The 56,519-nt window shown below is 56.0% G+C and carries 55 protein-coding genes and 2 riboswitches (2 of these 57 cut by a window edge); of the genes, 25 read left to right on the forward strand and 30 right to left on the reverse strand.

What is annotated here, in order from left to right; genetic code table 11:
• Positions 1–495, reverse strand: the 5' end (the start) of a protein-coding gene (gene hemB / locus E1H13_RS03015; protein WP_169611924.1) for a porphobilinogen synthase. The gene continues 561 nt to the left of window position 1, outside the view; the window shows 495 of its 1,056 coding nt (coding positions 1–495); its start codon is at positions 493–495; its stop codon lies beyond the left edge, outside the window.
• A 54-nt stretch (positions 496–549) separates the two neighbouring features.
• Between hemB and E1H13_RS03020 the strand changes: the two genes are divergently transcribed.
• Both E1H13_RS03020 and E1H13_RS03025 read left to right on the forward strand, forming a co-directional pair.
• On the forward strand, positions 550–978 hold the full coding sequence (locus tag E1H13_RS03020) for a Fur family transcriptional regulator (protein WP_169611925.1): 429 nt from the start codon (positions 550–552) through the stop codon (positions 976–978).
• A gap of 200 nt (positions 979–1,178) precedes the next feature.
• On the forward strand, positions 1,179–1,805 hold the full coding sequence (locus tag E1H13_RS03025) for a hypothetical protein (protein WP_169611926.1): 627 nt from the start codon (positions 1,179–1,181) through the stop codon (positions 1,803–1,805).
• A 289-nt stretch (positions 1,806–2,094) separates the two neighbouring features.
• Here E1H13_RS03025 and E1H13_RS03030 read toward each other — a convergent pair whose 3' ends face one another.
• From E1H13_RS03030 to E1H13_RS03055, 6 genes are all read right to left on the reverse strand, one after another.
• Complete coding sequence (locus tag E1H13_RS03030; RefSeq protein ID WP_169611927.1) at positions 2,095–3,153, reverse strand: WD40 repeat domain-containing protein; 1,059 nt, start codon at positions 3,151–3,153, stop codon at positions 2,095–2,097.
• Positions 3,154–3,343: 190 nt separating this feature from the next.
• Positions 3,344–4,315, reverse strand: coding sequence for a GTP-binding protein (locus E1H13_RS03035; protein ID WP_169611928.1), 972 nt, complete (start codon positions 4,313–4,315; stop codon positions 3,344–3,346).
• 198 nt (positions 4,316–4,513) lie between these two features.
• On the reverse strand, positions 4,514–5,512 hold the full coding sequence (locus E1H13_RS03040) for a linear amide C-N hydrolase (RefSeq protein WP_206069974.1): 999 nt from the start codon (positions 5,510–5,512) through the stop codon (positions 4,514–4,516).
• Between the two features lie 566 nt (positions 5,513–6,078).
• Positions 6,079–6,627 (reverse strand): ferric reductase-like transmembrane domain-containing protein, encoded by a 549-nt coding sequence (locus E1H13_RS03045; RefSeq protein ID WP_169611930.1) that lies wholly within the window; start codon positions 6,625–6,627, stop codon positions 6,079–6,081.
• A gap of 235 nt (positions 6,628–6,862) precedes the next feature.
• Positions 6,863–8,794, reverse strand: coding sequence for a DUF4394 domain-containing protein (locus E1H13_RS27155; protein ID WP_169611931.1), 1,932 nt, complete (start codon positions 8,792–8,794; stop codon positions 6,863–6,865).
• 639 nt (positions 8,795–9,433) lie between these two features.
• Positions 9,434–10,351: an alpha/beta hydrolase gene (locus E1H13_RS03055; RefSeq protein WP_169611932.1), complete on the reverse strand. Its 918-nt coding sequence runs from the start codon at positions 10,349–10,351 to the stop codon at positions 9,434–9,436.
• A 273-nt stretch (positions 10,352–10,624) separates the two neighbouring features.
• On the opposite strand from E1H13_RS03055, the gene E1H13_RS03060 reads away from it, so the two are divergent.
• Entirely contained in the window at positions 10,625–11,872 is a 1,248-nt protein-coding gene (locus E1H13_RS03060; RefSeq protein ID WP_169612015.1) for a SidA/IucD/PvdA family monooxygenase, read from the forward strand.
• A gap of 131 nt (positions 11,873–12,003) precedes the next feature.
• Here E1H13_RS03060 and E1H13_RS03065 read toward each other — a convergent pair whose 3' ends face one another.
• Positions 12,004–12,234 (reverse strand): hypothetical protein, encoded by a 231-nt coding sequence (locus E1H13_RS03065; RefSeq protein WP_169611933.1) that lies wholly within the window; start codon positions 12,232–12,234, stop codon positions 12,004–12,006.
• 179 nt (positions 12,235–12,413) lie between these two features.
• Between E1H13_RS03065 and E1H13_RS03070 the strand changes: the two genes are divergently transcribed.
• From E1H13_RS03070 to E1H13_RS03095, 6 genes are all read left to right on the forward strand, one after another.
• Entirely contained in the window at positions 12,414–12,821 is a 408-nt protein-coding gene (locus tag E1H13_RS03070) for a hypothetical protein (RefSeq protein ID WP_169611934.1), read from the forward strand.
• Between the two features lie 134 nt (positions 12,822–12,955).
• Positions 12,956–13,555: a superoxide dismutase gene (locus tag E1H13_RS03075; RefSeq protein ID WP_169611935.1), complete on the forward strand. Its 600-nt coding sequence runs from the start codon at positions 12,956–12,958 to the stop codon at positions 13,553–13,555.
• A gap of 377 nt (positions 13,556–13,932) precedes the next feature.
• Positions 13,933–14,172, forward strand: coding sequence for a hypothetical protein (locus E1H13_RS03080; RefSeq protein WP_169611936.1), 240 nt, complete (start codon positions 13,933–13,935; stop codon positions 14,170–14,172).
• Positions 14,173–14,473: 301 nt separating this feature from the next.
• Positions 14,474–14,640: riboswitch (cyclic di-AMP (ydaO/yuaA leader) on the forward strand.
• A gap of 95 nt (positions 14,641–14,735) precedes the next feature.
• Positions 14,736–15,323, forward strand: a complete 588-nt coding sequence (locus E1H13_RS03085; RefSeq protein ID WP_240966376.1) for a universal stress protein — start codon at positions 14,736–14,738, stop codon at positions 15,321–15,323.
• 15 nt (positions 15,324–15,338) lie between these two features.
• Positions 15,339–15,857: a universal stress protein gene (locus E1H13_RS03090; protein WP_169611937.1), complete on the forward strand. Its 519-nt coding sequence runs from the start codon at positions 15,339–15,341 to the stop codon at positions 15,855–15,857.
• 238 nt (positions 15,858–16,095) lie between these two features.
• Positions 16,096–18,606, forward strand: coding sequence for a cation:proton antiporter (locus E1H13_RS03095; protein ID WP_169611938.1), 2,511 nt, complete (start codon positions 16,096–16,098; stop codon positions 18,604–18,606).
• 63 nt (positions 18,607–18,669) lie between these two features.
• Here E1H13_RS03095 and E1H13_RS03100 read toward each other — a convergent pair whose 3' ends face one another.
• The 3 genes from E1H13_RS03100 to puuE form a co-directional block, all read right to left on the reverse strand.
• Positions 18,670–21,684 carry an EAL domain-containing protein gene (locus E1H13_RS03100; protein ID WP_169611939.1) on the reverse strand — a complete coding sequence of 1,005 codons (3,015 nt, stop codon included), beginning with the start codon at positions 21,682–21,684 and terminating at the stop codon, positions 18,670–18,672.
• Positions 21,685–21,805: 121 nt separating this feature from the next.
• Positions 21,806–22,984, reverse strand: a complete 1,179-nt coding sequence (locus tag E1H13_RS03105) for a pyridoxal phosphate-dependent aminotransferase (protein ID WP_169611940.1) — start codon at positions 22,982–22,984, stop codon at positions 21,806–21,808.
• A 489-nt stretch (positions 22,985–23,473) separates the two neighbouring features.
• A complete protein-coding gene (puuE, locus tag E1H13_RS03110) occupies positions 23,474–24,388 on the reverse strand; it encodes an allantoinase PuuE (protein ID WP_169611941.1) in 915 nt (304 codons plus the stop codon).
• A gap of 243 nt (positions 24,389–24,631) precedes the next feature.
• Here puuE and E1H13_RS03115 point away from each other — a divergent pair, with 243 nt between their 5' ends.
• Positions 24,632–25,408, forward strand: a complete 777-nt coding sequence (locus E1H13_RS03115; protein ID WP_206069950.1) for a phosphoadenylyl-sulfate reductase — start codon at positions 24,632–24,634, stop codon at positions 25,406–25,408.
• On the opposite strand, the gene murJ is transcribed toward E1H13_RS03115, so the two are convergent.
• Entirely contained in the window at positions 25,405–27,012 is a 1,608-nt protein-coding gene (gene murJ, locus E1H13_RS03120) for a murein biosynthesis integral membrane protein MurJ (RefSeq protein WP_169611943.1), read from the reverse strand. The genes E1H13_RS03115 and murJ overlap by 4 nt on opposite strands.
• Positions 27,013–27,123: 111 nt before the next feature.
• On the opposite strand from murJ, the gene E1H13_RS03125 reads away from it, so the two are divergent.
• Positions 27,124–27,600: a DUF29 domain-containing protein gene (locus E1H13_RS03125; protein WP_169611944.1), complete on the forward strand. Its 477-nt coding sequence runs from the start codon at positions 27,124–27,126 to the stop codon at positions 27,598–27,600.
• A 212-nt stretch (positions 27,601–27,812) separates the two neighbouring features.
• A complete protein-coding gene (locus E1H13_RS03130) occupies positions 27,813–28,334 on the forward strand; it encodes a photosystem I assembly protein Ycf3 (RefSeq protein WP_169611945.1) in 522 nt (173 codons plus the stop codon).
• Between the two features lie 6 nt (positions 28,335–28,340).
• On the opposite strand, the gene E1H13_RS03135 is transcribed toward E1H13_RS03130, so the two are convergent.
• Positions 28,341–29,258, reverse strand: a complete 918-nt coding sequence (locus tag E1H13_RS03135; protein ID WP_169611946.1) for an NAD(+) kinase — start codon at positions 29,256–29,258, stop codon at positions 28,341–28,343.
• Between the two features lie 304 nt (positions 29,259–29,562).
• On the opposite strand from E1H13_RS03135, the gene E1H13_RS03140 reads away from it, so the two are divergent.
• Positions 29,563–29,823 carry a DUF3146 family protein gene (locus E1H13_RS03140; RefSeq protein ID WP_347404114.1) on the forward strand — a complete coding sequence of 87 codons (261 nt, stop codon included), beginning with the start codon at positions 29,563–29,565 and terminating at the stop codon, positions 29,821–29,823.
• 129 nt (positions 29,824–29,952) lie between these two features.
• Here the strand turns inward: E1H13_RS03140 and mtnC are convergent, their stop codons facing one another.
• The 6 genes from mtnC to E1H13_RS03170 all read right to left on the reverse strand — a co-directional run bounded on the left by mtnC (position 29,953) and on the right by E1H13_RS03170 (position 33,844).
• Positions 29,953–30,666 (reverse strand): acireductone synthase, encoded by a 714-nt coding sequence (gene mtnC / locus E1H13_RS03145; RefSeq protein ID WP_169611948.1) that lies wholly within the window; start codon positions 30,664–30,666, stop codon positions 29,953–29,955.
• Positions 30,667–30,914: 248 nt separating this feature from the next.
• Complete coding sequence (locus E1H13_RS03150) at positions 30,915–31,532, reverse strand: methylthioribulose 1-phosphate dehydratase (protein ID WP_169611949.1); 618 nt, start codon at positions 31,530–31,532, stop codon at positions 30,915–30,917.
• 42 nt (positions 31,533–31,574) lie between these two features.
• A complete protein-coding gene (locus E1H13_RS03155; RefSeq protein WP_169611950.1) occupies positions 31,575–31,877 on the reverse strand; it encodes a hypothetical protein in 303 nt (100 codons plus the stop codon).
• 2 nt (positions 31,878–31,879) lie between these two features.
• A complete protein-coding gene (locus tag E1H13_RS03160) occupies positions 31,880–32,473 on the reverse strand; it encodes a DUF3177 family protein (protein ID WP_169611951.1) in 594 nt (197 codons plus the stop codon).
• A 51-nt stretch (positions 32,474–32,524) separates the two neighbouring features.
• Entirely contained in the window at positions 32,525–32,800 is a 276-nt protein-coding gene (locus tag E1H13_RS03165) for a hypothetical protein (protein ID WP_169611952.1), read from the reverse strand.
• Positions 32,801–32,941: 141 nt separating this feature from the next.
• The gene (locus E1H13_RS03170; protein WP_169611953.1) at positions 32,942–33,844 is read right to left on the reverse strand and encodes an ABC transporter permease; all 903 of its coding nucleotides are present in this window, start codon (positions 33,842–33,844) and stop codon (positions 32,942–32,944) included.
• A 97-nt stretch (positions 33,845–33,941) separates the two neighbouring features.
• On the opposite strand from E1H13_RS03170, the gene E1H13_RS03175 reads away from it, so the two are divergent.
• Together E1H13_RS03175 and E1H13_RS03180 are read left to right on the forward strand one after the other, a co-directional pair.
• Positions 33,942–34,589 carry a hypothetical protein gene (locus tag E1H13_RS03175; protein ID WP_169611954.1) on the forward strand — a complete coding sequence of 216 codons (648 nt, stop codon included), beginning with the start codon at positions 33,942–33,944 and terminating at the stop codon, positions 34,587–34,589.
• 79 nt (positions 34,590–34,668) lie between these two features.
• Entirely contained in the window at positions 34,669–34,815 is a 147-nt protein-coding gene (locus E1H13_RS03180) for a hypothetical protein (protein WP_169611955.1), read from the forward strand.
• Between the two features lie 165 nt (positions 34,816–34,980).
• Here E1H13_RS03180 and E1H13_RS03185 read toward each other — a convergent pair whose 3' ends face one another.
• A complete protein-coding gene (locus E1H13_RS03185; RefSeq protein ID WP_169611956.1) occupies positions 34,981–36,603 on the reverse strand; it encodes a DUF3370 domain-containing protein in 1,623 nt (540 codons plus the stop codon).
• Positions 36,604–36,796: 193 nt separating this feature from the next.
• A complete protein-coding gene (locus tag E1H13_RS03190; RefSeq protein WP_206069952.1) occupies positions 36,797–39,652 on the reverse strand; it encodes a zinc-dependent metalloprotease in 2,856 nt (951 codons plus the stop codon).
• Between the two features lie 61 nt (positions 39,653–39,713).
• Between E1H13_RS03190 and queG the strand changes: the two genes are divergently transcribed.
• Both queG and E1H13_RS03200 read left to right on the forward strand, forming a co-directional pair.
• Positions 39,714–40,673 (forward strand): tRNA epoxyqueuosine(34) reductase QueG, encoded by a 960-nt coding sequence (gene queG / locus E1H13_RS03195; protein WP_169611958.1) that lies wholly within the window; start codon positions 39,714–39,716, stop codon positions 40,671–40,673.
• Positions 40,674–40,761: 88 nt separating this feature from the next.
• Positions 40,762–41,646 (forward strand): tetratricopeptide repeat protein, encoded by an 885-nt coding sequence (locus tag E1H13_RS03200; protein ID WP_347404109.1) that lies wholly within the window; start codon positions 40,762–40,764, stop codon positions 41,644–41,646.
• Between the two features lie 27 nt (positions 41,647–41,673).
• Here the strand turns inward: E1H13_RS03200 and E1H13_RS03205 are convergent, their stop codons facing one another.
• Positions 41,674–42,630, reverse strand: a complete 957-nt coding sequence (locus E1H13_RS03205) for a DNA polymerase III subunit delta' (RefSeq protein WP_169611959.1) — start codon at positions 42,628–42,630, stop codon at positions 41,674–41,676.
• A complete protein-coding gene (tmk, locus tag E1H13_RS03210; protein WP_169611960.1) occupies positions 42,606–43,274 on the reverse strand; it encodes a dTMP kinase in 669 nt (222 codons plus the stop codon). Before tmk ends, E1H13_RS03205 begins: the two co-directional genes overlap by 25 nt.
• Positions 43,275–43,833: 559 nt before the next feature.
• Here tmk and E1H13_RS03215 point away from each other — a divergent pair.
• A complete protein-coding gene (locus E1H13_RS03215; protein WP_206069954.1) occupies positions 43,834–44,058 on the forward strand; it encodes a hypothetical protein in 225 nt (74 codons plus the stop codon).
• A 220-nt stretch (positions 44,059–44,278) separates the two neighbouring features.
• Here the strand turns inward: E1H13_RS03215 and E1H13_RS03220 are convergent, their stop codons facing one another.
• Positions 44,279–44,737 carry an FHA domain-containing protein gene (locus E1H13_RS03220; protein ID WP_169611962.1) on the reverse strand — a complete coding sequence of 153 codons (459 nt, stop codon included), beginning with the start codon at positions 44,735–44,737 and terminating at the stop codon, positions 44,279–44,281.
• A gap of 327 nt (positions 44,738–45,064) precedes the next feature.
• Positions 45,065–45,643: a cyclic nucleotide-binding domain-containing protein gene (locus E1H13_RS03225; RefSeq protein WP_169611963.1), complete on the reverse strand. Its 579-nt coding sequence runs from the start codon at positions 45,641–45,643 to the stop codon at positions 45,065–45,067.
• A gap of 110 nt (positions 45,644–45,753) precedes the next feature.
• On the opposite strand from E1H13_RS03225, the gene E1H13_RS03230 reads away from it, so the two are divergent.
• The 3 genes from E1H13_RS03230 to glp all read left to right on the forward strand — a co-directional run bounded on the left by E1H13_RS03230 (position 45,754) and on the right by glp (position 48,365).
• Complete coding sequence (locus E1H13_RS03230) at positions 45,754–46,575, forward strand: tetratricopeptide repeat protein (RefSeq protein ID WP_169611964.1); 822 nt, start codon at positions 45,754–45,756, stop codon at positions 46,573–46,575.
• A 291-nt stretch (positions 46,576–46,866) separates the two neighbouring features.
• Positions 46,867–47,085, forward strand: coding sequence for a hypothetical protein (locus tag E1H13_RS03235; protein ID WP_169611965.1), 219 nt, complete (start codon positions 46,867–46,869; stop codon positions 47,083–47,085).
• 20 nt (positions 47,086–47,105) lie between these two features.
• On the forward strand, positions 47,106–48,365 hold the full coding sequence (gene glp / locus E1H13_RS03240) for a gephyrin-like molybdotransferase Glp (RefSeq protein WP_169611966.1): 1,260 nt from the start codon (positions 47,106–47,108) through the stop codon (positions 48,363–48,365).
• 15 nt (positions 48,366–48,380) lie between these two features.
• On the opposite strand, the gene E1H13_RS03245 is transcribed toward glp, so the two are convergent.
• Positions 48,381–48,752 carry a hypothetical protein gene (locus E1H13_RS03245; RefSeq protein ID WP_169611967.1) on the reverse strand — a complete coding sequence of 124 codons (372 nt, stop codon included), beginning with the start codon at positions 48,750–48,752 and terminating at the stop codon, positions 48,381–48,383.
• Between the two features lie 196 nt (positions 48,753–48,948).
• On the opposite strand from E1H13_RS03245, the gene E1H13_RS03250 reads away from it, so the two are divergent.
• A complete protein-coding gene (locus tag E1H13_RS03250) occupies positions 48,949–49,245 on the forward strand; it encodes a putative quinol monooxygenase (protein ID WP_206069956.1) in 297 nt (98 codons plus the stop codon).
• Here the strand turns inward: E1H13_RS03250 and E1H13_RS26800 are convergent.
• Both E1H13_RS26800 and E1H13_RS03255 read right to left on the reverse strand, forming a co-directional pair.
• Positions 49,178–49,510, reverse strand: a complete 333-nt coding sequence (locus E1H13_RS26800; RefSeq protein ID WP_206069958.1) for a hypothetical protein — start codon at positions 49,508–49,510, stop codon at positions 49,178–49,180. The genes E1H13_RS03250 and E1H13_RS26800 overlap by 68 nt on opposite strands.
• Before the next feature lie 47 nt (positions 49,511–49,557).
• Positions 49,558–50,370: an A24 family peptidase gene (locus E1H13_RS03255; RefSeq protein WP_169611969.1), complete on the reverse strand. Its 813-nt coding sequence runs from the start codon at positions 50,368–50,370 to the stop codon at positions 49,558–49,560.
• 230 nt (positions 50,371–50,600) lie between these two features.
• On the opposite strand from E1H13_RS03255, the gene E1H13_RS03260 reads away from it, so the two are divergent.
• The gene (locus E1H13_RS03260; RefSeq protein WP_169611970.1) at positions 50,601–51,755 is read left to right on the forward strand and encodes a PLP-dependent transferase; all 1,155 of its coding nucleotides are present in this window, start codon (positions 50,601–50,603) and stop codon (positions 51,753–51,755) included.
• Between the two features lie 381 nt (positions 51,756–52,136).
• Here the strand turns inward: E1H13_RS03260 and E1H13_RS03265 are convergent, their stop codons facing one another.
• Complete coding sequence (locus tag E1H13_RS03265; protein ID WP_169611971.1) at positions 52,137–54,437, reverse strand: heavy metal translocating P-type ATPase; 2,301 nt, start codon at positions 54,435–54,437, stop codon at positions 52,137–52,139.
• Between the two features lie 55 nt (positions 54,438–54,492).
• Positions 54,493–55,302 carry a creatininase family protein gene (locus E1H13_RS03270; protein ID WP_169611972.1) on the reverse strand — a complete coding sequence of 270 codons (810 nt, stop codon included), beginning with the start codon at positions 55,300–55,302 and terminating at the stop codon, positions 54,493–54,495.
• Between the two features lie 331 nt (positions 55,303–55,633).
• A riboswitch (Glutamine riboswitch) is annotated at positions 55,634–55,690 on the forward strand.
• Between the two features lie 40 nt (positions 55,691–55,730).
• On the opposite strand from E1H13_RS03270, the gene E1H13_RS03275 reads away from it, so the two are divergent.
• Together E1H13_RS03275 and E1H13_RS03280 are read left to right on the forward strand one after the other, a co-directional pair.
• Positions 55,731–55,901 carry a DUF4278 domain-containing protein gene (locus E1H13_RS03275; protein ID WP_169611973.1) on the forward strand — a complete coding sequence of 57 codons (171 nt, stop codon included), beginning with the start codon at positions 55,731–55,733 and terminating at the stop codon, positions 55,899–55,901.
• Positions 55,902–56,032: 131 nt separating this feature from the next.
• A protein-coding gene (locus E1H13_RS03280) for a HAMP domain-containing sensor histidine kinase (RefSeq protein WP_169611974.1) crosses the window boundary here: on the forward strand, positions 56,033–56,519 show its beginning. It continues 857 nt past the right edge of the window; only the first 487 of its 1,344 coding nucleotides appear in the window; its start codon is at positions 56,033–56,035; its stop codon lies off the right edge, out of view.

A 56,519-nucleotide genomic window follows, 5' to 3' on the forward strand; every position in this document is an offset into this window, starting at 1 on the left:
GATCCTGCCGTCTTCTACAATGCCGTCGTGACCCATGCTGCTGTAAGGGTCGAGGGCAATATCGGTGATTACCAGCAGGTCGGGGAACGCCTGCTTGACAGCGCGCACGGTCTGGGGAATCAAGCCCTGGGGATTATAGCTTTCGGTGCCAGCGTTGTCTTTTTGCTCGTCAGGGATCAGGGGGAAAAGGGCGATCGCCCCAATGCCCAGCCCTGTGATCACCTGAAGCTCATCTAGCAGCATGTCTAGGGAATAGCGAAAGCACCCGGGCATGGAGGGCACTTCCTGCCGCTGGCCAACCCCCTCCATCACAAACATGGGGTAGATCAGGTCATCTACGGTCAGCACCGTTTCGCGCACCATGCGGCGCAGGGATTCTGTCCGGCGCAGGCGGCGGGGGCGATGCACCTGGGGAGTTCCTGGGACGGCCTCAGCCTGTTTGGCTGGAGCCTCTGTATTTTCTGGAGTAGAGCTTGGTGGGGGAGACAGAACCATTGCCTTACAATATGATAATGATTATCATTCCTGAGTATCCTATCTTATTTTGCTATGGATCGCGACCCTTCAGCCGAAAAAAACTGTGCGGCGGTATCGGCGGTACCGCCTCCCCCTGGGCTGACCCCTGGACAGCAGGCTGTGTTGACGGCCCTGCGGCAGCAGCCCCAGCCGCTCTCGGCCCAGGCACTCCATGGGGTGATGGCGGTCCAGCGCTCCATCGGGCTGGCCACGGTTTACCGAGCGCTTGACCTGCTCAAGTTGTTAGGACTGGTGCAACACCGGGTGACCCTGAGCGGAGAAACACTGTACAGCGTGGTGGAGCACGACCACCATTACCTCACCTGTCTGCAGTGTGGCGTTTCAGTGCCGGTGGAGACCTGTCCAGTGCAGGAACTGGTGGCGCACCTCCAGAGAACCAACTCGTTCCGGATTTACTATCACACCCTGGAGTTTTTCGGCGTCTGCGATCGCTGCTCTTGACCACGTACATGATGGGTTGACTGGAAAAACTCAGGTGGTAGAAGTGCTTTGTATAACCTTTTTCAAATTAGCTGGGGTACGCTTTGGCGCGGCGCGGTTGTGGAACACTTATATGCCCATCTCTGTCATAGGCGATATTCGAGCACAAGCCGCTATCACAAGCTGCGAGTCCACCAAGGATATCAAGGATATACAGAGTAATGACCGGCAAGATTCTCTTAAAACTGTTGACCGTTCCTGCCATCGCCGGGGCCATTGTGGCGATGGGATTTTTGGGCTTGGCCAACGGAGGCGTATCCCCCCAGCGTTATACAGGTACCCCAGGGGTGTCTGAGGCGGCGTCCTGCGGAGTATCGGCGGAGCCTGGGTCACTGCTGCGATCGCTCCACGGCGACACGTTAATGGCATCCGCCACTGGCATCCCGCTGCCAACGGGAACGCAAAACCAGCCCGACGATTATGAATTTGACGTCAACTTTAGCGCTGCCGAAAGCGATGCCGCCGTTGCCCTGTTCGGCTGCGATTGCCCGGCCTGCCTCAATGCCCTACAGCAACTCCGCAACCAACCCCCCGCTCCCCAGGCGTTCACCAGTCGTCGCCTCGGCCCCAGCAACCGCCTTACCGCCACCAATCGAACGCTGTTTGCCAGCAGTCAGCGCAGACTCCCGGCAGCAGCCCCCAGTCCTGCCCAAACCTTTGGCCGCCAGCCCGACGTAGCTAACCCCGTTCAGAGCCACTGCTGGGTCAATCTCCAGGAGCGCAACACCCCCGCCCAAATCCAGGCCGTGCTGCAAACCCTAGAAGCTGAAGAGGCAGGAGCGAGGTAGGGAAGGTGTTGGGTGTTTGGTGAGTGGATGGGTGGATGAGGGGATGAGGGGATGAGTGGATGGGTGGATGAGGGGATGGGTGGATGAGTGAAAACCACCTGTTCACCAACATTTACCCTATCCCCAACTCATCTACCCCCTACCCGCCCACCCATCCACCCGCCTACCCATCCACCCCCTACCCATCTACCCATCCACCCGCCTACCCATCCACCCGCCTACCCATCCACCCGCCTACCCATCTACCCATCCACCCCCTACCCATCTACCCATCCACCCGCCTACCCATCTACCCAAATCCCTTCCCCGCCAACACCTGCCCCCACACCACCACCTCGCCGCCACAGCCCCCTGCCGCCAGGTACTTCCCCTGGGGCGACCAGGCCAGGGTTGAAAATCCGTCTGCTGCGCCTTCCAGGATTTGAGCGGCCTGGGTGGCATTCTGCCATAGACAGACCCAGCCGTCCTCGGAGGCGGAGGCCAGCAGCTTGGACTGGGGCTGAAAGGCGATTACCCGCACCGTCCCACTGTGCAAATCCAGCACGCTAGCGGTCCAGCCCTCGGCCTCACCCTCGGCCTTAGCCCACACCACCACGCCCTCTGCACTGGCCGACGCCAGCAACGGCGCATCTCCCTGGGCCGTCACCGTAGACCAGGCCAGCTGCCGCACCTTGCCCGGAAACCCTTGCATCTGCCAGGGGTAGGGGTTGTCCCAGGCCCACACCAGCAGGGTGCGGTCGTTATTACCCGAGGCCAAGTACTGACCGTCGGGGGAAATGGCGATCGCCCCACTGGCCCCACCGGTTTCTCGAATCAGTGGATCATCATCCCAAGCTTCTCGCCGCCAGGTCTTCACGCTCTGGTTACCCGCCAGCAGCAAAGCGTCGCCGCTGGGGTGCCAGGCCAAGTCCAGCACTGACGACGCTTCAAAATTGAGGGTTGTCACCACCGCTTGTGCTGCGGCATCCCACACCTGGGCGTAGCGCCCCAGGCCAACCCCTAGTTCTGGCCGGTGCGGGTGCCATTGCAAACAATCGACCCACACCCTAGAATTTTCCAACTTGCTCACCAGCGTCGGTGTCTCTGCCGCCACCTGCCAGATGCTCACCGCTCCATCCTGTCCACCCGTTGCCAAAAACTGGCCATCGGCGGAAACTGCGATCGCATCCACCGACGCCCCCTGCTCTCCTTGCAGCATCATCGAAGTCCCCGTCCTGGCGTCAAACACGACCACCTCCCCCGCCGCCGAGCAGGCCGCTAGTCGAGCGCCATCGGGGAACCAGGCGATCGCGGTTACGTAGTCCGACAGCAGGGTTTGCCAGGTGGGGTTTAGCAGGGGTTTGGGCATGGGGAAGGCGGGTGGATGGGAAGGCGGGTGGATGGGAAGGCGGGTGGATGGGTGGGCGGGTAAGGGGTGGATGGGTGGGCGGGTAAGGGGTGGATGGGTGGGCGGGTAAGGGGTGGATGGGTGGGCGGGTAGGGCAAGTGTTGGTGAACAGGTAGTTTTCACTCATCCACTCATCCACTCATCCACTCCTTCACCTCACCAAACACTCCCTAAACGACTCCTTCAACCCCATTTCTTCCAAATTTCGGCCGATAAACACCAGCTCGTTCTTGCGGGTTTCGTCAGCGCGCCAGGGGCGGTCTTGGCGGCCATCGAACAGCATGTGAACACCCTGGAAGACAAAGCGACAGTCTTCGCCAGCGATGTTGAGAATGCCTTTCATGCGGAAGATGTCGGGGCCGCGATCGCGCAATAGTGCCCCCAGCCATTGATTAAGCTTGTCGCCATCGACTTCACCCGATTCCACCAGGGCAATGGAGCCGACGGTTTCGTCATGTTCGTGGGCGGTTTCGTTGAGAAATTCGGGATCGATCTGGAGGGCGTTACCCAGGTCAAAGGCGCTGACGCCAAGGATAGAATCCATTTCCACCTGGGCGTCGCGGGTACGGTAGATTTTGGCGATCGCATTCATCCCCCGAATCCGCTCTTCCAGCGCTTTTAGCTCTGCTTCGGTCACCAGATCAATTTTGTTGAGCAAAATCACATCGGCAAAGGCAATCTGCTCTAGGGCTTCGTCGGCCTCCCAGTGCTGGACGATGTGGGCCGCATCTACCACGGTCACCACGGCATCCAGGCTGGCCTGGGTCTGCACCTCGTCATCCACAAAAAAGGTCTGGATTACCGGGGCGGGGTCGGCCAACCCCGTAGTCTCGATCACCAGGTGGTCAAACTTGTCGCGGCGCTTCATCAGATTGCCGATGATGCGGATCAGGTCGCCGCGCACGGTGCAGCAGATGCAGCCGTTGTTCATCTCAAAGATTTCTTCGTCGGCGTCGATCACCAGCTGGTTGTCGATACCGACCTCACCAAACTCGTTGACAATCACCGCCACCTTCTTGCCGTGCTCGTGGGTGAGGATGCGATTCAGCAGCGTGGTCTTGCCCGCCCCAAGATAACCTGTTAGCACCGTAACCGGAACAGAATGCTGGATAGCAGCGACCATGGTCACACCTCGCCTTATGAATGATAATCATTTTCAGATTATAAAGGAGGGAAGGGGGGTACGGTTTACGGTTCTACCTTATCCCCTCCTGGGAGGGGATAAGGTGGGGTATTGCGGTTTGAGGTTCAGGGACATACCTTGCACCGCAAACCTTGCACCGTACACCTTTCCCCTTGCACCGCATACCCTCCGTCTCGGTCAACGAGCCGCCTCTAAAAATTGCAGCGGTTCGCTGGGTTGAAACTGGTCGGCGGTATTACCGGCAAACACAGCGCCGTCGGTCAGGGTGAGTTTGCGTACTGGGGCTCCGGGAGACAAATCTAAATCATCCAGGTTGACCCAAAACACATTAGGACTGCGGGTTGACTCAAAAAAGTAGCGTCGGTTGGTTTGATCGGCAACTGTGCGCCAGATAGTGGACGAGATATCGGGGCGATCGGGCGTTGTAAACCCCAAGGGCACCGAGGCATTGCGAATTACAGAAAACACGCTGGCAGCGGCTTCTTTAGGATCTGCCGTTTGTGGGATGGAATTGATATAAAACGACGCCCGCACAAACCGATCCGCTGCCCGATTTGTACCGGGTAGCATGGTTAAGCCGCCAATCTGCTCCCAATATTGATTTAGGGCAAGCTGCTGGTCAAAGGTCGGTGAATTGGTCATCACCTGGTAGTCGCGGCTGTGGTGAATCATCAGTTCACCGTCCACATACTCAAAGATAGCCGAATCGCCAGTGGCGTCGGAAATCGATAGGTGTACAGTCCCCGCCCTGCCATCGGGCGATTCTACCGGAATCACGTAGAACGGCTCCTGTTCCATCGCCTCAACGGCTTCGGCAACGGTGGCAAAGTTATCTAGCATGTACTGGGGCCACAGGGTTAGCGACAGCGGTGCCCGGGGATCATTCGGGGCAGGGGTGGGATATACGCTTTCAGTGAGATAGAGCATGTTGGCCACTAAGCCTTTCTCGTTCATGCCGTCGGCGATGCCAATATCCCAGACGCCAGTGCCGACACTGCCGTATTGCGAGGTCCACTCTATAGAGCCAGGGCCAGCGGCCCCGTGGCGCTCCATACCGCTCGGAAATGCCCACAGGTTAGATTCCATATCATTGACCCAGTCCATACTGCGTCCTGTAATCACCAGGTTATCTGGCCCCAAGTAAACGGCACGGGTGCAGGCTAGCACCGTAGACATCGGTATCAGCCCCAAAAAGCTTAGGGGCAGGGCAAGCCACAGAGAATGGGTAAATCCCTGGGCTAGGCTAATCAGCTGATGAAAATTAAGCACAGAACAACTCCTCAATATCGTCAAACAACTGTAGCCTCTCATTTTTCGCATCCATTTCAATATCGGGCTGCGAACTGAGCCATCGACCAACCAACCCAGTACGTTAAAGCACTGGGTGCATCCCACTTTTGCAACCCCCTCCCTAAATCCCTACGGTGCACACACATCTCATAAACCGTCCTAACTTGCCGATTTTGGCCCCCCTAGCCCCCCGATTTCGGGGGGGATCAGACTTCAAAGTCCCCCAGAAATATGCCCTCTGGGCACGCTGCGCGAGGGGGGCTTATAGCCTTACGGGTATACCAGGAAAGGGGGCCAAAGCGGAGGAGCTAAGGTCAAACAAGACTTATGTATACAATGATAATTATCATTAAACTTAGGGCTCGGGGGGCATTACAGCACATTAGGGCTCGGGGGGCATTACAGCACAATCTGAACGCTCACCACAAGTTGCCCTCTGTCATCAGCCAGTGCTAGTCGGCAGTGGTTGATACTGATTCTGGCTCAACAGCCTCAACTGGTTTAGCTTTCGAGGGCCGATTCCATTCCAGCTGCTTTCGTCTTAGAAATAGAATAGTGACGGTACCTGTACCCCAAAGGGCCGCATGGGTGATTGGGCTGAAATTTCCTGCCATGGTCTGATAAATATGCCAGGGAATGAGCACCATGAGGCCATAGGTTAAGCGATGAAGCTTGACCCAGAAACGCTTGAGTTTGCGGCGCATCCAATCCAAGGAGGTGACGGATAAAACCGTCAAAATCAACAGCATGGCGAAGCCGGTAAAGTAGTTCCTATAGGTGCTGAGGCTGACTAGATCAAGCCCTTGCTGCCGAATCAGCAGCATGCCATGGGTGAGCCCTAAACCAAAGGCGCTGACGCCCACCAGCCGCCGGTGCTTAGTTAGCCAGATCACCAAAACGTTTCGCCGCACCCGGGGAAAAACAACTCTCAAAATGCTGGGTAGCAGCGTAGCCAGGTAGCCGATCACGGCTAGAAAACCGAGAATATTCGCTAAGTTCACTGTTCTCACTCCTGTGAATGCACCCCATCTAGGAGTAGAGATACCCGGTATCGTAAGCGGTGCATTGCGGCCCAAAGGTAGGGTCTGGGAGGCTTTGTGCGATCTGGTAAGCCGCTAATGCACCCTACTCAGGTCAAAGCTCACCTTGACAGGGATGGCTGCCCCCTACATCCCCAGCCTTGGGGATGTAGGGGAATCGTTAGGGTAGGTTGGCCGTTCCCCGATGGCCTAGGACCTATACAACCATGGCCCCAGCATTAGCCTCCGCCATCTGCGCTTGCAAGACATCCATGACAGCCATCCCATCAGTCCCTGACATCAAGCTATCAAAGCTGGGATTGCTAGCCATAGATAGTCCCATGGGCTGGAGCAGGCTTTGATCTAAAGTAGACAGGTCAAGCATAGTTGCACTGTCAATTAGCTGGTTAAACAGAGTGTTGGTCTGGTTCAACGACATAACTAAGTCTCCTAGCAGAGTGTTAGTCTGACCAAACTGAGTCACTAAATCGCCTAAAATATCGCCCAAATTAACCCCCATCATGGCGTCATCCATCATGGCGTCATCCATCGGGTGATGATGATCCATTCCTATATCAGGCATATCGATCACCAAATCCTCACCCACGGCGGCAAAGCCGAGCAGGTTCATGACAGAACCATCGCCAATCATGCCCAGGTTGGTGGCGGCACCAGTGTCTAAATCGATGGAATACAGCATGCCATCGGCAGCAGCAAAGCCCATATTTTCACCTTCTGCCGAGGACACAATGTCAAAGCCGCCAACGATACCAAAGTTGACCCCCAACTCACCAATGGTGACCAGGCCGCCATCATTGGGTGGGTTTTGCAGCACCAGGGTATTTAGCAGGGTGTCGATGTTGAACAGCTGGGTGCTGGTAGCGCCATCGAAGGAGTTGGTGTAAGCCGAGGCCGTAATGTTGGGATTAACGCCGAAGTTAACGTCACCCTCGACAAAGGCCAGGTCGCCATCGACAATCACCTCGCCCGTATCCACATTGATCCGGAAGTTTTGGTCATTGTCGCCCACCAGACGCAGGCGATCGGGCACTGGGTTGAAATCAAACCCAGAGACCACACCGCCGCCAAAGGGTTCGGATAGGGTGCTAACCAGGGTGGCCACCTCGTCCATAGCGGCCAAGTTGCGGATAATCGGGCCATTTTCGCCAGCGCGTCCCTGGTGCAGGTGCACGGCACTTTGGGGGTTGCCCTCCGCATCGACGGCCCCTACAGGTAGCAGCGGACTGGTGATGTCGGTAAACTCGCCGTCGATCAGCAGGCGATTGGTGGAGTTGTCGTAAATCACGTCAAACATGCCCATGGCGGGGCCAACGGGGGGCGTCATATCGCCAACTTCTTGGGCCTCTTCGATGGGTACGCCCAGCACCACCACGTCGTTCTCGACCTCAACTGCTAGCTGTCCCCGCAGTTCCCCAGCTCCAAATTCATCGGTGTGAATGTTGACGTACAGGGCCTGGTCGAGCAGCAGCGCTTCTTCGGCATCGGTCAGGGTAAAGGTGCCTTCGAAGCTGCCGTCGTCGTTCACGGTCAAGTTACGCAGAATTGGGCCATTTTCCCCCACTGCGCCCTGGTGCAGGTGAATGGCGCTCTGGGGATTGCCCTCGGCATCTACATCCCCGACGGGCAGTAGCTCGCTGGTTAGATCCATAAAGGTGCCGGTAACCCGCAGGGTGTTGGTGGCATCGTCGTAGATGACATTGAACGTGCCCATGGCTGGGGCATCGTCTGGGGGTGTCATATCCCCAACTTCTTGGGAGCCATCAATCGGTAGACCAAAGGCCACGATATCATTTTCAAGTTCGACCTCAATTTGCCCCCGCAGTTCCCCACCGCCAAACTCAGTCGTGTGCAGATTGATATAGAGCGCGTCGTGCAGCAGCTGCCGCTCTTCGTGGTGATCGAGGGTAAAGTCGCCCATAAAGCTGCCCGTACCAAAACCGTTGGGGTCTAGGGTGTAGAGCTTATTGGCGGTGGTTAGACCATAGAGTTTGCCGTCGGCCGGGCGCGTGTCGATGCCGATCAGCGTCCCTTCTATGCCCGTAACCGTAGTCGATGTCACCTCTTCAAGATTGCTAGAGGCAAAGGACAGCAACGTATTGTTGTCCGTTAAGGCGATAAAGTTTGCCATCATAATCCTCTGTTTAGCGTTTGAAAACAATTCAGGCTGTGAAAGCCCACTGGAAATGGGAACACTACCTAAATACGAAGAAGCGATGAAATCGGTTGCAGGATATTTGATAATTTTTCTGGATTTGTCAGAGCAAAGGCCTGAAATGCCCGTGACCAGGGCGATCGCACAAAAGGAGAAATATTAAGCTGAGATTGAGTTGTGCCCTAGCTCAAACAAACCCAAACCCTTTTTCATAAGAACACCTATTCTGTCAACCCTTCAAAGGTGATAAATGGGCAGGTCTACTCACATCAAAAATGTGCTTAAGCCTGTCTAGGCGGGTGCATCCTAGTTATGCAAATTCGCCTACCCTTTTCTGCGGAACGCTTCGCGAACGGGAAGCGCAAGCTCTACCTCCCCCAGCCCCTTCCTCCCAGAACCTACTAAGTACACATAGGTCCTGAGACCCTTGTGGGCAGGGCTTTCCCTCCATCCCCCAGCCCCTTCCTCCCAGGGCGGGAGGAAGGGGAGCCGGAACGCGTTACTCTACCTTGGCGCAGCCGGTTATGGGAAACACAACTTTGCTCAACGCTCTGAAGTTGAGGGCGAAGCAGCATTAAATCAAAGTGATGGTCAGGTTATGGTTATGTAAATTTCTCAGGCCATCAAAGCCTGGTTTAGAAATGGCAGCAGCACCGCCAGAATCTGCTCAGGATATTCTTCTGCCATGCCTAGGGAACCGGGTACGGTGGCCCATTGCATCCCAGCTATAGCACTCAGCCTTTCCATTTCGGCTCCAGACTTGGGTGGGGTCTGCTGTCCGGCGATCGCCAGCTTAGGCACAGTTACCCTCTCAACCAAATCCAGCCAGTCGGTGCGCTGCTGCACCGGGTCTAGGCCGCCGGTGACAAAGGCGGCAGAGGCAAATCGGGCACCAGTGGCCTGGGTCGTTTGGTGTTTAGCCTGCATCAGCTCTGGGGTAATGAACGCCGCATCGCTATAGACATGGCGACCCATCATCCAGCGCAGGAAGGCAGGGTGGACATTGAGCGCATACAGCCCCTGACCCAGCAGCGGCGACCACACTAGCCATCGCAGCAGGGCATAGACCCGTCGCCGTTCTCCCATGGCCGTGGGCAATGGCCCGCGCCAGGTGGGGGCTACCAATGCGATCGCCTCTAACCCCGTCAACTCCCCTGACCCCGCCAGTTCCAGGGCATAGCCCGCGCTGTGGCCACAGGCCACCACCCCAACCACCTCCGGCACCACATCCCGCACAAAATCCTTGAGCATGGCCTGGTAGATCGATGGCCGACTGCAACCGGCTGGTCGCGCCGACTCCCCAAACCCCAGCCAGTCCAGGGTGATCACCCGGTAGTACTGAGCCAGTTCCACCGCCAGCCCATCCAACTCAGCCCGGGTGGAAATGCTGCTAAACGCCGGCAACAGCAGCAGCGATTGACCCTCGCCCCGCCCGTCGTAGGCAATGGCCACCGCCCTCCCCTGCCACTGCCATGAATAGTAGACAGTTTCAGGCTTAACCTCAGCCCGCCCTAGTTCCTGCGCCCCAGCCATGCCAACCCCTCTTTTTCAATGCGAGTTCAAATACGAAAACCCTGCCCAAACTTACTTGACAATGATTATCATTGTAGGCGGAATGGGAGGGGTATGCGGTCTACGGTGCAAGGTATAACGGTTCACGGTTTTGCCGCCAACCGCAAGCCCATCTCCCGTCAGCCCACCCATTGCGCCGCTATTCCTCGCAAGGGCAGACACTTGGGTCTGCCCCTACCCACCCATCCACCCCCTACCCATCTACCCATCCACCCGCCTACCCACCCACTCCCCATGTCCCCCTCCACCGATATTGCCATCATCGGCGCTGGCCCCCAGGCTCTCACCCTAGTCACCCACCTGCTGCAAAAGAAGGCTGCCATGCGGAACCGCTTTGTGGTGATTGACCCGGCGGGGGAATGGCTGCACCAGTGGCACCACCAGTTTAGGGCACTGGAGATTCCCCACCTGCGATCGCCTGCGGTCCATCATCCCGACCCCAACCCCCACGCTCTGCGCACCTTTGCTGAAGGTCGTCCCGACGAGCTGTTTCCCCCCTATGCCCTGCCCAGTACAGCGCTGTTTCACGACTTTTGTGATTCAGTGATTCAGCGGTGGAATTTGGCGGATCGGGTGCTGGCGGGGACGGTGCAGCACCTGGAGCTGTGTCAGGTTTTGGGTCGGCAGCGGTTTCGGCTCAGTTTAGCGGATGGTCGGCAGCTTTTGGCTCGGCGGGTGGTGCTGGCGATCGCAGGCGGCACTCCCCAAATTCCAAACTGGGCGCGGCAAATACCCCAGACTTACCCCAGCCAGCGGCTACGGCACTCCAGCCAGATCGACCTGCGCGGGCTCTCCCTGGCGGGGGAGCGAATTTTGATTGTCGGCAGTGGCCTGACCAGCGGCCATCTGGCCCTGGGAGCGACGGCGCGCGGTGCCCAGGTGATCCTGATGGCGCGGCGACAGGTTTATGCCAAGCTGTTCGATGCCGAACCGGGCTGGCTAGGGCCAAAGTACCTGAAGGGGTTCCAGGCTGAACCCAGTTGGCTTCGGCGCTGGCAGATGATTCAGCAGGCCCGCAATGGCGGCTCGGTAACTCCAGCCATGCTGCTGCGTCTGCGGCGGCTAGAACGCCAGAGCCGGCTCACCTTTTATGAGCAGTGTCAGGTGCAGCGGTCAGAGTGGAAAGGAGACGCCTGGCGGGTTCACTGCAGCGCTGAGGCCGAGCATGACTGCATTGCCCATTTGCCCATTGATCGGATCTGGCTGGCCACTGGTAGCCAGATGAACATAGACCGCTGGCCCTTGCTGGCCGATGTGCGGGCCACCCATCCCATAGAGATCGTCCACGGGATGCCAGTGCTAGATCACCACCTGCGCTGGCCAGGGTGCAACCTGTTCATCATGGGCGGGGCGGCGGCCCTGCAACTGGGACCCGTGGCGCGGAACTTGTTTGGGGGTCGGTTGGCGAGCGATCGCATTGTCCCCGCCCTAGTCAAACCGAGCCTTGGGCAATCTAGGCCCGCTGCCTCACTGACCGCATAGGCTGGGGAATCTAGACCTCGACCAACTTGATTGTGCCCGGCGCTAACAGCCTAGGGTTCAGGGGCTACCGTACACCTTGAACCGTACACCTTGAACCCCCACTAACCCGTTACCGTTGGCTTGGCAGACGGCTAAAGTAGCGTTTGCCGCTGGCTGGTTTGGCAGGTGGCACAACCACAACCCAAGGCATCTCGCAGGGCGCTGCCCGACGTCTGGGTTGTCACCGTGACAGCCGCTTCCGATTGAAGCTGATCCGCTGCCGCTGGAGCTATCGGAGTCGCAGAGACAGGACTAGCGAATGCTAACGCTAGCGCCAACGAGCCTGAGCAGCCAAGGGTGGACAGCACATTCTTCTGATTCATAGCATTCCTAAGACAATGAATTAGCTAGAGCATAACCAAGAGAACGAACATTGGACAGCCCCAAGACGCTCTTTGGCGTTTCAAACAACCTCTGAGTGACCCAGAATTTACGAATTTCATATATTTTCTCTTTATTATCAGCGCTAACTGTGTTGTGAATTACATGTTAGGACATGCCGATGAAACAAGTTATATGGCTAGGATTAGCGCTACCTTTGCTGTTACTCGGCTGCGATCAGGGGCCCCCATCGGCCCAAGAGGCAGAAGCTGAGTTATGTACCAATCTGGTTCGGTTGGAAACTTCTCTGATCGAATTATCCCAAATAAACGCAGGCTCCCAGGTGAGTGAACTGCGCACTGCCCGTGAAAATGTCGCCAACGCTTACCGAGATGTCCAGAGCTCTGCTGAAGAGGTGCAAGAAGCCCGTACCGAGGAGCTAGAAGCCGCTTACAACGAATTTGACAATACCGTTGACAACATTTCAGGGCGTGAGACTATCGGCGAAGCCGCAAATGACGTTACTGCTAGCCTGGCAAACATTCAATCCGCCCGGGCTCAACTAGATGCGGATGTGAACTGTATGTAGTCAGAGTCATTTGCTCTCTGGACTGCTAGTCACTCTTGGGCTGGCAGTCTTATCCCCCTCCTCCCCATAGGCATAGAAATGGATGGCAGGCAGCCCTTATGATGAGGCTGTTGCAAAACTTAATTGAGGAGCCCATGGCTTACACATTACCTCCCCTTCCCTACGGCTATGATGCCCTGGAGCCCTATATTTCTAAGGCAACTCTAGAGTTTCACCACGATAAGCACCATGCATCCTATGTAAGCAAGTACAACGATGCGGTTCAAGGTACCGATCACGATAGCAAACCGATTGAAGATGTGATCAAAGCGATCGCAGGGGATAGCAGCAAGCAAGGCTTGTTTAACAATGCAGCTCAGGCTTGGAATCACACCTTTTACTGGAACTCCATGAAGCCCGGTGGTGGTGGTACCCCCTCTGGGGATTTGGCCCAAAAAATTGACGCTGACTTTGGCAGTTTTGATCAGTTTGTAGAAGCGTTTAAGTCGGCTGGGGCTACCCAGTTTGGTAGTGGCTGGGCCTGGTTAGTATTAGACGGCGGCACCCTCAAGGTAACCAAAACCCTGAACGCCGAAAACCCTCTTACCGCTGGCCAAGTTCCTTTATTAACGATGGATGTGTGGGAACACGCCTACTACCTGGACTACCAGAATAAGCGTCCTGACTACATTGATACATTTCTTAAGAATGTCGTCAACTGGGACTTTGCTGCCCAGAACTTAGCTGCCGCCTAATCCACTGGTCATTCATGGTCGTGCTCCGCGACGTATGACGGGGGTGATTTTCGATTCACTCCCGCTTTTTTTAAGTAGATTTGCTAGTGGTCTGTCAATTCTAAATGTGTAGGTTGGGTGGCGCGCCAGCAGAACCCAACAAAGCTGACTGCTGTGGGTGACCCTGCGTTTCACCTAGCCTACGGGACCCTAAGTTTTAGCCGAGCTATGCTCATTTCTGGTGTATGGAGAGAAATTAGGAAAGGGCGTATCCTGCTGAATTAAGCAAAAAACCAGACGAGGATACACCCTTTCAAGTCCAAACCTAAAGTTCTGCCTGTGGGGAAACTCCAGAGCTCAAGCTGGATTTGGTATATTACCGTTTTCCATGTTTTCCTATGATCTTTTCAGATCCCGATTACCCCAATATTGTCTTGTCGTTTACCTACCGAGGGTTTCGACTTGATTTAGACCAGAGTGACCATGACGGATTACCCATGTTTTCGGTATGGGCAAATCACGATTGGGGGAGTGCTGTGGCAGTACCTGGGGTGGTAAGCCGTTCAGAGGCGATTTACAAAGCTAAGCGATGGGTCGATCAGCGATTGAAGGATCCAGCTACAACTACTCGGGAGTAAGCTCCCTGGCTCATAGGGAAGCAACTGGGTTTCTAGGCGGCTCGGGCTCAAATGGACGCAGCCGTAACTTGCAACTAATGTAGAAAGGCAGAAGTCAGTAGGGCTTTGCCTGTGCATGGCAGGCACTAAGGTGGCGGCAGTTCAATGGATCACTCCTTCAAATTGCCGCCGCCCTGACAGAGTTGTATGCACGCTGGCTATAGGTTTAAGTTAAGTTTCAAGTTAATTATTGATACCTGGATCAACGTAATGTAATCCTCAGCTTGACATTTTTCATCACCTGCATCTACCCTTTATAAGTAGAACAAGTCAGCCTAGTCTACCGGCACCTTTTGGTGCTACTAGAGCGGGGGAACCGAAAAAGGGGCGTATTTCCGAGTTCTGAATACCCACAAGAGGGTAATCGGAAAAGGACATCTCTCAGTCCTAGCCCGTCAGCTAACCTCGTCGGCATTGAGGGGAGACTGAACCATCATCATTTTTTAATGACTGACTGTTTCAGTGTCTCGAGTCGTGTTAACACGGCTTGTTCGCTGTCCATGCATAGCCTCTAGGAGGGTTTTATGCAACTTAAGTCACGCTCCTCCGTCTCTGCCCAGCCAGGGCAGTCATTTTGTGTTGACAGGGCTTTGTCTGTCTGGGATGGCAAGGCGTTGTTAAAACCGATGATTATGCGTTTAGAAGTCGCTTTAGGTCGCGACGGCCTGACCCAGAGCCTAGTGTTGGTGTCTAAGCCATCCTTACCTCCCTTAGGTGTTAACTCGGATCAAAAAAACATTGGTTTTGTTGTCGGCTACAGCGGTTCTGTACACAGCCAGGCTGCTCTAGATCTGGCCCTCTGCATGGCCCATCAGACCCGCTTGGTCAAGCCCAATCCAGTGGTCGTGCATGTGGTTTACGTGGTCGATCAAACCTGCCATGAAACCATTGCCAATGCCGATCGCGTTCTGTGGCAGGCTCGTTGTCTGGCTAGTGAGTGGCGGGGATCGCTGAACGCCCACCTGCGCATTGGTCAGGTGGCGACCCAATTAAGCCAGATAGCTGACGAGATGGATGCCGCTGTTTTGCTGTTGGGATGCCGCAGTAAAAGCCATAGGTTAGTAGAACAGCTAGCCCCTCAAATTTCCTGTTCTGTTCTGGGCTTGCCCTAATAGGAGGAGATGGTCATGGGCTTTAAAAAAATTCTCGTAGCCGTTGATGATCCGACAAAAGATGAGGTGGTCTTCAACCATGGCTTAAGCCTGGCGGTACCGAACCAAAGTCACCTTAGACTGGTTCACTGCCTAAGTTTAGACATTTACAGAAATCTGGGTTCCATGATGGACGCTGGGGTGGGGCTACACCCTCAATCTAAAGTGTTGGACGCTGGTGAAAAAGAGCATTTGGCCCGAACCCAGGCCGCAAAGTCCTGGCTAGAGACACTGCGTAGTCAGGCCGTAGCCCAGGGGATAGGGGCAGATTTTATCTGCGAAACCGGTGACCCAGGTCCGCTGATTTGTTACCTGGCTACCCTCTGGGAGGCCGAGGTAATTGTCGTGGGCAACAGCGGCAAAAAAGGTTTAAGACGACTGATTTTAGGCAGTGTGAGCCAGCACGTGGTGGATCACAGTTCCTGCCTGACGGTGGTTGTGCCCTGGGACGGCTCACCACCAGTAGAGTACCCTCCGGGCAAGACTGGTGGTTAGTTTGGTGATTAGCCTCAGGAGTTGAATTGATTGGCTACGTCTGACCAGATTGGAGCATCAATGTTGCTCTGAAATGTGGGTTCGAAGATTCCTCTCGCTGGTCGAAATGACATTGTTTATACCAAGTCCAGCTCGGGATCTGGAGTTTTCCCACAGGCAGAACTCCAGGTCTGGACTTGAATTTGGTTAGTTACGTTTCTCTGCTTACTAAGGGCTTACAGAAAATAAGGAGTCTTGCATGGAGTCGATCTTGGGCCTACCGCTGCCGGTAGAAGATCCAATCTTGATCTTTGGCCTGTGTATGGTGGTGATCTTGGTGACGCCGCTGCTGTTTGAGCGGTTTAAGCTACCGGGGCTGATCGGCCCGATTGTGGCGGGGGTGGTGCTGGGCACCAGCATGCTCAACGTGCTGGAGCGGGGGCAGGCGATCGAGCTGCTGGGCAATGTGGGATTGCTCTACATCATGTTTTTGTCGGGGCTGGAGATCAACATGAACCAGTTTCGCAAAAACCGCGATCGCAGCTTTGTGTTTGGCGTCATCACCTTCACCATTCCCCAGCTAGCGGGCACGCTAATCTTCCACTACCTGCTAGGTTTTGATTGGCTGGCAGCGATTTTAATTGCCAGTATGTTTGCCTCCCACACCCTGGTGCCCTACCCGATCATCAGTCGCCTGGGCATCATGAAAAACGACGCGGTGGTCACCACCGTGGGGGGCACCATTCTCACTGACACCGTGGCCCTGCTGGTGCTGGTGGTGGTGGCCCGTGCCTTTGAGGGGGAACTGACCACCCTGTTTTGGGTGTCGCTGGCCCTGGCCATGGCCATCTACGTGACGGCGGTGCTGTATCTGCTACCGCCTTTGGCCCGCTGGTTCTTTCGCAATGTGGAAGATGGCGGTAAGAGTGAGTTTATCTTTGTGCTGGCAGTGGTGTTTATCGGCTCCTATCTGGCCCGGGCGGTGGGCACCGAGGCGATTTTGGGGGCGTTTTTGGTTGGTCTAACCCTGAATCGGCTGATTCCCGAACGCAGCCGGTTGATGACCCGCATCCAGTTCTTTGGCAACGCCTTCATCATTCCCTTTTTTCTAATTTTTATCGGCCTTCTGGTAGACGTGTCAGTGCTGGCCAGTGGTATTACCGCCTGGGTGGTGATGATTGCCATGTTGACCACCAACGTGGTGACAAAATTGATCGCGGCCAGCATAACGCGTCGCTTCTATCAATACACCCCTGCTGAGGGGTGGGTAATCTTTGGCCTCTCCACTTGTGAGGCGGCAGCTACCCTGGCAGCTACCCTGGTGGGCTACGAGTTGGGCATCATTGGGGATGATGTTTTGAACGGCGTTGTGCTGATGATTTTTGCCACCTGTGTCCTCGGACCCTGGGTGGTCGATCGCTTTGGTCGTCAGGTGGCCCGCGAACAAGACGAACAACATTACGAACCCCGTCAAGCTCCCCAGCGCATTCTAGTCCCCTTGGCCAACCCAGCCACAAGCGAGACCCTGGTGAATATGGCCGCTCTGCTGCGGGACCATAAGTCAGAGGAGGCGATCTATCCTTTGACGGTGATTTCCGAAGCCATTGAGGCAGAAGATACGGAAAGTAATGTGGCTGCGGCCGAACGCCTGCTAGCCCATGCGGTTGTTCACGCTGTGGAGTTAGATGTGCCGGTTAACCCGGTGACGCGGGTGGCCCGTAATCCTGCCTCTGGCATGGTCGAAGCTGCCACAGAACGTCGCATTAGCGATATTGTGATTGGCTGGAATGGGGCCAGATCGGCTCAGCAGCGCATCTTTGGCTCTGTGATTGACCAAATGTTAGACCAATCTCCCCAGCAGGTGTGGGTCTGCAAGTTTGACCACTCAGTGAATACCTTTCAACGCCTGGTTGTGATTCTGCCGCCAGTCATTGACCACAATCCTGGCTTTTATGAGGCTGTGCGATCGCTGAAACACCTGGCCGATCAACTGGGGGCTGCCTTGAAGGGGTTAGCCATCAGCGATGACGCTGTCTCCCATCGTCAGCATTTTGAGGCAGTGCCCATTGACGTGACTAGCGAATTTTTAGCGCTGGCCACCTGGGATGACGCCCATGGAATTCTGAGAACCGCATCCCCAGATCAAGATCTAATCGCCCTGGTGAGTGCCCGAGAGGGCACGGTTGCTTACGATCGCACCCTAGAACGGTTACCCCAACTGCTGGCTGACTTGCAACTTAGCTTTTTAGTTCTTTACCCCTCAGAAAAGGACGCCCATTACCTGGGTGCAGCCCAGCCCCTTTTCCTCAGCCAGCTGTTAAGCCCAGAGCGAGTCATCCTCAATCTCACTACCTCCTCCTATGAGGAGACCGTGGATGTCTTACTCAGCCAGGTGATTGACTGCGACGACCCTCGCCATAGCCCTGTTCTAAAAGCGCTGGCGTTCGACGATGTGGGTTATGCCAGTGAGGTGCTGCCTAGGGTGATTATTTCCCATGCCCGGGTGCAAAAACTCAAAGGCCCAAGACTCTGCCTCGGGGTTCACCCACAGGGGATAGAGCGCGATCGCACGGAGCAACCCATCCATATCGTGGTCCTACTGCTTACCCCGGCCCGGGGCACCACCCCAGAGCACCTGGCCCAACTGGCGGAAGTCGCCCAGGCTTTCAGCCAGCCAGATCTACTGACCAAACTGATGCAATGCACCCAACCGGAGCAACTGCAATCCTATCTGAGCCTCAGCGGCCAATGCGAGGGATCGCCCCCCTAAATCTGCTTCACCTTAACAGGGCTGGCGCAACCCACCCTACAGCGGCTGGCGTTTGAGGATACCTTAGGCCACAGAACCTGGTCGGTAGTGGGCCAAGGCTTTACCGATCCAAACCTCCATGTCGGCGGCGGGTTGGGGATGGCTAAACCAGTAGCCCTGGCCATAGTCGCACTGCAACATTTTTAAGGTGCTCACCTGATCTTGGGTTTCAATCCCTTCAGCGATCGCCTGAAACCCTAGCTGGTGAGCGAGGGTAACGATGGTGGCAACAATTTTGCGATGGTGGGGGCTAGACTGCATCTGGCTAACAAAGGATCGGTCAATTTTGAGATGGTCGATGGGAAATTTGTACAGATAGCTCAGGGATGAATAGCCCGTGCCAAAGTCGTCGATACTGATGGCAATGGAGCGCTTTTGCAGCGCTTGCAGCACAGCTAGAGTCTCGTCAACATTGCCGATCAACATGCCCTCGGTAATTTCTAGCACCAGACTTTTAGGCGGTAGGCCAGTGGTCTGCAGAATCCGATCCACATCCTCTAGCAGCCCCACATCGTGCAACTGCAAGGGAGACAGGTTGATGCTGACGGTTAGGTTTTGGGCCTGGGGGAACGTCGTTTGCCATTGCTTCAGTTGGTGGCAGGCCACTGCCATCAACGACTGGCTGAGGGGGACGATCAGCCCGGTTTCCTCTGCGATCGGGATAAACTCCGCCGGAGACACCAGGCCCCGCTGAGGGTGACGCCACCGCACCAGGGCTTCAAACCCCTGGATGGCTAAGGTTCGGAGGTCTATAATCGGCTGATAATAGACCTCGAAATTTTGGGGGTTGTCTAGTAAGGTCCGCCGCAGGTCGGTTTCTAAACTCATGCGGTCCATGGCCCGCTGATGCATGCTGCTATCGAACACGGCAAAGTTGTCGCGCCCGTTGGCCTTGGCCCGATACATGGCAATATCAGCATCGCGAACTAAGTCGTCTGCCGCCTGGTGCTCCGCAGTACCTAGCACCAGGCCAATACTAACGGTGATATAGATTTCGTGGCTGCTGAGCTGCAACGGTTGGCGCAGGGCAGCCAAGATGCGTTTAGTGTGCCGAATAGCTGCGTCTTTATCGCAGATGTCATCCAGCAACACGATAAACTCATCCCCTCCCAGACGCACCACCATATCGCTGGGGCGGACTGCTGATTGCAAACGGCTGGCCATTTCAATCAGCAGTTCATCCCCAATCAGGTGGCCCAGGCTGTCGTTGATCACTTTGAATCGATCTAGATCAATAAAAAGTAGCGCAAACTGATAGCTAGGATGAGCCCAGGTCCGGCGCAATGACAGGTCTAGCCGTTGCTCTAGCAGTTTGCGATTGGGTAGCCCCGTAAGGCTATCGTGAAAGGCGTCGTGCTCTAGCTGGCGACGCATACGCATGGTTTCTGTGACATCACGAGCGGCGGTTTGGAGTTGGAGGACGGTACCGTTATCGTCCAGAATGGGGCGGGTAAAGGTTTCCACCCAAATGTAGTGACCCAACTGGTGACGCATGCGGTAAGTGACAACGGAGGTGACACCAGCAAGTACCTGGGGCGATTGCTCTGGGTGGCAGAGTGATTGATCGGCAGGATGCACCAGCTCGCAGGGGTGTTTCCCAAACAGCGCCCTGGGGGGGTACCCCAGCAGCCATTCTGCCGAAGGGCTGACATAAACATACTCGCCAGTGGCAGTGTGCAAGCACACTAAATCACTCATGTTTTCAGCAATCAGCCGAAATACCTCAGCCTGCTGGTTAATTTCGGCATTGGCAATTTCTAGCTCGACCTTAGACCTTCTCAGAGCATTAAACGAAGACTCTAATCGGACGGCCATGGTGTTAAATGCTAGGGCCAGCCCTTCTAGTTCTTTTAGCCCCGTATGGCTAACTTGCTGATCCAGATCACCGCGAGCGATCGCCTGGGAGGCTTGGCTAAAGGCTTGAATGGGGCCAACAATCCAGCGGCTGGTGACCAAACCCGATGCGATCGCCACCGCCAGTGCCAGCGCACACAGGGCAATGGTATTGCGCTTGTTGGCCTCAATTTGGGCCATAAAGTCGCTCTCGGGCATCACCACCACAATCAGCCAATCCAGCCCCTGCGGGTCCTGAAACGGTACCACCTGCATAAACTGCCGCTGGCCATCCAGAGGGAACTCAAACTGGGTGGAGGTGTGAACATCCTCAAACATGCCGCCGTAGGCGCGCATCAAAAACTGACTACTGGCCTTAATCAAGGGATCAGGGCTGGTGATGGAATAGAGTCGTCGGGGCTGGCCGTCGACGATCTCATAGGGTTGAGGCAGGGTGGAACTAGCCACCAATAGCCCTGAGCGTTCGATAATGTAAGCCTGACCGCGATCGCTGACCTGAATATCAGCCAGAAAATCACTAATTTGCGGCAGAAAGAAGTTGTTGCCAAACACGCCGATCAGCTCTCTGTTCTCACCATAGACCGGCATCGAGGTGGGCACCGCCAGCATGGGGAACGCATGGTACGGGAAAATCTCGCCCCACACTGGCTGCCCAGCCTGTTCTGCGGCCAGATACCAAGGGCGCGTCTGGGTGACCCACCCTGGAGCGACGTTGGTTACCCCTAGGCCTTGGCCGTCGTGGTCAACCACGGTAAACCGAATGTCTCCTCCCAGGGATGGGCCTCCCCGCATGTGCTGATGCTGATCGCTCCCCAGATAGCCGTGGCCAATAAACTCACCATTGGCGTGGCCAAAAAAGATTGAGGCCACCGACTCAAAGGTGTGAGCTTGTTGCAAGAAATGGCGAAAGAGAGCATCTGGATCATCTGGGTCCAACTGTCCCAGCACCATCGCATCGTGATTCAGCTGGTTCACCAGGTGAGGTACGGTCACAAAATCCTCTAACTGATACTGAATGCGATGAGACACCGAGTCCCGCAGCTGGCTGGCCACATCATTGACGGCCTGCTGACCATGGCGAATCGATACCCACCCCGTTAGCCCTACAGCCGCTGTGACTTGCAGCACGAAGGGCACCACCAGCAGCAGCCGCAGCGGCAAGTGTCTAAAGGTTGACCGAAACATGGACTTCGGCAGGCGCGTACCCATGGACCAGAAATGTCAGTAGTTATTGTCTAGTATTCCTGTTTTCGGCCAAAACTAAAGAAGGCGACACCAGTCGTCATGTAAATCGCAGGGTCCAGACTTAGCCGAGTCGGTCTTTGACAAATGCTTCCAGGCGATCCATCCCGGCCAAAATTGTTTCCATATCCGTGGCGTAGGAGATGCGAATTGTACCTTCGGAACCAAAGGCGCTGCCGGGAATGGTGGCCACGTAGTGTTCGTCCAGCAGCTGGGTACAAAAGTCCAGGGAGGAAAGACCTACGGGCTGGATATCCACATACAGGTAAAAGGCTCCCTGAGGCGCCCCACAGCTGAGCCCAGGAATACTACGACAGCGCTGAATAATGGCCTGGCGGCGCTCGGCAAAGGCCTGCCCCATAGTTGCTACACAGTCTTGGGGACCTTCTAAGGCAGCGATCGCCCCGTATTGGGCAAAGGTACAGACATTCGAGGTGCTGTGGCTTTGCAGGGTACTCACCGCTTTAATCAATTCCGCTGGCCCGGCCAGGTAGCCTACCCGCCAGCCGGTCATGGAATAGGCCTTGGCAAAGCCATTGCTAATGATGGTGTGCTCAAAGGCGGCGGGGGAAACAGCCCCAATACTCAGGTGGGTGGCCCCATCGTAGAGAATTTTTTCGTAGATTTCGTCGGACACCACCCAAATGTCAGCCTTGACCACCACATCCGCCAGCGCTTTAATTTCTTCTGGGGCGTACACCATGCCGGTGGGGTTCGAGGGAGAGTTGAGCACAAACAGCTTGGTTTTGGGGGTAATCGCCTGGCGCAGCTGTTCCGGAGTAATGCGATAGCCCTGATCAGCAGTGGTGGGCACAATTACCGGGATGCCCCCCGCTAAGGTCACCATTTCTGGGTAGCTGACCCAGTAGGGGGCCGGAATAATCACCTCATCGCCGGGCTCAATCAGGGCCATGATCAAACCATAGAGGGAATGCTTGCCGCCGTTGGTGACAATGATGTTCTCGGGGCCATAGCAGAGGTCGTTGTCCGTTTGCAGCTTGTTGGCAATGGCTTGCCGCAGGGCCGGTTCCCCGGCCGCAGGGCCATAGCGGGTTTTTCCCTGGTCCAATGCCGCCTTGGCTGCCGCTTTGATATGGTCAGGGGTGTCAAAGTCCGGTTCCCCAGCGCTAAAACTGCACACCGGCAAACCGTCCGCCTTCATGACTTTGGCCTTAGCAGAAATCGCCAGGGTCATGGACGGCGTCACCTGGGTAACGCGGTTTGCCAAAGCTAATGGGGGCATAGCCACACCTCAACCAGAACTAGACAACGGGGGATAGGGGATATCTCACCTAGGGTAGATCGTTCTGGGGCGTTCTATTGTGGTTTTTCTCTGACATAGGGGAGTGGGGGAGATGGGGAGATGGGGGGATGGGGAGATGGGGAGGTTTTGGATTTTGGATTTTGAATTGTTGAAATCGTAGGGTGCATTAGCGGTCGGGGTCGGGGCCTTGGTGGTCAACCTGGGGCCGCAATGCACCGGTCGGGGGAGATTTTGGATTTTGGATTTTGAATTGTTGAAATCGTAGGGTGCATTAGCGGTCGGGGTCTGGGGCGATCGCAGGTCATTCAGCCCACCGCCGTACCCACGGCTGGCGGTCGTTTGACGCAGATGGATTCCTCAAAGGTAAGGATGACGTAGGGGCGGACCCATGTGTCCGCCCTGGCGAGCAATTTGGCAATCCGTAAGTGGACCCATGTGTCCGCCCTGACGAGGAATTGGGCGATGGCTTCATTGCAAAGCATGGTGCTGGTGCCAATGGCGAGCAATGTCCACCCGGCGGCAGATCCAAACGCGATCGTGCCCCTGCACATAGTCCAAAAACCGGGCCAACGCCGCTGTGCGACCGGGCCGCCCGGCAAGGCGACAGTGCAGGCCAATACTCATCATTTTGGGAGCCTCCTGACCTTCGCCATAAAGGGTGTCAAAGGCATCCCGCAGATAGGTAAAAAACTGGTCCCCCGAGTTGAACCCAGCGTAGGTGGCGAAGCGCATGTCGTTGTTGTCGAGGGTGTAGGGAATCACCAGGTGTGGCTTACCGTAGTCGGTGACCCAGTAGGGCAGGTCATCGGCATAGCTATCGGCATCGTAGAGAAAGCCTCCTTCTGCTACTACCAGGGCCCGGGTGTTGGGGCTGTTGCGCCCCTGGTAAAACCCTAGGGGACGAGTACCCGCCACCTGGGTGTGAATGTTAATGGCTTGGCGAATGTGCTCCCGCTCGGTGTCAGCCCCGACATATTGATAATCAATCCAGCGGTAGCCGTGACTGGCGATTTCCCAGTCAGCGTCTACCATGGCGGCCACAGCCTCGGGGTTGCGGGCCATGGCCATGGCCACAGCATAGACGGTGACGGGTAGCCCCCGGCTGGTGAACAGCCGGTGTAGTCGCCAGAACCCAGCCCGACTGCCGTATTCGTACATCGACTCCATGTTCATGTTGCGCACCCCCGGCAGGGGGGCCGCCCCCACGGTTTCAGATAAAAAGGCTTCGGAAGCGCGATCGCCATGCAGGATGCAGTTTTCCCCCCCTTCTTCGTAGTTGATTACAAACTGTACGGCAATGCGGGCATCCCCAGGCCACTGGGGCTGGGGCGGGTGGGCACCGTAGCCGATCAGGTCACGGGGGTAAGCGGGGTCTAAGGTCATGGCGATCGCCTTTAGTTGGCCAGGAAAAAATCACAATGGAGGCCATTTTACGGGGGATTTGGGGTCAGGTCTATGGGCAAACTATGGATCCCCTCAGGTCGGTTTACCGGAAATAACTGGTTTTTTTTGACAAAATTGTGCGATCGCAGTCATCTATGATCTAAAGATGGTCTACTGTCGGACTATGGGGGATGATGTATGTCATCCCGTCGTCCCGTTGCCCAGGTTCAAAGGAGTAACCCCATGTCACATGCCGCCCTACTGCACGGCAAGAGGCAGGTGAGTCCTGTGCTCGATTTAAAATCGATTAATCGAGACTTGGGGGATGCCGATGCCACCAGTCTGGTGCGCTGGGGCTACGACACCTTTGGTGAGGGCCTGGTGATGAGCACCAGCTTCGGCATTCAGTCGGCGGTGATGCTGCACCTAGTCACCCAAGTGGTGCCCCAAATCCCGGTGATCTGGGTTGATACCGGTTACCTGCCGGTGGAGACCTATCGCTTCGCCGATGACCTGACCCAGCGGCTGAACCTCAACCTCAAGGTCTATCAATCTGCCCTCAGCCCGGCCCGCATGGAAGCCCTCTACGGCAAGCTGTGGGAACAGCATGACGTGGAGGCCCTCAACCGCTATGACCAAATCCGCAAGGTAGAACCCATGCAGCGGGCCCTGGCAGAACTGGGGGCTACCGCCTGGTTGACGGGTCTGCGGGCCGACCAAACCGACCACCGCAAATCCCTGGACCGCATTGGCCAGCAGGGGGGGCTGTATAAGTTGCTGCCGATCCTGCGCTGGTCCTCGAAAGACGTGTATCAGTATCTGACGGCCCACGATTTGCCTTACCACCCCCTGTTTGACCAGGGCTATGTATCCGTGGGTGACTGGCACTCCAGCCGCCCGATTACCGCCGATGATGACAATGAACGGGATACCCGCTTCAAGGGGTTAAAGCAGGAATGTGGTCTGCACCTGCCCCAGTCCCCCGAAGAAGCCGCCAGTTTGGACTCCAGTTCGCTTTAGCGGCGTAAAAACCGCTGCTTGAGGCGATCGGCTAATTGGTTGGCTTCAGGGATGGGTAAGGCCAGCGCCCCGGCCACAAACACCAGTAGCCCCAAGCTGCCAGGGACGATCAGTTGCAGCAACAATATCCCCAGTCCTTCGGTACCGAGCCAAGTCTCTAGCCCTTGCAGGGTGGCCCAGGCGGCGGTACCGGCGATCGCGCTTAAACCGGCCAGAGTGGCGATCGCGCCCCCCCAGTTCACCAGGGGCAGCCCCCCCAGCCGCCGGTGCAAAATCGCCACCAGCGCCAGGGTAGAAAACACATTCACCCCCACCGTAGCCAGCACCAGGCCTGGGGCGCCCAGCCAGCGGATAAAGATAAAATCCAGTCCCCCATTCAGCACAATGTTGACCAGGCTGATGCGAAAGGGGGTCTGGCCATCGCCGATCGCATAGAACACCCGCACCAGCACATCCCGGGCCAGGTAGACAAACATGCCAATGCCATAGACCATCAGCAGCGAGGTCACCAGAATCGAGGCGTCCTGGTCAAAGGCCCCCCGTTCATAAATGATCCGCACGATGGGCAGGGCCAGCACCACAAACATCGCCCCCAGGGGCAGCATGGTCAGGGCAGTAAATAACAGGCTTTGGCGGATGCGGGTCTTGAGTTCGGGCCAATGCTCAGGGGCGGCCAGGCGAGCAAATATCGGTAAAAACGGTACCAAAATCACATTGGAAATAATGCCCAGGGGGGTTTGGACCAGCAGGTTGGCATAGTTTAGCCCCGCCGCCGTGCCCGGAATAAACGAGGCAAAAAACAGATCGGTAAACAGGTTAATTTGCAGCATCCCCGAGGCCAGGGTCGCCGGTATCAGCACCCGAAACACCGCTTTCACCCCCGGAATGGACCAGTCAAACCGCAGCCGCAGCCGCCCCAGCCCCGATCGCCACAGGGCCGGAATTTGCGCCAGCCACTGTAAAAAAGCACCGCTGAGGGTACTGGCCGCCAGCACCGCCCCCCCTAGTAGATAGAACTCGGGACTGGTGATGTCTCCGCCAATCACGGCATAGAGCAGCCCCAACCCCAGCAGCACCGCCCCGCTGGAAAAGATCGGGCTAATGGACGGTAGCCAAAACTGACTGTCAGCGTTGAGCGCCCCAAAGCCAATGCCAATTAGCCCCGCCAGCATCGCCATGGGGGACATAATCCGCAGCTGCAATACGGCAATGTCCCGGGCCACCGGTTCTAGCTGACCCAGGCCAGGGGCAATGGTGTCGATGATTGGCCCCGCCAGGGCAAACAGCAGCAGCGACACCCCCAGCAGCAGCAGCCCCACCAGGGTATTGATCGCCTCGATCAGCTTAGCGGTGTCCTTGCGGTCCTGGCGCGCCACCACACTAACGATCGCACTGTGGAAAGGACCATTGATGCCCCCCAGCAAGATCAACAAAAATCCAGGAATAATGTAGGCAAAACTATAGGCATCGGCCACCGGCCCCACCGCAAAGGCCGCCCCGATCGCCTGCTGGCGAAACAGCCCAAAGAATTTGCTGATCAGGGTGGCGATCGCCACAATGCCAGCGATATTGGCCAATGAACGGGTTGGTTTAGAATCTGACACAGGGCCTCACACCATTCGGGCTGCACTCAAACCATTCCCCATTTAACTGCATAACGGCAGCAGCACTGGCGATCGCCGTCATAGAATAATGCTGTTGCAGTGGGTACCACCATGACGGCCCCCGACGCCACCCCCCCATCAGCCAATCTTTACGAGCAAGACTTTTATGCCTGGAGTCAGCACCAGGCTGATTTACTCCGCCGTCAGCAGTGGCACCACATTGACCTGCCCAATTTAATTGAGGAGATTGAATCGTTGGGGAAGCAGCAGCGCCAGGAGCTTCGCAACCGACTCAGCGTCTTGATCGGGCATCTGCTGAAATGGGAATACCAACCCCATCGGCGCAGCCGCAGTTGGCTAGCGACCCTACGAGTGCAGCGCCGCGACATCCTCCGCCTGCTTAACGACAATCCCAGCCTGAAAGCCTACCTGGAGCAGGCGTTGACTGAAGCCTATGCCAATGCCCGAGATTTAGCCATGGGGGACACAGACTTACCCGCCTCAACCTTTCCAGCAGAGTGCCCCTATGCCTTAACACAGGTGTTAGCCGACAGTTTTTTCCCTGGGGAACCCAGCGATTTAAGTTAGGACACATCCGATAAAGGGCGCCCCTGCTTCAAGTCAGCCAGTATTGCCCCCGTAGGGCATTGTCCACCGCTGGAGAGTAGGTAGCCCGAGATGTCGCATTCCTGAAGACCTTTGGGAGCACATTTCTATTAACACAGCGCAATGGTTAGGTTCCAGAGGCCGGGGTTTGCTAGGCTTAATGGTGTACTTGTCCCCATTGCCCGTCGTTACCCATGCCAAGAACCCAACGCAACGACAACTTCATCGACAAATCCTTCACCGTCATGGCCGACATGATCCTCAAGATGATGCCAGCCAAAAAGAACGAAAAGGAAGCCTTTGCCTACTACCGAGATGGCATGTCAGCCCAGGCGGATGGGGAATATGCCGAGGCCATGGAAAATTACCGCGAAGCCCTAACCCTAGAAGAAGACCCCTACGACAAAAGCTTTATTCTCTACAATATGGGGCTGATCCACGCCAGCAATGGGGAACACGAGGTGGCCCTAGAAAAGTACCAAGCTGCCTTAGAGCTCAACCCCCGCATGTGTCAGGCGTTGAACAACATTGCCGTGATTTACCACTACAAGGGTGAGCAGGCCGAAGCCAGCGGCGACAACGACGCCGCCGAAACCTGGTTTGACGAAGCGGCCCGCTACTGGTTGGAAGCGGTTAGCATCGCTCCGAACAACTACATTGAGGCCCAAAACTGGATGAAGAACACTGGCCGCATGAAGAACGACGTGTTCTTCTAGGGCGGCTCAGGGCAGTTCCACCGAGGTGGGTTTGGCAATATGGGGGAGCCCCCAGCCCAGCTTTTCCCGCAGCACTTTGAAAAACTCAGGCGATCGCAGTCGAATGAACCGAGCACTGTAGGGGGCACGACAGGTGCTGACCCAGTCCTCTGGCATCACATAGCAGCCTGCATTGCCATCCACAATCATCACCAACGGGTCCGTGTTGGCCGAATGAATACTCACGGGTTCGTGGTCAGGAAACACCAGCCCCCGCGAGGCCAGGGAGTGGGGGCAAATGGGAATTAGCTGGGTCACAGATACCCCCGGGGTAATCACCGGCCCCCCCGCAGACAGGGAGTAGGCCGTAGAACCGGTGGGGGTAGAAATAATAATGCCGTCAGCCGCGATATCCACTGGCGAGTGATGACCAATGCCCACCTCAAAGTGGCACATGCTGGTCAGGGGCTCTCGGTGCAGCACCATTTCATTCAAGCACAGGGCTTCCCAAATCAGGGTTTGATGGTGAAACAGCTTGACCGCCAGCATGGCCCGCTCTTCGACCTGGAAATCTCCTGCTAAAACCTGGTCAAGGGCCTGGGGCAGCTGGTTGAGATAGGTTTCTGTCAAAAAGCCCATGTGGCCGGTGTTGACCGTGAGCAGGGGAACCCCAATCGGGGCAATCTGGCGAAACGCCGAGAGCACGGTGCCATCGCCCCCCAGCACCAGGGCAAACAGCATATCCTCGTCAAATTCTGGGGGCACCAGGCTGTCTAAAGGGGTATGACACAGGGGGCGCTCGGGGCTAGAGTAGCCCAAAATACCACCTACACCGGTAGCCAAGCTGACATCATAGCCAAGGGCGGTCAGCTTGTCTTGCCATTCAAGGGCAGCCTGCTGAGCCACTGGCTTAATGTCGTTGTAGATAATGCCGACCTTGGGCACAGGCGGTTTCCAATTGCTAATCGAGGGCAGGAGGTGTAGATAAAAAGGTGTCCCACACCTGTCAAGATACCGAACACACAGGGACAGATAACATTTGATGTCTCCTTAGGCTACCGTTTTTTCGCCTTGGGTTGAATAGTTGCCTAATGAAATTCTACCGATTGGTTACAAGCAAGTCTCTGCCCAACCCTTGATTCAGGATCAGGGGTAGACCAATTCTGACGGTACAGTTATGGTACCTAGTAAGGTGCCGTTGTGTCGCCGTTTCGAGTTAACCCTAGACCTAGACCATTTCCTTGCATCCGTGACCATCCATCGACCTCAAACCACCGCCTATGTTCGCATTACCCATCAGTCTTGGACTCAGGGTCGGATTGAGGGAGAAGTGCGAGCAAATGCTTACGAATGGCAGTTTCAGTGGCGCTTTCGTCAAGGACACCTGCAAGTTGAACCATCCCTGGGCCGGGCGCTGATTCGCGAGCCCCTGAGCCGGTTTCTGGAACGGTTTGACTACCAGTTGGAACCAGGGGGAGATTATTCGTTTACGATTCGGGCCAAGCTGTAGGCGGGTTTGATCCCCTCCTAACCCACTCCACCCTCCCGGTACCCCTCCCAAGAGGGGACCCACCCCGCCCTCCGGGCATCCGGCACCCAACACCCGACACCCGGCACCCAGCACCTATTCAATAACGCCCTAGGCCCCAGCCTGCTGCAAGGGAAGTTGGTCAAACTGCTTCACTACTCGCCGTTCTGGGGCAAAGCCTGGGGTGCCGGGGCGCTGGATAGCACACACCTGCCAGCCCGCCTGTGCAGCGGCATCCAGTTCGCCAGGGTGGTCTGACAGAAACAGCAGTTCCTGGGGGGGAATGGCCAAGGTCCTGGCGATAATGCGGTAGGAATCGGGGTCTAGCTTGGGGCCGGTGGTGGTATCGAAATAGCCCTGCAGGCAAGGGGTAAGGTCACCAGCGGTGGTGTGGGCAAATAGGAGTTTTTGGGCCGCAATAGACCCCGATGAGTAGATGTAAATCGGGATGCTTTGCTGATGCCAACGGCTTAAGTAGTCGGCGGCATCGTCATAGATGTGGCTGGTGTAAGCCCCAGTGCGGTAGCCCTCTGCCCAGATGATGCCTTGCAGGGTTTTCAGGGGAGTGACTTTTTGATCGGCTTTGGCCCAGGAGAGCAATTGGGCGATCGCATCGTCTAGCCCCAAATCAGGCTCCCCTACTTCATCCCGGACCTGGGCTAAAATGTCTTGCCCTGCTTTGGTTTCAGCAATTTGCCCCATCACCGCTGCAATCCGGGCTGTGGCATAGGGAAACAGGACGTTTTTGACAAAAGCGATATCGCTGGTGGTGCCCTCAATATCGCAAACAATAGCTTGAATTGGGTGGCGATCGAATAGCAGCATAGGACAGAAGGCAGAAGGCAAAAGGCAGAAGGCAAAAGGCAGAAGGCAAAAGGCAGAAAATGAATTCCCTGTCTTCCAAGGGTTCTAGTGTCAATAGGCTATGTGGGTTATGTCGGTTCTAATGTTCAGTCAAAACAATGACGGGAGATGTGATTTAGGGTTCATGGTAAGCGGTTTAAGGCGAGCTGTGTACCGTAGACCGTGCACCGCAGACCCTGTTGCCCCATCACTTCTAGCTTGACAGACCCCTAGGGCAGCCGTGTCTCCCGCAGGGCGCAGCTGACGAGTACCTCCAGGGCTTCCGTGGCGATCAGCGCCTGGGCAACCGTTGCCCCCCAGCTATACAGGCCATGGCCAGCAATCATATAGCCGACTGGGTAGGGCACATGGGCTAACTGGGTTAACACCTCATCCGCCAGAGCGGGCATATCTTGGCTGTTGGCCACAATTGGAATCACTACCTCCATGGCATGACTGGTAATGCCTGGAAAGGCCTTCAGTAGCTCGTAATTCGTCAGTATCAGGCTATCTTGGCCCTGCCTCTGGTACCAGCGGGACAGGGCAACACACTCCACAGAGTGGGTATGGAGGACCGCCCCTACCGCTGGGAACTGTTGGTACAACCTCGTGTGCAGTTGGGTTTCAGCCGAGGAACGCTGTCCAGGGGTAAGCGGTTGCCCCGCTCCATCAACCACCATAATGTCATCGGTGGTGAGGCGTCCCTTAGGTCGGCCTGACCGGGTAATGGCCACCTGGTTGTCGGCTAACCGGGCTGAATAGTTGCCACTGGTGGCTGGGGCCCACCCCTGGCTGGACAAGAATCGCCCGGCGTCGACTAGGGCCTGGGCTAAGGTTGGAAAGTCCATCGCGATCGCCTACCGTTGCGTAAAGCCAGACACTGCATCGAATCAAACACCAGCATTGTCCAGGAAGGTGAGCATTTGTGACCACGATAGCCCCTGATGTAAGTAGCGAGGGCTCTCAGGGGTATAGGGGCCAGCCAAAATATCCACCGCCTGAATAGCCGCCGTCGCTGGCAGTACTGGTACGTCTGGATCGAAGGCTGTGGGGCGCACCAGGGAACTTGAGAACCCCTTGAAGATCAACACCTGATCCATCTCGCCCTCGACCAGGGCCTGCACCAACAGCACCACCTGGGGATGTTTGAGGCTGTATTGTTCTAACCGATAGCCGGGGGTCGTGGTTGACATGGTTAATTCATGGCTTGGCGGCCTTGCTTACCCAGGCGCACAAACACAAACCAGGCCAGTGACGCCACATAGATCACCAGACCGACAATGCCAAAAAAGCCCAGAAATCCATAGGTGTACCCGGCATGGAAATATTCCCGGTACAACAACGGTGGATCGAGCCACAGTTGACAGTCAGCGGCCGCAAAGCGTGTGGCCGAAAACGCACAGGGCAAAAACGGCAGCAAGATGGCTGCCCCCAGAATGTTGTAAATGGTGACAGCCCAGCGCCACGAATTAAAGCTGAGCTTCAGCACTGAGTCAGGTTGTTCACGAATTTCTTCATTAAGGTCAAGCCAAAACCAGAGGCCAATGGGAATCAACACCCGCGCCATCAGGGCGGCCAAAAAACTAATGTTAAACCCGCCAATCATCAGATAAACCGTGATCATCAGCAGACTGGCCACCTTCCAGTAAATGGTCAGCAAATGTTGGACCGCTTCGTTTTTTTGGACAAAGGCCCAAATCAGCAGCACCAGCGGCAAAAGCACCGTAAACAAAACCGCTAACCGATAGTCTGTCCAGACTAAGGAACGCAGGAAAGCAGGGTCAACCATTAGAGAACGACGAATTTACAGCAAACCACACTACAGATTAACACTTGGATCTCAACTCTCTAATATTTGCTGGCGAATCTGATCCACATAGGCCGTACTGGTCCGCAAGTCCCAACCGGTGACGCGGCGCACCTGCTTAATCGCCTCAATGGTCTTCCCCTCTGCTAACCGCTCTTTGACCTGACGAGCTAGTTCTGGCGGCGGCGAGGGTAACGGGGAGCGCCCCGGACTGGATCGGCGGCCCAGTTGGCGCTGTAGTCGCTGGGTCAGCCAAAACCCCAGACCACAGGCTACTACGGCTGATACTAAAAATAGAATCTTGCTCATGACCTGTTCCTGCGCCGCTGCTCACTCTCCCCAATGTAGCCCCAATGTAGCCATAGATCTGGCTGTAACCCGTCAGTCCCGATGACCCGACAACGGACGCGATCGCGGCAAAACCAGAGATAAACGTTGATCTGGCACAGGCTACCGCCAGTTATGCCGTCGTTGTAAAGGGTTCATCAGTTCATTCAACCCTTCACCCACCAGGGATAATCCAGTCACCATCAGGGTAAGGGCCAGCCCAGGGAATAGGGCCGTCCACCAAATGCCCGTGGGTAGAGCATCTAACGCCTGGCGAATATCAGCCCCCCATTCAGGCACCTGTTCGGGTAAACCCAACCCCAGAAAACCCAGCCCCCCCAGCACCAAAATGGCATCGGCCGCATTCAGGGTAAACAGCACAGGCACACTTTGAATTACATTCAAAAACAGGTAGCGGCTGAGAACAGTCCAGGTATCGGCCCCCATCGCCTGGGCCGCTTCGATGTAGAGTTCGGTTTTGATGCTGACCGTGTGGTTGCGCACCACCCGATAATATTGAGGGATGTAGGCAATGCTGAGGGCGATCGCGGCATTTAGCACCCCCCGCCCCACTACAAAAGCCAGGGTCACCGATAGCAGTAACCCGGGTAGCGTATAGATGGTGTCCATAAAAAACAACAGCGCCCGATCAAGCCAGCCCCCCAGGTAGCCACTGACCATGCCCAGGGGGACGCCGATGATCACGCTCATCAGGGTGGCTAAAATCACCACCTGCCAGGCAGCTCGACTGCCAAACAAGGTGCGAGAAAACACATCGTAGCCCTGGCGGGTGGTGCCAAACCAATGCGCTGCTGAAGGCGGTTGGTGAATCGGGTTTTGCAGGGCTGTAATTGGGTTTTGCAAGAGTCCCCAGGTTTGTAGGGTGGGAGATAACAGGGCGATCGCCACAAACCCCAGGGTAATTACCAGGCCAATACCCATCAGCAGTACCGACACATTCGCCCCCTGGCGGGAGATCACAGCTCGAAACAGGAGGGGAAAGCGCTGGCGAGGAGTTGTGGCCATGGGCAACCAGAAACGATGGGCATTGAGCCCTCATTATGCCAGAGCCCCGAGAGCTCCTTGGCATAATAGAAGAAAGACTCTTGGGGAGAAGCACACTATGGCAGCTCAAAATTTGGCGGTTTCAGGGCCAGATGCAGCGGCTGACCAGGCCGCTGTGACTCTGGCTCAGGCGGCTGGAGAGGGTAGTCGTCCCCCTGGTCATACTGTGCTCGCGGCGCTGCTAGCTCTAGAGCGACAAACCAAGCAGCAGCATCAAATCTTTTCGGGAGAGGCACTTTTAGGCACCTGGCGACTGCAATTTACAGCCCCTAAAAAACCTGCCTATAAAGCAGGGGAGCCTGTGGGAAAAGGATTTTATCTGCCTCGGTTAGCGGTGGCCACCATTGCCTTTGGCCGAGAGGCCGACAATACAGGCGACCTGACAGTACAAAATCAGTTGCGGGTGGGGCCGCTGAAGCTACGGTTCACAGGACCGGCGAAATGGCAGTCTAAAAAGAACTTGCTGGCCTTTGACTTTGCGCGGCTCCAGGTTTTTCTGGGACGCCTTAAGGTGCTAAATCTAGCCCTGGGCAGTGGCCAAGCTCAGGCCGAAACGTTTTCCCAAACCCCCATCGGTAAGTTACCCTTCTTTGCTTTTTTTGCCGTTACTTCAGACTACATGGCCGCCCGAGGACGAGGCGGCGGGTTGGCCCTCTGGGTTAAGGAGAACCATGGTTCAGAGACTCCGACATTGAGCCACACCTAAGCCAACAGTCAGTCCAAAGGCCGAGATCCCCTGTCCTTTATTTCTTTCTTTCAGTTCGCCGAGCTCCCTATCACGAGCGATGAAGCTCCCGCCATTTAATGGAGCCTATTTACTGACCTTACAGGGAGACAACCAGGCGATGATGCAGGCGGCATCTACCCTAGACAGATGGGGCATGCGCGACTGGGGTATCTATGACATGAGCAATGATGGGCTCAGTAGGTGAGGTAATGGCCCTATCCAATAGGGGGCGCTTATTCGGATTTAGTATTACCCGTAGACAACGCCAGATCTTACGCTGGCCGTGATGTGGCCTGGACATCCTGTTTCCCAGGGACTGTTAGATGCAGCTCTGGGAAATAGTCTATGGGCGAACTCTACTGAGCAAAAGCTACAAATCGCGGCTTAGGGCAGGCGATTGATCGCGTTCTTCAACTTCGGCTTCAAACACCTCTGGGATGCCGCCATTCAGCACAGTGACCACCTGGGGCGGGGTAGCGTCAGGGGGATAGATAAAGTCCAACTCTAAATCTTGGCGAGCTTCGGCTGGAATTTTGAGCTGTAGCAAGGGGTCTCCCTCTTGCCCCCGGCGCTGCACCAGATGCACATAATGGGTGCGCTCTAGCCCCAGATGGTTCTTGAACTTCATGCGCACGGTGCCCCGAAAGAAAACTCGGTTCTCGGGGGGGCGACGAAACCGCAGTCCATTAGTCAATTGTTCGTCACCCATGGGGGTTTGAAATTTAACCGTGATGGTCTGATCTTCCCCCCGGTTGTTGTAGAGTGGCAGCTTGAGGCTATAGCGAATGCCATAATTCCCATGGGCCCGGTAGGCCGTGTCAGGGTAGCGGGCCAGCATCGGGGCACTCTGAATTTGGCCGGTACCAAAGGTATTGCGGTCAACCGAGCTAATCACATAGGAAAAGGCATTACCTGGGGCGGGAATGGTGAGCACATCACTGTCAGCATTGTCAGTTAAGATGCTACGCCAGGTTGACCCCTTAGCCACCCCGGCTACCCGGCCATAGTAAAACCGACCAAATCGATAGGTTTCTGGGTTAGAGGGGGGGATATCCCGAGGCCCAGCCAGTTGGCCTTCTTTTAGCACCCGCAACCAGTCCCGCAGAGTAGGCACCCGTTCGTTGCCGTTGGGCATGGTATCAGCATATTTGGCTAGGCTGGCCACATGCACCGGCCCGTTGCTGGTCAGGTACATCATGGCTGTCCGGCCGTTGCTAGGCAACTCCCCCTGGGGAACCGGTCGGGGAACAGCTTGATCACCATTGTCACCAATGTTGATTTGAGCTTGGGCGGCGGTCAGGGTGGCTGGCCGCTGGGAAGGCTTGGGAATAGCTTCCCCCTGGGGATGACTGCCGTTGACGGGTACCGTTAACTGCCGTAAGGGAATTGGAGTGTTCATCAACAAATGAACATGCCCTGGGGGAATGGTGACACTTTTTGGCCAGTGATCCTGACTGGCTCCCCGCAGCATATCAGTGGTGGTGCGGCTGCCAGGCCCGGCATAGACATTACCGTTGGTACTGAGGCGAGCCGCTGGCAAATCCCGGAACGGGGCTTCTTGACTTAAATAGGTCACCCCTTGGTGTACAGCCACCTCTACCGGCTCATCCCCTGGGTTGTAGAGCACGACCCCCAGGAACAACGTACGCCGGTCGTTGGGGTTGGTACCCCGGGCAATGTGGTGGGCAAAAATATCAAACCGCCCATTAAAGGCGTAATTCAAGTGGGCATCGGGGTGACTCATGCCGTCTTTGGGAAACGTAGACAGCAAAACCCCTTCCCGTTGGACCACCTCCGGGCTGTTGCTGTTAAACACGGGGATGTCATCTAATGCGCCGGGTAGAGGCCGTACATCCTGGTAACGAATCACTTCGGCGTAGGCATCATCCCGAGGAATGACGACAGTTTTGGTCTCGGTGGGCTCTGTTATTTCTCCCTGGGGTAGTTGAGCAAAAAGGGGGGAAACGGTTAAAGCAACTAGAGCACTCAGCATGGATAACCTGTGGAAACACCAAAACACCAGCAATTTAGTTTGCCCAGCTGGGTATAAACCTTGCGTGGTAGACGAGAACCCTTATGGTAATGACATCTCGGTGAGATTGACCCGATCTACAATACCATCTTGATGCCTAAGGTGTTTCACAACACCTGGGGGAAAATCACGAAATCTTTATAGGAGAGGACTTCTATTGCCGAATTAGGGGAGCATTCAGTACAGCGGTGATGCGATCGCTGACATCCTCGAGATAAGCCTGGGTGGTGACATCTAACCGCTGACCATGGCGCCTCAAGTAGTTGGCAACAGCCCCTTGTAGTTGGCGCAAGTGGTAGCGAGCCAGGAGCCGGGCATCTTCGGGGGCCCCATAGGTGGTATCGATCGCGATCGCCTCAAGTAAGCTCGGGGCATTGGCCGCAGCATCGGGGTTGCGTAAAAACAGGCTGGTCAAAATGTTCAAGTGGTGGCGCTGCAAGCCACGGCGCAGGCTAGACATCGGGGTCGGATCTGGCCCTGGGGTCAGCACTTCGGCCCAGATGGTCTGGCTGAGGGTGTCAAACAACTCGGCTAGGGTGAAAGGTTCGGCCTCAATGGTGCGCAGTTCGGCATCTCGCAGGCGAATCAGACGCTCCCCGTAGAGCACGTCACTCAGGGCGATCGCCTGCACAAACAAAATCCGATTATAGATCGGGTAGTCCAGGGGATAAACGGTTAGCGGTTTACCCCAGTGCCACCAGCGATCGGGCGCTAGCAAATTCAGAAACTCTGGCGAGAATTGCAGGGCATCAGCAGCAAACACCTCTGCCCGTAGCGTCTCCAGAGCGCGACGCTGCTCTGTTCCTGATAGGGGCTCAAAGGGTCGTTGGCCCCGAGAGGCCCAGGGATCGGTGCGGTTAAATCGCTGCCCACCAATGTAGTTAGAAATGGTCATCGCCTGGTGCAAATAGTATTCAAACACCAGGTCCACCCGGCGGCGCAGTTGGCCATAGCTTTCCCCAGGGTTGAGCGAAAACCAGTTAAGTCTGTCCCAAATGGCATGGGCGTTAGCCAGTTGGCCTTGGGCGTAGCCCAGGGGGTCACTGCTCAGATCCCAGGCGGCGGCTTTGGGGTCAATAAAGTCCCAGATATCTTCGTCGGCGGCATAGGCCAGATCAGAACCACCGGATCGGGCTGCAATCTGTTGTAGCTGCCGCTGAGCCGTCCCTGGGCCACTCACGGGTTTATACCCATACTCAATCGCCCACCGGTCGTAGGGGCCTAGGGTGGTGGGGAAATAGTCCCCTTGGGGCTGGCCGGGAAGGGCTAGGTTCGGGGGCAGATAGTCCATCACCGAGCTGACCATACCCATGGTACGGGTCTTATCTACGTCATTGAGGTGGTCGGGGGCCAGTAGGGTGCTACCTAGAAAGTTGTGTCGCAGTCCTAAAACATGGCCGATTTCGTGGGCCGTCAGCGATCGCAAAAACTGTTGAATATACTTCTCCCGAGCCGCCTGGGTCTCAAAGGGAGGCGCCAGGGTATTCAGCGCCAGAGCCCCAAAGGCCATTTGTTGAGACGCCTTAAACCCGGCACAATAGTCCACCTGGTTGGCTAACATACCGGGGGGACTCGCAGCGGCGGGGTCACCGCCTAACCGCTGAATCAGGCGACCCTCTAAGGGATGACCGCACAACTGCAACATCGCCGTTTCAGCCTCAGAACCCAGGATCGCCTCAAAAGTGCGGTATTGCTGGTTCAGGTAGCCAATCACACCGGCATCCAACACCACATCGGCATCCAGAATTTCCCCGGTAAGGGGGTTGACGCGGGAGGGACCCAGGCCCAAAATACCTGAGAAAAACGAGTCAGACCAGCGAACCACGTTATAGCGCACATCCGCCGGATCCCAGTCAGCATTGGCAGGCATTTGCCGCACCTGAACAGCATCCTTAAACCCAGCCTGCTCAAAGGCGATGTTCCACAACTCAATGCCCTCGCGAATCACCCCCCGATACTGGTCCGGCACAGTATTTTCAATCCAAAAGACAATCGGTTGCTTGACTGGGGAGATGGCGGCGCTCGGGTCTTGCTTTTCTAAATGCCAGCGGTGGATATAGCGTACAAACGGGTCAGAGGTTTGTTGCCGCACGGGTGCCCGGTAGGCGGTAATAAAATAGCCCACCCGCTCATCGGCGGCCCGGGGCTGATAGGCAGGGTTATTAGGCAACGGCGATAGACTATACCGCACCCGCAGGCTAAATCCCCGCGCATCTGGGAGCGTCGTCAATCCCCGAAAAAATAGCGCCATGGCGCCACCGCCACCGCCGCCGCCGCTATAGCCCAGCACTGTTTCCAGTTCCAGGTTGTTGGGAAAAGCCTTGATCTCCCCTAAGTAAGACGCTTCAGGGTTCAGGGAGTAGCCGCCCAACGCCCAAGAGAAAGCTGCCGTCAGGTTAGCGGGGTCGCGGTCAATTAAGAAGTTCCCTAGATCAATGAGCATTTCCCCGGTGTCGGGATGGATGCTGATCACGTTGAGCACAAACAGCATTGAGTCGCTAAAGGACTCTTGCAGCAATTGGCGGTCTTGGGGCCGACTGTGGGGATGGCGGAAATAGACATTGGGCACCACCACGTGCAGCTTGTTATCGGGGGCCTGGCGAAATTGAATCATCAAATCGTTGATCGGCCAGCCCCGAAACAGTCCGGCCTCCCCCAGTCCCGATTCCAGGGTGGCAATCAACAGCAAATTTTGGTTGAGCTGCTGGGGTTTGATCCCCAATAGCGCTCGGGGTCGCTCGGGATCGCGGTATAGGTTGAAGTATCCCTCCGAGACCTCTAAATCTTTAACCACCTCGTCAAAGGGCTTGAGGGTGGCACCATTAGCCGCGTTTCCCTGGGTCTGGGGCGGTTCTGACTCATCGGGGGGCGACTCTGTCATGGGTGGGGTTTGACCAATCCTGACCCCGGGCTCTGTCGCCTGAACCAGGGCATCTGGCTGTAGGGCCAGCCACAAGCTGACAACTAGCCCGATCAATACAAGCAACCCGAGTCGAATGCGCTGTCTCAAAACTGCTGCCCTTCCTATATTCAGATAGGCTACCCATAGTGTTGTCATACTCTAGCGCCTTATGCCGCCTTCTTCCCTAACTCGCCAGGCCATTGTCGATCAAGCCCTACATCTGGGATTTCACTTGGTGGGGGTGGCGGCGGTGGACGATGCCCCTGATGGCGCTGAACAAGCGGCGACAGATCATCTACAACGCTGGCTTGCCCAGGGGTATCAGGCGGATATGGGCTGGATGGAAACCCCTAAACGGCAGGATATTCGACAGGTGCTGCCGGGGGCGCGATCGCTGATTTGTGTGGCCCTCAACTACTACACCCCCCATCCCCATTCCCAGGACAGCCGCCACGGCAAAATTTCCCGCTATGCCTGGGGGCGCGACTATCATCGGATTTTGCATAAGCGGCTGAAGGCGCTAAGCCAGTGGATTGAGCAGCAGGCGTCGGGCGACGTGGCGGCTCGTTACTATGCGGATACTGGCCCGGTGCAGGATAAGTTTTGGGCCCAGCGGGCGGGGCTGGGCTGGGTGGCAAAGAATGGCAATTTAATCACCCGACAATACGGGTCTTGGGTGTTTTTAGGGGAAATCGTCACCACCTTAGCGCTACCCGCTGACCGGCCCCATACCGCCCACTGCGGCACCTGCACCCGTTGCCTGGAGGCTTGCCCCACTGGGGCCATTACCCAGCCCTACGTGGTGGATGCTAACCGCTGTATTGCCTATCACACCATTGAAAATCGGGCTGAACGCCTGCCTGATGCGATCGCGTCCCACTTGCATAACTGGGTGGCGGGGTGTGATATTTGCCAGGATGTGTGCCCCTGGAATCAGCGCTTTGCCCAACCTACGACGATTGAGGCCTTTCACCCCTACCCCGACAATCAAGCCCCGGCCTTAGCTGAGTTAGCCGCCCTATCAGAGACTGATTGGGATCAACGGTTTCGAGCGTCAGCCCTGCGGCGGATTAAGCCCGCCATGTGGCGACGCAATGCGCAGGCGGCCCAGAGTTCCCATTCCCCATGAAGATGGTCTAAGCTGGCTTCAGGCTAGGTCAACCCCTGGTAGACATCTGTTTCAAATTCCTGTTTCAATTTACTGAGTTAAAACTGCTGTGCTAAAACGGATTTCCCTACTCCCCCTTTGTGCCGCGCTGGGTTTGATGGGTACGGCTACTCCAGCCCTGTCCCAGGCCTTGACCCCCTATGTCCTGCCCCTTGACTATGACCTGATGGCTGAGCAAGGGCTGTTTTTAGCCAGTGAAGCTCAGCAGTTGGCGGAATTCCGCCAATTTAACCAAGCACTGGCCCTGGCCCAGTTGGCCGCCCAGTTGGCCCCTGATAATGGTCAAGTGTTGGCGCTACTAGGGAGCCTATACCTGCAAACAGGCGAGGTGGAACAGGCCATTCCCCTGCTGGAACAGGCCGATACAATCCTTTCTGATGAGCCTCGGGTGCTGTTTGCCTTGGGGTCGGCCTATTTACAACAACAAGATTACCGTCGGGCTGCCTCTTATCTAGAGCAGGGATTGGCCCTAGATGCCGACAATGCCAATGCCCTGTTTGACTTGGGCAATGTCTACTTTTTGCTAGATCGCTATGGAGACGCGATCGCCAGCTATGAAAAGTCTGTGGCGGTCGAGCCTGAGTTTTGGCCATCGGTCAACAACATTGGTCTGGTGTTGTATGAACAGGGGCAGGCAGACCAAGCCATACAACACTGGCGAGATAGTCTGGAGTTAGCTCCCGAAGAACCTGAGCCCAAGCTGGCAATTGCCGTGGCTTTATATAACCGAGAGAACTGCAACATACCGGCCGTACGCACTACCACCCGGGCCTGCCAAGAGGCGATTAGCCTGGGGGTAGAAGCCCTGGAGCAGGACAGTCGCTATAGTGAAATTGACTTTTTGCAGTTCAACCTCTGGGGCGATCGCCTGATTGACTCTACTCAACGCTTTTTTGAAGTGCCTGACATTCGGCAATTGCTAGCTGAACTATAGGCACAGCCCTTACCCCAGACACAGCCCCTAAACCCCTTGGCTACTGGTCCAGAGTGCCATCATCGTCACCTCCCACACCAGCCGAGGTTGGACGAAACGACGCAGGTACTGTTTAGCCTGCTCTAGATGGGGCAACCAGGCACCGCTGTGCTGGGGATAGGTTTGCCAGTACCACTGCTGTAGATAATCCAGCAGCCACAGCTGAGCTTCAGTGTCAAGGGCTTTCGTCACTTGGCGGCCCCGTTCCAGGGCTTCCCTTAGGTTGTGGGGCAGGGTATGGAGCGACCCGAGCAAATCGGCGGGAATAGCTTGTAATTGTTGATAAGCGGCGATCGCGGTACCAGGACTACCCTGGGCCAAAGCCAGCACCTGGGGTTGGCTCAACACCTGCCCCTGCCCTAGCTGCTCCAGCACCCTGGTCATGTCTGTAATGTTGAGACGTAAAAATGGAATGGTTTGACACCGCGACACCAGCGTTGGCAGCAGAGCCTGAGCCCCTGGGGCTAATAGGATGAGGGTGGCCTGCCCCGGCTCTTCCAGGGTTTTCAGCAAGCCATTGGCCGCCGCCTCGGCCATGGTTTCCGCCGCCTCGACCACGACCACAGCCTGGGGAGCTTCCAGGGGAGGGCGGCTAAGGAACTGGGCAATCTGACGAATTTGTTCTAGCCGAATTTGGGGTGGGCTTTTGCGCTTGAGCGCTTGAGCCTGGGAGACAGGCACCAGTCGCCCCTGGTGTAGATAGGTGGGTTCAACCCACAGCAGATCAGGGTGGTTGCGCTGGTGAATGCGCCGCCGCAGATACGGGTCAGATGCGGTGCCTCGGGTCAACAAGATTTCCGTAAAGCGCTCAGCGCCCAGCCGTCGTCCCACCCCCTCTGGCCCAGCAAATAAATAAGCTGGGGCCACCCGCTGCTGCTGTACCGCTCGGCACAACAGCGCTATGGCGGTCTGTTGCCCCACTAGGTCTGCAAACGGTTCGGCCATGGCTGGAGATGTTGTTCAACGACGGTAAAAATGGCGGCGGTCACAGCCGCAGGAGGGTGAGCGGCATCAATCGGCACAATCCGCTCTGGGTGCTGCTGGGCCAAGGTTTCAAACCCCAGTTGCACCCGCTGGTGAAAGGCTAAATCGGCCTGCTCGATGCGATCGTTATCCCCCCGCTGACGGGTGCGGGATAGGCCCATGGCGACATCCAATTGCAACCACAGGGTGAGATCAGGGGTTAACCCGCCTGTGGCCACCTGGTTCAGCAGCTGAATTAAGGCCAAGTCTAGCCCGCGCCCATAGCCCTGGTAGGCCACCGTGGAGTCAATAAAGCGATCGCAGAGCACCCAGTGCCCCGCCGCTAGGGCAGGTCGAATCACCTCTTCCACGTGCTGGGCGCGATCGGCGGCATACAGTAGCAGTTCGGTGGGGCTGGCCATGGCTCGCCCCAGCAATAGCTGCCGTAATTCTCCACCAAGGAGGGTTCCACCGGGTTCACGGGTGGTGATTATTGGCACACCCTCGGGGTACCCTGGGGTGGTTATCCTCCCCTCTGGCGCTGTCAACTGTTTGGCCAATGCCTGAAGTTGGGTCGATTTGCCACAGCCCTCTACCCCCTCAAAGACAATCAATTTGCCCTGCATAGCTCACCGCTAAGGTTGTCCTAATTACCCTACCAGGCCATGGGGTAGAGCCCGAGGCTCTTGGGGAAAAGCCACCTGATACTATAGGAAAGCAGGTTGTTCCAGACCATGCTGTAGGGAACCCCCCTCAGCCGGTATCGTCTTAATGTAAACGTGCAGCTAGTGTGAAACCACCGACCACCGGATTGACATTGGCTCAATCAAGGCTAGTTAGCTGCTGATGAGGCCTAGTTACGATGAAAGATGAATTGTGGTCAAAGCTGAATAAAGTCTATGACCAACTTTGCTGTTACAGATCTTTGCTTTATATTGAGTGGAACTGTGGTAACAGCTTTTGGCAACGTAGCTAAAGTGCTGTGGCAGGCTTTAAGGTCGTTCACACATAATTCCAAGGGTCTCTTTCAACCCTTGGCTTATTAGAGGGCTAGCCTTGACGAAAGGTTGTGTAGTCTCAGTAGAGGGTTTTATGGCTCGTTATACTAATCTCCTGACTGTTCCTAAAACGCCACCCAGTTTGAGAGATTCAATTATCAGTTCTCTCAAGTCCTGTGGTCTAAACATGGTTTACGAGACTGGCGACTATTTAGTGGCCAAGGAAATTCCTGGTCAAGTTTCCCTGGCTCAGCTCACAACCATTGAAGTATTAATTAATCCGCCCTCTGGCTCCCTGGGTCCTGCCAAAGTCAACTTGGTGGTCAAAAACGAAGAACTGCCCTTGAGGCAAAAGAACCACTGCCAGCAAGTGTTTGAGACAGTCAACCAGGCTCTGGTTGCACTGGCTTAGTCCGCGCTAGCAGCAATCCCCACCTATTTGACACAGTAGCAGCCCTGCGCCACCGGGAGTTCCTACCTTATCCGATACCAAGCTAACGGATTCAGCCATGACTCCATCGCCATGATACTATCAGGGCTGAATACTCAGTGGATGCAGGGCTTTGAGGACTTTCTTTCGTGGGGTGTTGCCCCCGCAGGAGGCAATGGCCAGCGCCTTTTACCGCCCTGTCCTAGGGGTCATAATCTTCCGACAAATCCTGACTCTCACCTTCTTCGCCCTCTTCAATCATATTGGGGCTAATCAGGGTAATGTCAAATTCATCGGGGGGTAAGGTTGACTGACTGTCCCGCTTGAGTTGGTAGTAAATGGCGCGAGCTTGGGGACCAAAGACGATCTCGTCCTCATTTTTAAGATCGTGGGCCTGTAGCTTGCGCCCATTGATTAACATGCCGTTGGCGCTAGGCTTACCTTTGAGGTTGCCATCTACAATGCGGTAATAAAACGTGTCGTCGTCCTTAGGAAGCTGGACTAACGTGGCATGATGTCGCGATACAAACTGGGACGACAACCGAATATCACATTTTGGATCCCTACCAATGGAGTATACGGATCCATCCAGGACGATTTCTCGGCGACCTTTACTGTCTTCAACGATCAGGATGTTACTTAACTTGGTATGTAGTGGCATGCTTGAAACTTAGCAAACATTGGCATTGCATGAGCTAAATAGCCCAGGCAGGGCAAATTGACCCAACCTAGCCCTAAGCTCTGAATTAAGGGAGTCGTGGCTGAAGTCTACCCAAGAAACCGGGAGACGTTAGCCACCTAACCCGCTAAGGACGCACAAAGGAACGCACAATGCTAGATGCCTAGAATGGTGAATCACTATCCTGAGGCTAGATCGAACCTAAACTAGCTTGAACACTGAAGCATCGAGAACACACCCTAGTTTACCTCTACTTGCGGATGGCCGCCGTAAGTTAGTAGAAACCTTACGGTACCCCTTGCTGCCAAGCTATTCCGTAGCTTCGTTATCTAAATCTTCCCAAGGGCTAGCCCTAATATGACGCAGGCGTTTTAACATCCAATCAAACCGAATACTACCCATTGAGAGCATATCGTTCATCTCATCGAGGCCGCTGATATCGGCATTGATGGCCACAGGTCGCCAATGTTCCCCTTGTAGATGTTTAACGGTACTGCGCAACCGGCTAGAGAGTAAGATGGCCAAAGCTCGGTAAAATCGAGAGGCAAACCAAATATCTTGGATTAGCTTTTGACGCACCTGGACACAGGGAACCGCTAGCACAATGGTGGGTTCTAGGGCTGATACAGTGGCGGAGGCAGGTTGGCCATCCACAAAAGACATTTCGCCAACCACCTCGCCGCTAGCGAGTTGGGCAATGGGTTGCTCATCAAGGGCGAACACCGACACCTGTAAGCTACCATCCAAAATCAGATAGATCGCCTCGCAGGGTTTGCCTTCGTGAATCAGGACATCACCGGGAGCCAGCTCCCGGCGCAAACCAGCGGAAATCAACCAATCCACATCCTCGTCTTCCAATACCCCTAAAATAAATACCACCCGCTTCATAAGCCTTTGCTCTCACCGTAAGTGACTGATGCCGCGTTAACCTCTGCACTTTTACATTGTATGTCTTGTTTATTAATCCCTTAGGAGGCTACCTTGTGGGCAAATCGATTATGGTCACTCAAGCTGAGTTTGAAGCAGCGGTTCTGATGCCGTCATTCCAGCATCCAGTGTTAGTGGATTTTTATGCGACTTGGTGTGGCCCTTGTCAGATCCTGAAACCCATGCTCGAAAATTTAGCCAAAGAGTATGACTTTATCCTAGCCAAGGTGGATATTGATCAAAATTCAGACCTGGCTAATACCTATGGTGTAGAAGGGGTACCCGATGTCCGGATCGTATCCCAAGGCCAGGTTCAGGAAGGGTTTGTAGGGGTGCTGCCAGAGGCCCAAATTCGGGAGATGTTAGCTAAGCTGGGACTACAATCTAAGCTCGAACAAGCGTTAGCCACTTTTGCCACGATTCGTGCAACCCAGGAAGGTGCCAAGATCCAAACCGCGTTGACCGCCTTATTAACCCAGTATCCCGAAACCCCCCAGGTGCTGCTGTTGGCCGCACAGATCTATGTCCAACGGGGTGAGGTTGATGTGGCTGGCCAATACTTAGACTTAATTTCATCTACCGATCGCGGCATCGCTAGCCAGGGGGATGGTCTACGGGAACTGCTGGCCTTGAGCGCTGCGATCGCCGCACCGATCGACAACCCTGATGTCGATACCCCTGATATTGAGCAGATGTTTCGAGGGGGCTGTCAGGCCGCCCTGGCAGGTAGCTACGAATTGGCCCTAGAGCAGTTCTTAAGGGTCGCAAAGCGCGATCGCCAATACCGTCGAGATGGTGGCCGCAAAGCCATGGTGACCGTCTTTAAAGTGCTGGGAGACGATCATCCCCTGACGGTCACCTACCGTAAACAGCTGATGCAAACGCTTTATTAACAGGACACAAGAAGGGGGTAATGAAAGGGACGCAGGGCCTACGGCGTCAGGTCTCAGGGTAGTCCTCTCAACGATAACTAAACCAGATCCAAGTCCAGACCTGGAGTTCTGCCTGTGGAAAAACTCCAGATCTCGAGTTGGACTTGGTATAAAATCTGAAAAATTTTCGGAAGGAAAGGTTTGGTTATCAAAGTGACAGCTATCCTAGAAGTAGCTGTATAGATTGTGGCTATCCTGACAGGTTAACCCCTGATTGTGATCGGTGTTTCGTTTGCACTGAAGCTTTTTGTCATGGCATTGCTGGCGCGGTTGCTGCAATTTTTGCGATTTTTGGAAGGACTGCTGAGCTTCCTTGATTTTTTGGCGACGCCGCCTGGGGTAGTAGCAGTGGCGGGTCTGTCACTGTATGGTGTGTTGCTGAGCTTGGGTTTGGACGCCGCAACCGCAGCAACAATGGCTGGTTCCGTAGCTCTGGGGCTAAGCTGCATTATCACTCGCCCCAACTTTTAGCAGTCACGGGTTTGTTCCATATGCTGTCTGTCCTAGACGCCGAAGCCAAGATCCTTGATTTAGCAACTCTACCCCAGGCGTCTGAGCAGATCGAAAGGCTCGATCTACACCTTGCCCAGGGGCGGGTGTTGGCTGAGACGGTGGTCAGTCCGCTGGATGTGCCCCACTGGGATAATTCAGCCATGGATGGCTATGCGGTGCGCTACGCCGACGTTCAAGCCGCCACCGCTGGTCCATCGGCGACACTGACGGTGATCGAAACCATTCCGGCGGGGCAATCCCCTACCCAGGCCGTGGGGCCAGGTCAGGCGGCCCGTATTTTCACCGGGTCGATGATGCCGATGGGGGCTGATACGGTGGTCATGCAGGAAATGACCGAACGTCAAGCCGCCCAGGTGAGGATTCTGGAGACACCGGAACCCGGGCAGTTTGTTCGCCGCCAGGGCAGCTTTTATCAGGCGGGGCATCCCCTCCTATTCCCGGGGATTAGCCTGAATGGGCCAGAAATAGCAGTTTTGGCCTCGGCTCAGTACGCTCAAGTGCGGGTTTACCGCCAGCCCCGGGTGGCTATTTTATCCACTGGCAACGAACTGGTGCAGCCTGGTACCCCTTTGCAACCGGGACAACTGGTGGACTCAAACCAGTATGCCCTGGCTGCCCTGGTGCATCGAGCCGGAGGCATCCCCATGCCCCTGGGGATTATTCCAGACCAGCCCCAGGTTCTGCGAGACGCGATCGCCACAGCCCTATCTCAAGCCGACCTGATCCTCTCCTCTGGAGGGGTGTCGGTGGGCGATTACGATTATGTCGATCAAATTTTGGCTGACCTGGGGGCCACCCTGCATATTCGGGCTGTGGCAGTCAAGCCAGGCAAGCCCCTGACTGTAGCGACCTTTCCATCGGGGACGGCGGGGGCGACCTCCCTGTACTTTGGCCTGCCAGGGAACCCGGTATCGGCCCTGGTTTGTTTTTGGCGGTTTGTGGAACCGGCCCTGCGTAAGCAGTCGGGGTTGGGGCAGGGTTGGGCTCCAGGGTTTGTGCCAGCCACCACCAGTCAGCCCCTGCGGGCGGGCGGGCGCCGTGAAACCTATGTGTGGGGGCACCTGAGGATGACACCCCAGGGATATTCCTTTGAGCAGGCTGGGGGTAGCCATAGCTCGGGTAATTTAGTCAATCTGGCCGGCACTAATGGTTTGGCGGTGGTGCCGGTGGGGACCACCCTCATTCCAGCCCACGAGCCAGTACAGGTGATGATGGTGGGCGATCTGAGGTCGGCTTAACGGGGTAGGGGCCCGCTATGGCTGACTGGTCTGGGCGATCGCACAGGCAAAATCCATCGCCGCCCTATTCAGCGGATCGGGGTCTACGGGCTGCCACTGGGCACTACCCACAGGACCATCAAAGACCACATCCCGAAACCGTCGCCCCTGGCAGTCGTACTCGGTCAGATAGGTGGTGCGCTGGGGGCTGCCAGCACGGCGGTCCACATAGTAGCTGCTGACCTGCACCTGTCCTGGCCCCAGGACAGTGATGGAGTCCACATCTACAAACTGCTGTTGTTGTCCCTGGCTGGCCTCAGCTACAGGAATCCAGGTGGCGGCCAAGACGATCGTAGGGTGGCCTAAAAGCACGATCGCCCCCAGCCAAACGACGCCGAATACCCACATCCCTCGAGTCCGCCAATAGTGCTGCAAGCTGTTGAGTCCTATGGCTATGGCTACAGTTAGATTCTATACAACCTTGGGAAAGTGGGGAGATGAGAGGATGGGGAGGTGGGGAAATAGCTGAGGGAGCCAAATATGGGCTATGGTTGCCTCAGGCCCAATCCCCCAGGCCATTCCCCCTCAAGAGGATAGACCAACCATGACTGGCGTGGTGCGCACCATTGGAAAAGTGATCGCTAAACCAGGCAAAGCCGATGCCCTGAAGTCCCTCCTGATGGAGGTGGCCGAACTGGCCCGCGAGAACCCAGGCTGTTTGCGGTTTGAGCTGCTGCAGGGCCACGCCAACCCTGGTGAATTCGTTACCCTGGGAACCTGGCAAGATGATGCGGCGTTTCAGTCTCACTTTCGCTCGGGGTACATTGACGAGTTCATGCGCGAAATTCCTGACCTGGTGGATCATCCCCCAGATATTCAGTGGTATTCCCTGGTGATGTAAGCGCCAGTGGATCGTAAACGCCAGCCAGGGTCAATAGAGGAGAGGCAAACAAAAGCAATACTGTACTTTCGAGCCGGTGTCCTTGAGCACGTTGGTATAGATAGCGGCGGCGTAGGTCGCTCAGGCCTACGCTTTCGCTTTCGCTCAGACTGGGCAGGTCCCTGTGCCATTCTGCAAAAAACGACTCATCTTCTGTACGGCTCAGGTGCAAGCGATGCTCGGCCTCAGCCAGGGTGGTCATAGCCTCGGTTATAACAATGGCCATGGGGACTACTCACTGCGATGTACTGTTTATTGTAGATGGGTCCAGAATTACAGCGTCGGGAAAAACACAGCACGGTAGGCCCCAATCAGGGCTTCTCCCCAGAACATGGCGATCACCGCCCCGATCGCTAAAAAGGGGCCAAAGGGCATAGGCTGGCGACGGCTAATCAGCTGTAGGGCCATGGCCCCACCTCCCACCAGGGCTCCCACCACACAGGCTAAAAAGCCGCTGAGCAGTACCCCCTGCCACCCCAGCCAGGCCCCCAACATCGCCGCTAATTTGGCATCGCCGCCCCCCATGGCCGTCTGCCCCAGGGCGGCGGAGGCAAACAGGGTGATCAGGTCAAACAGCCAGATGCCCAAGACGGCCCCAAAAATTCCCCCCATCAGTCCTTGGATAGCGTTGGTCCAAGCGCCCGTTTGCAGCAGCGGCAGGGCAAACTGCATCCCTAACCCCAACACCAGCCCCGACTGGGTCAAGGCATTGGGCAGGGTCAGGGTATCGAGGTCAATAAACGCCAGGGCTATCAGCCAACTCAACAGGACCCAGTAGCTTACCGTCAGCCACGACAGACCAAACAGCCCAAAGGTGGCCAGAAACAGCCCGCCAGTAAAGGCTTCAATCAGGGGATAGCGAATGGCGATCGGGGCTCGGCAGTAGCGGCAGCGACCCCGCAACCAGAGCCAGCCCAGCACCGGTACATTGTCGTAGGGGCGCAGGCGGGTGTGGCAGTGGGGACAGCGGGAGGGGGGATGCAGCAGCGACAGCCCCGCTGGCAGCCGATAGATCACCACGTTTAAGAAGCTGCCCACGGCAGCCCCAAAGAGAAAGACGAGGGCAGATGTAATCAGGGTGTCCATGGGCATAGGGGAGAAGGGGTGGGGTTAGGGTACCCAACTGGCGACAAAAGGACGGGGTTAGTACAGAAAGGCAGACAGGAAATCCCGCTCTATGCAAAAGTTTGCGCTGACGAAAATAGATAGATTATTTCTGTCTCAGAGTATTAGGGGGGCGATCGCGGCAGACAAGCAGACCATAGTTAGCCAAAATCGCCCCTACAATCAGGGGCATGTCGCTTTTCCACCATTCTATGTCCCCTGATGCCTCTTCCTTTTTGCCCGAAACCCAGGCCATTCACAGCGGCAGAGGCATCGACCCTGCCACGGGTGCTCTAACGCCCCCGATCTACCTCTCCACCACCTTTGAGCGCGGTGAAGATGGGACTTACCCCAGCGGTTATATCTATGGTCGTAGCGGTAACCCCAACCGCAACGCCCTGGCAGCGGCCCTAGCCACCCTAGAACAGGGCACCGCTGCTGCCGTCTTTGGTTCTGGGTCCGCTGCCACCTTTACCCTGCTACAAGCTTTGACCCCAAGAGATCATGTGATTGCCCCCCGCAATGTTTACTTTGGGGTGCAGGAGATGCTGGCTAAAATCTTTGCCCCCTGGGGTTTGCTTTACACCCTGGTGGATACCACTGACCTGGCGGCCCTGGCGGCGGCCCTCCGCTCCAACACTCGGCTGATCTTGATTGAAACCCCTTCAAACCCCCAGCTGGCCATTACTGATATTGGGGCCGTAGCCACATTAGCCCACCAAGCGGGGGCCTACCTGGCCTGTGACAACACCATTCCCTCGCCGGTGCTGCAAACCCCTCTTAGCCTGGGAGCTGACGTTGTGATCCATGCCACCACTAAATACCTGGCTGGGCACAGCGATGTCATCGGCGGGGCCGTGGTCACCAAAACGGCCAATCCCCTCTTTGACCAACTGCGGTTGATTCAAACCATGGGTGGAGCCATTCCATCCCCGTTTGACTGCTGGCTGACCTTGCGGGGGCTACAAACCTTGCCGCTGCGGGTACGAGCCCAGTCCCAAACGGCGCTAACCTTAGCCCAGTGGCTGGCCCAGCATCCGGCGGTAGAGCGGGTACTCTATCCGGGGTTACCAGAGCACGATGGCCATGGGATCGCGCAACAGCAAATGCAGGGCTATGGTGGTCTGCTGTCCATCTTGGTGAAAGGAGACCAGGACGCGGCGTTGGCGGTCACCACCAGAACTCAACTGTTTACCCGCGCCACCAGCTTCGGCGGCCCCCACAGTACCATCGAACATCGGGCCTCGATCGAAGCCCCTGGCTCCGAGACCCCGGCCAACCTGCTGCGCCTTTCCGTTGGGCTAGAGCATGTAGAGGATTTAATCGCTGATTTGGATCGAGCTTTGGGGGGAAAGAACGAAAAATGAAAAACGAAAAACGAAAAACGAAGATGGAAGATGGAAGACTGAGCCGAGGGGTGGCGTTTATGGTAGAGACAGCCCACCCACCTGCTGACACTGAAACCCTTGTGAGACAGGGAATTTATTTTCTGCCTTCTGCCTTCTCCTAAGAAACAAAACCTAATCGATGCCAAAACACCCTGATTGTCGCCAAACTGGAAACAGTTTTGTTTCTTCCACTTTGTGCTCGCCCCAGCGGGGTTAGTGGGAAGCTGCCTTCTCCTAAGAAACAAAACCTAATCGATGCCAAAACACCCTGATTGTCGCCAAACTGGAAACAGTTTTGTTTCTTCCACTTTGTGCTCACCCCAGCGGGGTCAGTGGGAAGCTGCCTTCTGCCTTTCCATCCTAAGACGACAGCTTAAACCGCTTTAACCGCAGGGCATTAGTCACCACCGACACCGAGCTAAAGGCCATGGCGGCCCCAGCCACGATCGGGTTCAGCAGCAGCCCCAGCCAGGGATACAGCACCCCCGCGGCCACTGGAATGCCAATGGTGTTGTAGATAAAGGCGAAGAACAGGTTCTGGCGAATGTTGCCCATGGTGGCCCGGCTCAGTTGAATGGCAGCAACAATGCCCTGTAGATCACCAGACACCAGGGTAATGTCGCTGGCGGCCATGGCAATGTCGGTGCCCGTGCCAATGGCAATGCCCACATCGGACTGGGCCAGGGCCGGAGCATCGTTAATCCCATCGCCTACCATGGCCACAAACTTACCCTGCATCTGGAGCGCCTTGATTTCCTCGGCTTTGCGATCGGGCCGCACCCCAGCAATCACCTGTTGGATGCCGGCTTGATCGGCGATCGCCCTAGCGGTTTGAGCGTTATCTCCAGTCAGCATCATCACCTCTAGGCCCATCCGTTGGAGCCGTTGCACTGCCGCTGTGGATGAGGGCTTCAAGGCATCGGCAATACCAAAAACCGCTGCCACCTGGCCATCAATCGCCATCCAGGCCGTGGTTTTAGCCTGCTGCGCCCAAGCTTCAGCGGTTTTCGCCAGGGGCGACAGATCGATCCCCTGCTCCTGCAGCCAGCGACCAGTGCCAACCCGAATAGTCCGAACCGGCCCGGAAGGGCCATCGCTCACCTGGCCTTCCACTCCAGCCCCAACTACCGCCTGAAACTGGTTCACCACAATCGATTCTAAGACTTTAGCCCCAATCCCCTGGCGATGGGCATAGGCCACCACCGCTTCCCCCAGGGGGTGCTCCGAATGTTGCTCCACCGCTGCCGCCAGCTTGAGTAGCTCCAGTTCCCTGGCGGTACCTTGGACAGTGCAGTAGTCAGACACAGCTGGCTTTCCTGCGGTTAGGGTGCCGGTCTTGTCTAACACCAAGGTAGTAATTTTGTGGGCATTTTCTAGGCTTTCGGCATCTTTAATCAGAATGCCGTTTTCTGCCCCCTTGCCAGTCCCCACCATGATCGAGGTAGGCGTCGCCAACCCCAGGGCACAGGGACAGGCAATAATTAGCACACTAATGGTGGTAAACAGGGCCATGACCAGATTACCGGTCAGGGTCAACCACAGGATGAACGTCACCCCGGCTACAGCCATCACCACCGGCACAAACCAGCCAGTAACTCGGTCCGCCAACTGCTGAATCGGGGCTTTTGAACCTTGGGCCTGCTGCACCAGCTGCACAATCTGAGCCAGTACCGTGTCGCGCCCGACCCGCTCGGCCTTAAACGTAAACTGTCCGGTTTTATTCAGGGTTGCCCCAATCACCTCGTCCCCTGGGCCTTTGGTCACCGGCAGGGGCTCTCCAGAAATCATCGACTCGTCCACTACCGACTCCCCGGCGAGCACCACCCCGTCCACTGGCACCTTCTCGCCGGGGCGCACCACCACCGTATCCCCCACCAGCACCTGCTCTAGGGGAATATCCATGGTTTCCCCATGACGCCGCACCCGAGCGGTCTTGACCTGAAGGCCAATCAACTTGCGAATGGCTTCTGAGGTTTGGCCCCGGGCCCGACTTTCCAGCAGTCGCCCTAGCATCACCAGGGTAATCACCACGGCAGATACTTCGTAATACACGTCGGGTTCTAGTCCCTGATCGGTCAGAATGGCTGGAAACACCGTCACCACCAGGGAATACACAAAGGCCGCTCCAGTTCCCATGGCCACCAGGGTATTCATATCGGCTCGCCGATGGCGGGCTGCCTGCCAAGCCCCGACAAAAAACGACTGACCACACCACACCATGACGGGAATGGTCAGCACCAGCTGCATCCAGGGGTTATGGAGCACCGGAGGGATGCCAGGAATGTGATGACGGCCTAGCATCATAGGGGTGTGGCCAATCACCAGCAAAGTACTACACACCACCCCTAAAACCACCCGATAGGAGAGCTGCCGCTGGTGCCGCTGTCGCTGCCGTTGTTCAGCCTCCACTTGGTCATCCATCTGGGCGTCCTCCTGGAGGGGAGTGGCCCCATAGCCAGCAGCCATTACCGCCTGCTGAATCGTGGTGATATCCGTCCTTTCGGGATCAAAGTGGACGGTGGCCTGTTCTGCCGCAAAGTTGACGGTACAGGTTTCCACTCCGTCAACGCCGCGAATACTCTTTTCCACCGCCCCAGCACAGGCGGCACAGCTCATGCCCGTCAGCTGCACTTGTTGTGTGGCCAGTTGTTGCGTTGCCATAGCTGCTCTCGACGATAGATGTAGCCTAGGCTAACTTCTCCAGTCGCCTGGAGAGTCAAGGGCCAGCTGTGCGAGGCTGACGAAAGCGATAAATATCTTCAAGGGTTCTGACCCAGCCGACCACCAGGGAATCCAGCAGTTGCTGGCCCTTGGCGGGGGTGGCCAGGGTGGGATCACCCAAAACACCACTGGCACTCAAATCCCTTGTCACCCAGGCAAAGGGCAAGGCTCCTTCCATGGTCAACCAACTATCGGTGGGTAGGTCTTGGGGAAACTCTGCCTGACACCGATCCTGGCGGACCTGATCGGGCATAATCACCTGCATCAGGCTAGTTTCGGCATCGCCAGCATGGATCCCCAATTCCAGTTCGTGGGGGGTTAATAATTCTCCGGCACAGTTGGGCACCGCCCAGACAAACAGCGGAAATACCATTAAGTCTGGATAGGTTTGGTGTAAGTCCCGGGCCGCAATGTCTAGCACCTGGGGCTGGCCGCCGTGGGCATTCAGCAGCACTAGCTTGCGGAACCCAGCTCGGTAGAGGCTTTCTGCCACGTCATGGATCACCCGCAGCAGGGTTTCGGCGGACAGGGTAATGGTACCCGGGAAATGCCAGTGCTCGTTAGATTTACCGTAGTACAGGGGCGGCAGGCTATAGGCGGGCACTTCAGGATCCAATTGGGCCAGAGCTTTTCCTAGGACAGTAGTGCTGATAGCGCTGTCGACGATCAGAGGCAAATGGGGGCCATGCTGCTCGATCGCCCCCATCGGCTGCACAATCACCACGTCCTGCTTGTGGGCCATGGCCTCGATTTCGGTCCAAGTCAGGTAGGGAAAGTAGCGATGGGAAGGGATAGGAGCGTGCATAGGAGTGGTGTTGGGTGTCGGGTATCAGCATCCCCTCCTGGGAGGGACAGGGGTGGGGTACTCGGGGGTCAGCTCATGGGTGTACCGTCAGGCGATAAGTTTGCTAGGGCATAAGCATAGTTAGAGAGACTTAATTATTTATAGGTTATGTATAGTCTGCGTTACGGCTGCCCCTAACAGCACCCTACGACACAGTTTATTGATGCTTACCTATTATTTTTTATGTCTTAAACCGTAAACGGTTACCCGTAATTTGGGCCAGGGTTCAGAAAACACTGACATTTAGCCTTGACAGACTTTGGGGAAACAGTAACAATGAATACAGAAACAAATCGTTCATCTCTCCTGTGAGAGACGGAAGTAGGGGAAGATCCCGAAGGAACGCGCCTCTGTTCTTACACACCTTCACCATTAAGGAGAGGCGGATTATGTCCCTGAAGTATCGCGGCGTTGATTACGAAGCTACCAATCCTCAAGTAGCTGTATCCGAAGAAGTGATTGGTCGCTATCGTGGCGCTCAAGTTAGCCGCCATGTGCCTAAGCAAGTTAAGGTTCAGCACCCCCAAGGTCTAAAGTATCGGGGTGCAGTGGTGCGGTAAGCCACGCTTACGATTTTGATGTTTGCCCGGTTTAGCTGACATCACTGATTCATCAAGCATCCCTGCGGGGGTGCTTTTTTTTGCGATAGTCTTGTGGCGATAGTCTTTACTCAACTGACGTTGAGAATCCTTTGGCAATTTTTGGGTATTTGATTGGATTGATTACTGGAGGGGCGCTGTGGCTAGGTTGGCAGCGGCGATATCGGCGGCAGGAACAAACCTTGCTGACCCTGTTGCAGGCTAACACCTGGGCTGATGCCCTGCAGCGGATGGAGCAACTGGTGCACACACAACCGCAGCAGCAGCGCCAGTTACGATACTTAGGCACCAGCCGCGATAGCCTGGAGCGGGTTCTGCTGATGGCTCCTGTGGGCTACTTGCAGGTGGACGACGAAAATCAATTGATCTGGTGCAATGATGAAGCCAACCGGCTGTTGAGAATTAATCAACCCATGGCTGGATCGGCGCAACGGAGACGGCTGCTGTTGGAAGTGGCGCGCTCCTACGAGTTAGATGCGCTGATTGAAGAGGCGCGCGAGTCCCAAGCCTGCTGTCAGCGCGATTGGATGCTCTATCAGATTTCACCGGATCCGTTTCACCCCAAGGAAGAACCCACCT

The organism is Nodosilinea sp. P-1105 (genome assembly GCF_012911975.1).
Taxonomy (GTDB): Bacteria; Cyanobacteriota; Cyanobacteriia; order Phormidesmidales; family Phormidesmidaceae; genus Nodosilinea.

What these genes read in the sequence shown, in the direction of transcription:
- E1H13_RS03230 (WP_169611964.1), top strand. Translation starts at nt 45,754, where the DNA reads ATGGTCACTCAAGCTGAGTTTGAAGCAGCGGTTCTGATGCCGTCATTC.
- E1H13_RS03270 (WP_169611972.1), bottom strand. Translation starts at nt 55,302, where the DNA reads ATGCACGCTCCTATCCCTTCCCATCGCTACTTTCCCTACCTGACTTGG.
- E1H13_RS03065 (WP_169611933.1), bottom strand. Translation starts at nt 12,234, where the DNA reads ATGAATCAGAAGAATGTGCTGTCCACCCTTGGCTGCTCAGGCTCGTTG.
- E1H13_RS03160 (WP_169611951.1), bottom strand. Translation starts at nt 32,473, where the DNA reads ATGGTTGACCCTGCTTTCCTGCGTTCCTTAGTCTGGACAGACTATCGG.
- E1H13_RS03150 (WP_169611949.1), bottom strand. Translation starts at nt 31,532, where the DNA reads ATGGACTTTCCAACCTTAGCCCAGGCCCTAGTCGACGCCGGGCGATTC.
- puuE (WP_169611941.1), bottom strand. Translation starts at nt 24,388, where the DNA reads ATGACCTTAGACCCCGCTTACCCCCGTGACCTGATCGGCTACGGTGCC.
- E1H13_RS03040 (WP_206069974.1), bottom strand. Translation starts at nt 5,512, where the DNA reads ATGTCTACGGTGCTAGCCTGCACCCGTGCCGTTTACTTGGGGCCAGAT.
- E1H13_RS03070 (WP_169611934.1), top strand. Translation starts at nt 12,414, where the DNA reads ATGAAACAAGTTATATGGCTAGGATTAGCGCTACCTTTGCTGTTACTC.
- E1H13_RS03085 (WP_240966376.1), top strand. Translation starts at nt 14,736, where the DNA reads ATGCAACTTAAGTCACGCTCCTCCGTCTCTGCCCAGCCAGGGCAGTCA.
- E1H13_RS03125 (WP_169611944.1), top strand. Translation starts at nt 27,124, where the DNA reads ATGACGGCCCCCGACGCCACCCCCCCATCAGCCAATCTTTACGAGCAA.
- E1H13_RS03030 (WP_169611927.1), bottom strand. Translation starts at nt 3,153, where the DNA reads ATGCCCAAACCCCTGCTAAACCCCACCTGGCAAACCCTGCTGTCGGAC.
- E1H13_RS03175 (WP_169611954.1), top strand. Translation starts at nt 33,942, where the DNA reads ATGGCAGCTCAAAATTTGGCGGTTTCAGGGCCAGATGCAGCGGCTGAC.
- E1H13_RS03225 (WP_169611963.1), bottom strand. Translation starts at nt 45,643, where the DNA reads ATGAAGCGGGTGGTATTTATTTTAGGGGTATTGGAAGACGAGGATGTG.
- E1H13_RS03250 (WP_206069956.1), top strand. Translation starts at nt 48,949, where the DNA reads ATGACTGGCGTGGTGCGCACCATTGGAAAAGTGATCGCTAAACCAGGC.
- tmk (WP_169611960.1), bottom strand. Translation starts at nt 43,274, where the DNA reads ATGCAGGGCAAATTGATTGTCTTTGAGGGGGTAGAGGGCTGTGGCAAA.
- E1H13_RS03035 (WP_169611928.1), bottom strand. Translation starts at nt 4,315, where the DNA reads ATGGTCGCTGCTATCCAGCATTCTGTTCCGGTTACGGTGCTAACAGGT.
- E1H13_RS03170 (WP_169611953.1), bottom strand. Translation starts at nt 33,844, where the DNA reads ATGGCCACAACTCCTCGCCAGCGCTTTCCCCTCCTGTTTCGAGCTGTG.
- E1H13_RS03075 (WP_169611935.1), top strand. Translation starts at nt 12,956, where the DNA reads ATGGCTTACACATTACCTCCCCTTCCCTACGGCTATGATGCCCTGGAG.
- E1H13_RS03080 (WP_169611936.1), top strand. Translation starts at nt 13,933, where the DNA reads ATGATCTTTTCAGATCCCGATTACCCCAATATTGTCTTGTCGTTTACC.
- E1H13_RS03185 (WP_169611956.1), bottom strand. Translation starts at nt 36,603, where the DNA reads ATGCTGAGTGCTCTAGTTGCTTTAACCGTTTCCCCCCTTTTTGCTCAA.
- E1H13_RS03060 (WP_169612015.1), top strand. Translation starts at nt 10,625, where the DNA reads ATGTCCCCCTCCACCGATATTGCCATCATCGGCGCTGGCCCCCAGGCT.
- E1H13_RS03020 (WP_169611925.1), top strand. Translation starts at nt 550, where the DNA reads ATGGATCGCGACCCTTCAGCCGAAAAAAACTGTGCGGCGGTATCGGCG.
- E1H13_RS03115 (WP_206069950.1), top strand. Translation starts at nt 24,632, where the DNA reads ATGTCACATGCCGCCCTACTGCACGGCAAGAGGCAGGTGAGTCCTGTG.
- E1H13_RS03180 (WP_169611955.1), top strand. Translation starts at nt 34,669, where the DNA reads ATGAAGCTCCCGCCATTTAATGGAGCCTATTTACTGACCTTACAGGGA.
- queG (WP_169611958.1), top strand. Translation starts at nt 39,714, where the DNA reads ATGCCGCCTTCTTCCCTAACTCGCCAGGCCATTGTCGATCAAGCCCTA.
- E1H13_RS03205 (WP_169611959.1), bottom strand. Translation starts at nt 42,630, where the DNA reads ATGGCCGAACCGTTTGCAGACCTAGTGGGGCAACAGACCGCCATAGCG.
- E1H13_RS03275 (WP_169611973.1), top strand. Translation starts at nt 55,731, where the DNA reads ATGTCCCTGAAGTATCGCGGCGTTGATTACGAAGCTACCAATCCTCAA.
- E1H13_RS03235 (WP_169611965.1), top strand. Translation starts at nt 46,867, where the DNA reads ATGGCATTGCTGGCGCGGTTGCTGCAATTTTTGCGATTTTTGGAAGGA.
- E1H13_RS03100 (WP_169611939.1), bottom strand. Translation starts at nt 21,684, where the DNA reads ATGTTTCGGTCAACCTTTAGACACTTGCCGCTGCGGCTGCTGCTGGTG.
- E1H13_RS03130 (WP_169611945.1), top strand. Translation starts at nt 27,813, where the DNA reads ATGCCAAGAACCCAACGCAACGACAACTTCATCGACAAATCCTTCACC.
- E1H13_RS03155 (WP_169611950.1), bottom strand. Translation starts at nt 31,877, where the DNA reads ATGTCAACCACGACCCCCGGCTATCGGTTAGAACAATACAGCCTCAAA.
- mtnC (WP_169611948.1), bottom strand. Translation starts at nt 30,666, where the DNA reads ATGCTGCTATTCGATCGCCACCCAATTCAAGCTATTGTTTGCGATATT.
- E1H13_RS03265 (WP_169611971.1), bottom strand. Translation starts at nt 54,437, where the DNA reads ATGGCAACGCAACAACTGGCCACACAACAAGTGCAGCTGACGGGCATG.
- E1H13_RS03090 (WP_169611937.1), top strand. Translation starts at nt 15,339, where the DNA reads ATGGGCTTTAAAAAAATTCTCGTAGCCGTTGATGATCCGACAAAAGAT.
- E1H13_RS03245 (WP_169611967.1), bottom strand. Translation starts at nt 48,752, where the DNA reads ATGTGGGTATTCGGCGTCGTTTGGCTGGGGGCGATCGTGCTTTTAGGC.
- E1H13_RS03105 (WP_169611940.1), bottom strand. Translation starts at nt 22,984, where the DNA reads ATGCCCCCATTAGCTTTGGCAAACCGCGTTACCCAGGTGACGCCGTCC.
- E1H13_RS03025 (WP_169611926.1), top strand. Translation starts at nt 1,179, where the DNA reads ATGACCGGCAAGATTCTCTTAAAACTGTTGACCGTTCCTGCCATCGCC.
- E1H13_RS26800 (WP_206069958.1), bottom strand. Translation starts at nt 49,510, where the DNA reads ATGGCCATTGTTATAACCGAGGCTATGACCACCCTGGCTGAGGCCGAG.
- E1H13_RS03215 (WP_206069954.1), top strand. Translation starts at nt 43,834, where the DNA reads ATGGTTTACGAGACTGGCGACTATTTAGTGGCCAAGGAAATTCCTGGT.
- E1H13_RS03095 (WP_169611938.1), top strand. Translation starts at nt 16,096, where the DNA reads ATGGAGTCGATCTTGGGCCTACCGCTGCCGGTAGAAGATCCAATCTTG.
- E1H13_RS27155 (WP_169611931.1), bottom strand. Translation starts at nt 8,794, where the DNA reads ATGGCAAACTTTATCGCCTTAACGGACAACAATACGTTGCTGTCCTTT.
- E1H13_RS03055 (WP_169611932.1), bottom strand. Translation starts at nt 10,351, where the DNA reads ATGGCTGGGGCGCAGGAACTAGGGCGGGCTGAGGTTAAGCCTGAAACT.
- glp (WP_169611966.1), top strand. Translation starts at nt 47,106, where the DNA reads ATGCTGTCTGTCCTAGACGCCGAAGCCAAGATCCTTGATTTAGCAACT.
- E1H13_RS03255 (WP_169611969.1), bottom strand. Translation starts at nt 50,370, where the DNA reads ATGGACACCCTGATTACATCTGCCCTCGTCTTTCTCTTTGGGGCTGCC.
- E1H13_RS03260 (WP_169611970.1), top strand. Translation starts at nt 50,601, where the DNA reads ATGTCCCCTGATGCCTCTTCCTTTTTGCCCGAAACCCAGGCCATTCAC.
- E1H13_RS03165 (WP_169611952.1), bottom strand. Translation starts at nt 32,800, where the DNA reads ATGAGCAAGATTCTATTTTTAGTATCAGCCGTAGTAGCCTGTGGTCTG.
- E1H13_RS03220 (WP_169611962.1), bottom strand. Translation starts at nt 44,737, where the DNA reads ATGCCACTACATACCAAGTTAAGTAACATCCTGATCGTTGAAGACAGT.